Here is a 56,279-nt window from a genome sequence, read left to right on the forward strand (position 1 = left end):
ATTCGTCAGGGCTTCTCTATTTTATACGTGTTTTTTTGCCCTATCTAATATAGACAGGTTGCTGAAGAAGGTCATGACAGTTTGATCCTTCGGATGGGAATTTGTTTCGGCAGTGTGACCGATATGTTTCAGCAGTATGGCTAATGTGTTGCCAGGTACTTGTTTTTTATTTATAATTCGACATTATCTTACGATTCTAGCCGGGTAATTTGGTGTGATTTGGAGTTTGATTCAAGAAAGGAGCAGGTATGAAAAAGGCTTTGTTCGGTTTGTTGTCTTATGCGGTTGCGGCTTTGGCTTTGGCAGCCGTCAATATCAATACGGCCACGGTTGAGGAGTTGAAGGCTCTGCCCGGGATTGGTCCGGCAAAGGCTCAGGCCATTGTGGATTACCGTAAGGAAAACGGGAATTTCAAATCAGTGGAGGATTTGAAGAAGGTGAAGGGTATCGGTGAGGGTATCTTCGGCAAGTTGAAGGATGAGGCGACGGTAGGTACCGCTGCGCCGGCTAAAACGGCCAAGCCCGCAGCCGAAAAACCTGCCGCCCAACCTGCAGCAGGGAAAAATACGGCTAAGTAGGGATGGCCGATTCGGTTCGGTGGATAGGCCGCGCTCTTGTAAAAGGGGGCGGCCTTTGGCTTTTACGGCAGGGCATCTCGGGGCTGTTGCCCGGATGCGATGCGGGCTGGTCGGGGGTAAGGCGGTTAGGCGCGTGGGCCTATGCTGTATGTGGCCGGTGTTGTGAAGCCGCGCTGACCATATTGTGTTGACAGTAAGGGTATGGATCAAATCTGCTTTGTTTCATTCCGATGGTTGCGGTAGCTGCTTTTTAGTTGGGGAGCAATATATGATGAGGCCGTCTGAAAGCTTGACCCGGCTTCCAGACGGAGTTTGTCGCTATATCAATCAAAACGATGTTCAGCAGACAATCAATAGAAACCTTCGCGCTCTTCGCGGGTGGAGATGTAGATGTTTTTCACCTGAGTATAGGCGGCGAGCATCATTTTGTGGGTTTCGCGGCCGATACCTGAAGTTTTGTAGCCGCCAAACGGTGCGCCTGCGGGCAGGCGGTTGTAGCAGTTCACCCAGACGCGACCGGTTTCCAGCGCATTGGAAACGCGCAGGCAGCGGTTGATGTCTTTGCTCCAAACTGCGCCGCCCAAGCCGTATTCGCTGTCGTTGGCCATTTTGATGACTTCTTCTTCGGTTTTGAATTTAATCACGGTAGCAACCGGGCCGAAGATTTCTTCTTGGGCAACGCGGGCGTTGTTGCTGCCGGCTTCGATCAAGGTTGGCTCGACAAATTCGCCTTTGCCCAATTCGCCTTCGATTTTCTTACCGCCGGTGATGATACGGCAGCCTTCCTGTTCGCCGATTTTGACGTATTTCAAAATGGTTTCGAGCTGGCCGGCGTTGACTTGCGAACCCATTTGGGTATCGTCTTCCCAAGGCAGACCGACTTTGATTTTTTTGAACTCTTCCGCCAAGGCGTTGACGAATTTGTCGTAAATGCCTTCCTGAACGAAGATGCGCGAACCGGCGCAGCACACTTGGCCTTGGTTGAACAAAATACCTTTTTGCGCGCCTTCGAGGGCTTTGTCAAATGGCATGTCGTCAAAGAAGATGTTGGCAGATTTGCCGCCCAGCTCCAAGGTGGCGGGAATCAGCATTTCGGCGGCGGCGATGCCGATGTGGCGGCCAATTTCTGTCGAACCGGTAAAGGCGAGTTTGTTGAAGCCTTTGTGGCGCAGCATGTATTCACCGGATTTTGAACCGCGTCCGGTGATGATGTTCAGCACGCCTTTAGGCAGCAAGTGGTTGATTTTTTGAGCGAACGACAACAGGCTCAGCGAAGTGCTGGAAGACGGGTGGATGACGATGGTACAGCCTGCGGCAAGTGCGGGTGCGATTTTCCAAGCCGCCATCAGGAAGGGGAAGTTCCACGGAATAATCTGACCGACCACGCCGATAGGTTCGCGCAATACGATAGACAGGTCTTCGGAGTCAAGCTGGGTTGCGGTGCCTTCTTCGCCACGGATGACGCTGGCGAAATAACGGAAATGGTCGGAAGCCAGCGGGATGTCGGCGGCGCGGGTTTCACAGATGGGTTTGCCGTTGTCCAGAGTTTCCTGCAGGGCGAACAATTCCAAGTTTTCGTCAATCACATCGGCGATTTTGTTGAGTATGGCGGCGCGTTCGGTGGTGGTGGTTTTGCGCCATGTTTTGAACGCTTCTTGCGCGGCGGCGACAGCGGCATCAACGTCGGCATCGGATGCATCGGTAAATTTGGCTAACAATTCCCCGTTAGCGGGATTGTATGAATCCAAAAGCGCACCGGGTTTCGTCCATTCGCCGTTAATCAGCAAACCGTATTCTTTGTCAAACACATTTAAGTTTTTAGCCATGATGGTCTCCAAAAGTTTTAACAAATAACAGCAGTACATCAGCATAATGACAGCCTGCCAAGGGTGTCGCTTCCCAGCATATGACTTTTTACCGACTTTATGCAAGGGGTTAAGCTGCATGTGGAATGTAAAAGATTTTTACATATGACAATTATTCATGTTTAAATGTTAATTTGAGTATTTTCTTCATGCAATGAGTTTTTTTGATTGTGTTCCTGGTAGTTTAAATCGGCAATAAATCGATATAATGTAACATTTTTAATTCTTTCAAACAGTTGTCAGGTTTTGATAGCTTGACCTTGCCGTTGCGGTTTATTCATACTTAAACGCGAATCCGACCAACCGATAGGAGCATTGTCATGAAAATGAAAGCAGCAGTAGTAACGCAAAACAGCGATGGCAACGTTGAGATTGTGGAGCGTGAAATTCGTCCGCTGGAGCACGGCGAAGCCTTGGTGGAAGTGGAATATTGCGGTGTGTGCCACACCGACCTGCACGTTGCGGCAGGTGATTACGGCAAAAAACCAGGCCGTGTGCTGGGCCATGAAGGTATCGGTTTGGTAAAAGAGGTTGCCCCCGATGTGCAGAGTTTGAAAGTCGGCGACCGCGTGAGTATCGCATGGTTGTTCCGTAGTTGCGGTTCGTGCGAATACTGTAATACCGGTCGCGAAACCTTGTGCCGTTCAGTATTGAATGCAGGCTACACCGCCGACGGCGGCATGGCGACCCACTGTATCGTCGATGCAGATTATGCCGTCAAAGTACCCGACAGCCTCGATCCCGCACAAGCCTCCAGCATTACCTGCGCCGGCGTAACCACTTACAAAGGCGTGAAAGTTTCCGGCGTTCGCCCAGGGCAATGGATTGCCGTTTACGGCGCGGGCGGTTTGGGCAACTTGGGTGTCCAATACGCGAAAAAAGTATTCGGCGCACACGTTGTCGCCATCGACATCAACGATGAAAAACTGGCATTTGCCAAAGAATGCGGCGCGGACTTTACGGTTAATGCCGCCAAAGAAGACGCAGCCAAAGTGATTCAGGAAAAAACCGGCGGTGCACATGCGGCCGTTGTAACTGCGGTATCCGCCGCTGCGTTCAACTCCGCTGTGGATTGTGTCCGTGCTGGCGGCCGCGTGGTTGCCATCGGCCTGCCGCCCGAATCCATGGACTTGTCCATCCCGCGTCTGGTCTTGGACGGCATAGAAGTGGTCGGCTCGTTGGTGGGCACGCGTAAAGATTTGGAAGAAGCTTTCCAATTCGGTGCGGAAGGTTTGGTTGTGCCTAAGGTGCAGCTGCGTGCTTTGGAAGAAGCACCGGATATTTTCCAAGAAATGCGCGACGGCAAAATTACCGGCCGCATGGTCATCGATATGAAGAAAAGTTGCGGCTGTGCTCATTGATTCGATGTTGGCTTAAGGAAGGCAGTCTGAAACCTGAAATCGGGTTTTCAGACGGCCTGTTTTTATCGGCGGCATCATTTGTTGTTTGCGACACCGTGTTTTTCCGCGAGTTCGGCGTATTCGCGCATAACGGCAAGCGTTTCGCGGCTGGCTGTTTTCATATTTTCCGCCATACTGGAAAAGGCGGGGATATCTTCCGGTTTGACCGTGATGCCGACGGTCATAATATTGCTTATCTTTTCAAAGCTGCCTGCCATTTTGTCGCGGATGATCCTGCCCTCTTTGCTGTGCATCTTAATCTGTCGCAAATGTCGGACGATACTTTCCGCTTCCGCCTGTTGCAGGCGCAAAATGGCCAACCTTTCTTCAAATGTTTTGGCTTGCCGGTTCATTTCACCGTAGTCGCGGTCGGATGCCAGTTCGGCTTGCATGGCGGTGCGGATGGCAATCAGATCGTCCTGCAGCGGAGTGGCGTATGCGGCGTGCGGCAACAGGCAGCCGGCGGACAACAGAAACAGCAGGGCTATATGTAGGATGCGGATATTGAGACGGTTTTGCATCATGATTCCTTGTTCAGATTAAACGGAAGACAGTTATTGTATGCCGCAATGCCCCATATTGTGCAAACGGCTTTTCTTCTCCCTGCCAACGGGTTTACACTGCGTTTTTAGCCAAAAAGCAAGGAAACCGCCATGCCAAACAGTAAAAAAATCAAAATCGGCATCATTGGGGCGACGGGTTACACCGGAGTGGAACTGTTACGCCTGCTGTCCGCCCATCCGTATGCCGAAGTGTGCGCCGTTACCAGCCGCAGCGAAGCGGGGGTGAAACTGGCCGACTATTTCCCCAGTCTGCGCGGCATTTACGATTTGGTGTTTGAGAAGCCGGAAGATGCAAAGCTGGAACAGTGTGATTTAGTGTTTTTCGCCACCCCGAACGGCATTGCCATGAAAGAAGCCCCTGCATTATTGGAGTGGGGCGTGCGCGTGGTGGATTTGTCGGCCGACTTCCGTTTGAAAGACATTGCCGTTTGGGAAAAATGGTATGGCATGAAACACGAAAGTCCCGACTGGGTTTCTCGTGCCGTGTACGGGCTGACCGAATTGAACCGGGAAGCCGTTGCCGCCGCTCAGCTTGTAGCCAACCCCGGCTGTTATCCAACCTGCGTATTGCTGGCTTTGCTGCCGCTGTTGCAGGCGGGTGCTTTGCGTGAGGGGCTTCCGCTGATTGCCGACTGTAAATCGGGCGTATCCGGAGCGGGGCGCAAGGCAGCCGTCGGTACGCTGTTGTGCGAGGCGGGCGATAATTTCAAAGCCTACGGCGTTTCCGGCCATCGCCATCTGCCCGAAATCCGCCAAACTATTTCCGGCTTGCAACACGGCGTGGCGGAGGGATTGGTATTTGTGCCGCATCTCACGCCGATGATACGCGGTATGCACGCCACCATTTATGTTCACTTGAAAGACGGCGTATCGCCGCAGGAATTGCTGGAAACGGCCTACCGCGACAGTTTCGCGGTTGATGTGATGCCTGCGGGCAGCACGCCCGAAACCCGCAGTGTGCGCGGTGTGAACGTCTGCCGCATCGGCGTGCAACGCGCACCGGACAGCGATTTGTGGATATTGTTGAGCGTGCAGGACAACTTGGTCAAAGGCGCGGCGGGCCAGGCGGTGCAGAATATGAACGTGATGTTCGGCTGGGATGAAAACGCAGGGCTGGGCGGCGCGGCTTTATTGCCATGATTGCAAAAATAAAGGCAGGCCGTCTGAAAGGCAGAAATCGGTTTTCAGACGGCCTGCCTTATTCAGTCATCCAGCCATTTTCCGCAGCAATGTTTGAACTTTTTGCCCGAACCGCAAATGCAGGCCGATTTCATGGACGGCAGAGGTACGGTAGGGTCGATGAAATACCAACGGCCGTTTGCCAGTACGAAGGCCGACCGTTCGTGGTGCGTTTCCCGCTTACCGCCTGCGCCCGCGAAATAGGCGGCGAACTCCACCAACGAATGATGTTTTCCGGCATGTGGATCATGGCGCAGCACATCCAAACCCAGCCATTCGGTTTGTGCCGCCCATTGCGCCAAGGCTTCCGCGTCCAGCAGCGGTTGTTGCACGAGGACGGTGGTGTGGACGATGTAGTCTATGTTTTGCAAAACGAAGGCCGCATAACGCGACCGCATCAGTTTTTCCGCATCGGCAGCGGGTGTACCTTGATGCAGCGGGCGGCAGCATTCGGCGTAGGGTCGGCCTGATTGGCAGGGGCAGGGTTGGGCGGACATTTTTCAGACGGCCTTCAAATGTAAAGCGGCCAGTCTAACAGCCGACGGCTTTTCTTGCTATCATTGCGCCCGATTATCCTTGGAGCAAACGAATGGACATTTTGTTTATCGCCGACCCTTTAGCCGGCTTCAAAACCTACAAAGACACCACCTACGCCATGATGCGCGAAGCCGCAAGGCGCGGCCACCGCCTGTTCCACACCCTGTCGGCGGAACTGTCGGTGCAAAACGGAATTGTATATGCGGCGGCCGCACCGTTTGAATTTCTCGGTGCGAAAGACGATTACGACCACGAATGGTTTGAAGCGGGCAGCCCCGTTCAGACGGCCTTGGCCGAATTCGGCGCGGTCGTCATGCGTACCGACCCGCCGTTCGATATGCAGTATCTATACGCCACCCAACTGCTCACCTTGGCCGAAAGCCAAGGCGCGAAAGTCTTCAACAGCGGGCAGGCCATGCGCGATTTCAACGAAAAACTCGCCATCTTGAACTTCCCGCAATTCATTTCCCCTACCACCGTGACTACCCGCGCCGCAGACGTGCGCGCCTTTTTGGCCGAACACGGCGACATCATCGTCAAACCGCTGGACGGAATGGGCGGCATGGGCATTTTCCGCCTGACCGAAAAAGACCCCAACATCGGCAGCATATTGGAAATCCTGATGCACCTAGATACCCGCACCATCATGGCGCAACGTTACATCCCCGACATCGTCAAAGGCGACAAGCGCGTGTTGGTCATCGGCGGCGAAGTTGTGCCCTATGCCTTGGCGCGTATCCCGCAAAACGGCGAAACACGCGGCAACTTGGCGGCCGGCGGGCGCGGCGTGGCGCAAGAGTTGTCCGCTCGCGACCGCGAAATCGCCGAAACGCTCGCCCCCGAACTGAAACGGCGCGGCATACTGCTGGCCGGACTCGACATCATCGGCGAGTGCCTGACCGAAGTAAACGTAACCAGCCCGACCGGTTTTCAGGAAATCGGCAAACAAAAAGGTTGGGACGTGGCCGCCCGCTTTACCGATGCGGTAGAACAGGCCGTCTGAACACACAAGACGCGGGCCGTTTTCCCAAACCGCCCGCATCAGGAAAACCATCATGCAAACCCCCGAAGAACCCAACAGCTACGCTGCGCAAATTAAAGGCAAAAGCGGTTTGCGCCGCATCATCAACGCCTGCGGCTATACGCGCGACGGTTTCAAAGCCGCTTGTGAAGAACAAGGTTTCCGCCAATTGCTGTGGCTTAATATTCCGTTGATTGTATTGGCCTTTATCCTACCCTTTGGGCTGGCTACCCGGATGATATTGATTGCGTCATCCTTTCTGTCGCTTATCGTCGAACTCTTCAATACAGGCGTGGAAGCCGCCGTGGACCACACATCGCTGGAAAAACACCCGCTGGCCAAGCGGGCGAAAGACGTTTGCTCCGCCGCGCAGGGCTTGGCTTTGCTATTGCTTGCCCTGCTGTGGCTGCTTGCCCTGTGGAGAGAATACGATATTAACGTTTTTTGAGGCTGGTCAAAGTTTTTTGTTTTATGCTATTGTATAACGATGATGTATTCCCATCGGCCTGCACAACCTGTGTTAGGAAACAGAACGGGTGGCAGGTAACTTTAACCATGTTGTGAAAGGAAAGCATTATGAAGAAAGTATTTGCACTCGTAGCCGCTGCTGCCGCATGTCAAGCCGCGTTTGCCGCAGGCGTGGAGGCACAGAGCCCATGGGCGCGCGAAACCGTTAGCGGTATGAAAAACGGCGGCGTGTTTATGGAACTGAAAAACGATACCGCCAAAGACATCGTGTTGGTCGGCGGTTCCAGCCCTGCAGCGAAAAGTGTTGAAATCCACGAGCACGTTCATGCTGAAATTAAAGACCCGAAAACCGGTCAAAAAGCCATGGGCATGAAAATGCAGGCTGTTCCTGGTGGTTTGAAAGTAGCTAAAGGCGAAAGCGTTACCCTGAAACCGGGCAGCTACCATGTGATGCTGATGGGCTTGAAACAGCCGTTGAAACCGGGTGAGAAATTCCCTGTAACCTTGAAATTCAAAGGTGCGCCGGATCAGACCGTACAGGTTGAAGTTCGTGCCAATGCCGGCAGCCCGGGTGCGCACTCCGATATGGGCCACGACCATGGCGGTCACGGTCATTAAACCAGCCATTAACGCTTCATAACCGATTAGGAGGCCGTCTGAAAGTTTTTCAGACGGCCTTTTCGATTCTCTGCGGCATACTTGGTTTAGATACGCTTGCCGAAGGATGGGTATTTGGTGTGTGCAAGCCGACGGGGGATAAAATTGCTCCTGTTGCCAGGCCGTACCGCTCAATGCCGAACTTGCCCGCCATCTAAAAGCAATGTAGTATCCCGCCTTTGATTTTTCAGCTTTAAAGTCGAACAGGGAACAAAATGATTAGTGATATTCAGAAAACCGCCGAAAGCAAAATGCTGCGTTCGTTGGAAGTATTGAAGGAAAATTTGGCCAAAGTACGCACAGGCCGCGCCCATACCGGTTTATTGGATCAGGTTGAAGTGGAATACTGGGGCAGCATGGTTCCCGTCAGCCAGGTAGGCAGCGTAACCCTGCTGGACGCGCGTACCATAGGCGTCAAACCTTTTGAAAGCAATATGGCAGGCAAAATCGAAAAAGCCATCCGCGATTCCAATCTCGGCTTGAACCCTGCTTCGGTCGGCGATTTGATTCGTGTGCCCATGCCCATGCTGACGGAAGAACGTCGCAAAGACTTGATTAAAGTCGTGCGCGGTGAGGCGGAAGAAGGCCGCGTGTCCATCCGTAACGTGCGCCGTGATGCGAACGACCACATCAAGCGTCTGCTGAAGGACAAAGAAGTTTCCGAAGACGAAGCGCGCCGAGGCGAAGAAGCGGTACAGAAGCTGACCGACAAGAACATCGCCGAGGTCGATAAAATCCTCGCGGCCAAAGAAGAAGACCTGATGGCGGTATAAAAGAGGCCGTCTGAAAAACAATCGGTCATCGGCAGGCAGCCGTCAAAAAAAGGATATTTTGTGAAAACCAGCACTCAAGCCATTCCGGAGCACCACCGGATTCCGCGCCATATCGCCGTCATTATGGACGGTAACGGCCGTTGGGCGAAAAAACGTTTTATGCCGCGCGTGATGGGGCATAAAAAAGGTTTGGATGCATTGGAAAACCTCTGTGCGGAATGTTCTGCCGCAGGGGTCGAATATCTGACCGTGTTTGCTTTCTCGACTGAAAATTGGCGGCGTCCGTCAGACGAGGTCGGCTTTCTGATGGGCCTGTTTTTGCAGGCATTGCAAAAACAGGTCAAACGGATGCACGAACACAATATGCGCTTGAAAGTGATTGGCGACCGCAGCCGTTTTAACGCAGAAATCGTTGCAGGCATAGAAGCGGCGGAAAGCCTGACCGTCGGAAACAGCGGTTTGACGCTGACCATCGCCGCCGATTACGGCGGCCGTTGGGATATTTTGCAGGCGGTCAATAAGCTGTTGGCGGCCGGAAAGAAAGAAATAACCGAAAGCGACTTGAATGCCGGCCTGATGCTGGGAGATGTGCCCGAGCCGGATTTGTTTATCCGCACCGGCGGCGAGATGCGTATCAGCAATTTCCTCCTTTGGCAGATGGCGTATGCCGAACTGTATTTCACGGATATCCTGTGGCCCGATTTCGATTCACAGGCTTTTCAGACGGCCATTGCCTCGTTCCAACAACGCGAACGCCGTTTTGGCCGTACTTCCGAACAACTGCCGCAGGAACAGCAAAGGAATTAAGCCATGTTGAAACAGCGCGTCATTACCGCTTTGATTCTGTTGCCCATTATGCTGGGTATGCTGTTTTGGGCTTCAGACGGCCTGTGGGCCGCGTTTTCTGGCCTGATAGTGGTTCTCGCATTATGGGAATACAGCCGGATGTGCGGTATCGGCGATAAAGAGCGAGTGCCGTATTTGGCGGGTTCCGCTTTGTTTATGTTGCTTGCCGCTTGCGGCGGCTGGGCTTTGCCGCCAATCGGTTGGTGTCTGGTGTTGGCCTTTTGGTTGATTGTCATGCCCTTGTGGTTAAAGTGCAAATGGCGGCTGGGCGGCGGCTGGCAGTCGTATGCCGTCGGTTGGATGCTGATGCTGCCGTTTTGGTTTGCGCTGGTGTCGTTAAGGCCGTCTGAAGAAGATGCATTGTCTTTATTGGCCGTGATGGGTTTGGTATGGATAGCCGATATCGGAGCATATTTCTGCGGCAAGGCGTTTGGTAAAAACAAATTGGCTCCCGCCATCAGTCCGGGTAAAAGCTGGGAAGGTGCGTTTGGCGGGGTGTTGTGCGTATTGATTTATCTGAGCATTGTCCGTGAAGCCGGCTGGCTGGGTTTTGATTTGCCGTGGCTTCCGACCATGTTGGCCGGTGTTGTGCTGGCGGCGGTCAGCGTTTGTGGCGATTTGCTGGAAAGCTGGTTGAAGCGGGTTGCCGGAGTTAAGGACAGCAGCAATCTATTGCCGGGGCATGGCGGTGTATTCGACCGTGTGGATAGCATGATTGCCGTATTAAGCGTTTATGCGGCGATTGTTTCTATCGCATCTTGATTGGAGTGTAGGGTATGGCGGACAAAAACGGAACTTCATCGTTGTCGGTTTTGGGTGTGCTTTTGGCAGTCGGACTGATGGCGGCCGCATTTATTCTCGGCGTGCAGTTCAAAAACTTCCGTCAGCCCGGAACAATTACCGTCAAAGGCTTGGCTGAAAAGAATTTCCAGTCGGACAGCGCTACTTGGCGTACTGGTGTATCATTGCACGGCAATACTTATCAGGTTGTGTTGGATAGTTTGGAAGAAGAGCGTGAGAAGCTGGTGCGTTTTTTGCGCAAGCAAGGCTTTGATGATGCTGAAATCCGTAGCGGGCTGCCGTCGGTAGAGCGGTCGTACGAAGATGTGAAAAACGATCAGGGCGAAATAATAGAGCGCAGGCCGAATGGTTACGACGGCAGTTTGTCGGTTACCGTCAATACTAAAAAGTTAGACAAAATTCAAACCGCGGAGCAGGCTATCCGCAATTTGCGGGCGAAAAACGATTTTATCGAATTTAGCGAGCCGCAGTATCTGTTGGGCAATTTGGAAACCATTAAGCGCGATTTGATTACTCAGGCTACGGAAGACGCTCAAAAGCGGGCGGTCGAATTCGCCAAAACGGGCGGAGGCAAAGTCGGTGCCATGCGTTCAGCATCTCAAGGGTCGTTCAATATTTATTCCGATAACGGTCCGGGTGAAGATGAAGATTACGGCGGCACTTACGATAAATCGACTATTGGGAAACAAGTGCGTTTGGTTGTAACCATAGAGTACGCCATCGAATAAGCCGATTGTTTTGCCTGGAGCGTCCGCCTATATTTTCAGACGGCCTTCAATAAACAAAGAACCGCATAAATATAATATTTTTGAGTAATGAGTATACAAGTTCTTACTGTTTTGGGCAGTACCGGCAGCATCGGGGTGAATACCTTGGATGTGGTTGCCCGCCATCCCGATCGGTTTCGCATATTTGCCCTGGCCGGCCATAAACAGACGGCCAAATTAGCCCGACAGTGCATACAGTTTCGGCCGGATTTTGCTGTGGTGGCCGATGAATCTGCGGCAGCGGATTTGAAAGCGATTCTGACTGCAGAAGGATGTCCGACCGAGGTTTTGTCCGGCCGGCAGGCTTTGATTGATGTGGCGTCTGCCGGCGAAGTGGACGGCGTGATGTGCGCCATTGTCGGTGCGGCGGGCTTGCCGTCGGCTTTGGCGGCCGCGCAAAAAGGCAAAACCATTTATTTGGCCAACAAAGAAACTTTGGTGGTGGCCGGCGAATTATTCATGGAAACCGCCCGTGCCAACGGGGCAAGGGTTTTGCCGATAGACAGCGAGCATAATGCCGTTTTCCAGGTTTTGCCGCGAGATTATGAAGCGGGGTTGGATGCACACGGTATCGATTCCATCATATTGACGGCTTCGGGTGGTCCGTTTTTAGACAAAGATTTGACCGAGTTTGACTCTATTACGCCCGAACAGGCGGTTAAACATCCCAATTGGAGTATGGGGCGGAAAATTTCGGTGGATTCGGCCACTATGATGAATAAGGGCTTGGAGCTGATTGAAGCACATTGGTTGTTTGTCTGCCCGCCTGACAAATTGGAAGTCGTTATTCATCCGCAATCGGTTGTGCATAGTATGGTTCGTTATCGGGACGGTTCGGTATTGGCTCAATTGGGCAATCCCGATATGCGTACGCCGATTGCCTACTGTTTGGGGTTGCCGGAGCGGATTTCATCAGGTGTGGCACCGTTGGATTTCGAAACATTGTCCGCCCTGACTTTCAGACGGCCTGATTTACGCCGCTTCCCTTGTCTGCGGCTGGCTTATGAAGCCATGAATGCCGGAGGTATGGCTCCGTGCGTATTGAATGCGGCCAATGAAACCGCAGTTGAGGCTTTTTTAAACAAGGAAATCTGCTTTACCGATATTGCCCCGGTCATCGCCCACTGTTTGGAACAAAAGTTTTCAGACGGCTTGAATAACCTCGAAAGCTTACTGGCCCAAGACGGGTACTCGCGCAAACAGGCGCGGGACTATATTAACGGTTTGGCGAAATAATGATTTTGACGATTTTGGCGTTTATTGCTGCTATTTTATTGCTGGTCAGCCTGCATGAATTAGGACATTTGTTGGTGGCGCGGTGGTGCGGCATCAAGGTGTTGCGTTTTTCGGTAGGTTTCGGCAAACCCTTCTTTAACAAGCGTTGGCGGAATATTGAGTGGTGCCTTGCCCCGATTCCTTTGGGCGGATACGTTAAAATGGTGGATACCCGCGAAGGGGAGGTGGCGGAAGCAGATTTGCCATATGCCTTCGATAAGCAGCATCCTGCCAGAAAAATTGCCGTTGTCGCAGCCGGACCGCTGACCAATTTAGCATTGGCATTTTTGCTATACGGCCTGAGCTTTTCTTTCGGTGTTACGGAGTTAAAACCGTATGTCGGTACTGTGGAGTCTTACAGCATCGCAGCAAAGGCAGGTTTCCGTGCAGGGGATAAAATCAACAGTGTCAACGGTGTGCCGGTGAAGAGTTGGTCTGATGCGCAGACAGGCATAGTTTTAGATTTGGAGGCCGGGAAAGTCGAAGTGGCAGTGACGGACGCACAAGGCGTGCAGGCTGTTCGAACTATTGACATCGCAGGCACCGACGAAGCTGCCGATGTGCCGAAAAAGCATGGCTATATCGGACTGATGGCTCATCGCTTCACCCTTTCCATATCTCAGGTCGTTCCGGAAAGCGCCGCCGAGGAGGCAGGATTAAATGCCGGGGACGTGTTGTTGTCTGTGGATGGGAAACCATTGGCAGATTGGCAGGAATGGGAAGATTTGGTACAGAAAAGTGCAGGTCAAAAGTTGCAGCTTGAATATAAGCGGGGCAACAAAGTAATGACTGCCTATATCCGGCCAAGGGCAGAGCGGCATAACGGTATGCTTGTCGGAAAAGTCGGGCTGTATCCCGGCGAAGATAAAGAGTGGAGCAGGATGATACGTTTCCAGTATTATCCGACTGTCGCCGAGGCCTTTAAGATGGGCTGGGATAAAATGACAGGCTACACAACGCTGACATTGAAATTTTTCGGTCGTTTGCTGAGCGGTCAGGCTTCATTGCAACATGTATCCGGACCACTGACTATTGCAGATGTGGCAGGTAAATCCGCCGCACTCGGTTGGCAGCCTTATGTTGAATTTCTGGCTTTGGTAAGCGTCAGTTTGGGTGTGATGAATTTATTGCCGATACCGGTATTGGACGGCGGACACCTGATGTATTACAGCATCGAATGGCTTAGGGGTAAGCCGTTGGGCAGCAATATGCAGATGATTGGCTTGCGTATCGGACTGGCATTGATGCTGGCGATGATGATTTTGGCTTTTTTTAATGATATTACCCGTTTGTTTGGATAACGTATGAAACTGAAAAAACTAACCCTGACTTTAATGATGCTCGGCTTGTCTTCCTTGGCATCGGCTGATTTTACTATTCAGGACATCCGTGTGGAGGGTTTGCAACATACAGAACCGGCCACAGTATTTACTTATTTGCCCGTTAAAGTGGGCGATACCTTCCATGATGGGCAAGGTGAAGAGATTATCGGCAATCTGTATGCAACAGGGTTGTTTGACGACGTGCGTGTCGAAAGTATGGGCAACCAGTTATTGCTGACTGTAGTCGAACGGCCGATTATCAGCAGTTTTGAAGTCAGCGGCGGCAAATTGATTCAGAATGATGCCATTAAGAAAAATCTTACCGCATTTGGTTTGGGGCAGTCTCAGCCTTTTAATCAAGGCCGTCTGAACGAAGCAGTTGCCGGATTGAAAGAAGAATATCAAAAGCAGGGTAAATATTCGGTACAGATTACGCCGTCTGTTACCCGTTTGGCGCGTAACCGTGTTGCTGTCGAATTAAAAATCGACGAAGGCAAAACGACGACTATCAGTGATATCGAATTCGAAGGCAACCAGCATTATTCGGATAGCAAACTGCGCAAACAGATGTCTTTGAGCGAAGGTGGTGCATTTACTTGGCTGACAAAGTCTAACCGGTTTAATCCTGATAAATTTTCGCAGGACTTGGAGCGTATCCGCGATTTCTATCAAAACAACGGTTATTTTGATTTCCAAATCGTTGATACCGAAGTCAAGATGTCTGAAGATCAGAAACATCAAACCATGAAGATAACGGTATCCGAAGGACAGCGTTACCGTTGGGGCAAGGTAAGCGTCGAAGGCGATACCAAGGAAGTACCGAAAGAAGAGCTTTACAGCCATCTGAAAATGAAAGAAGGAAAGTGGTACGACCGCGCCCAAATGTTGGAGAGTTTGGAGAAAATCCAAAAGAGCATGGGAACCGCAGGTTACGCGTTCAGCGAAGTGAATGTTCAACCGCAACCCAATACGCAAACGGGTGTTGTAGATTTTGTATTGCACATCGAACCTAATCGCAAAGTCTACGTGAATAAAATCAATATTTCGGGAAACAACAAAACCCGGGACGAGGTCGTACGCCGCGAATTGCGTCAAATGGAGGCCGCACCTTACGATATGTCGAAACTGCAGCGATCCAAAGAACGCGTGGAGCTTCTAGGTTATTTTGACGATGTGAAATTCGAAGCGCGTCCGGTTGCGGGAACGCCTGACCAAGTTGATATTGACATGAGTGTGAACGAACGTGCGACCGGTTCTTTGGATTTGAGTGCGGGCTGGGTTCAGGATACCGGCTTGGTCATGGCATTCGGCGTCGCCCAGGATAACTTGTTCGGTACCGGAAAATCGATTTCGGCGCGCGTGTCCAGAAGCAGAACGACGAATAACGCCTCATTGTCGTTTACCGATCCGTATTTCACTCCTGAAGGTGTCAGCTTGGGCTACGATTTGTATGGAAAAGTTTACGACCCCCGTAAATCTTCATCCAGCGCCAGCAACGCCCAATATAAAACTTCTACCGTAGGCGGCGGTATCCGTATGGGTGTGCCGGTTACAGAATACGACCGTGTCAATTTCGGCTTAGGTGCCGAGCATATGCAGGTTCAAACCTTTACCGGCGCGCCGAAACGTTATCGCGACTTTATCAGCCAATATGGCAATAGCAATACCGGTATCGGAAAATATAAAGGTTGGACGCTCAAAGGCACTGTCGGTTGGGGCCGAAACAAAACAGATAATGCATTGTGGCCGACACGCGGTTATTTAACAGATGTCAATCTGGAAGCCGGTCTGCCCGGGGGCGATTTGCAATATTACAGCCTGACGCATAACCAAAAATGGTTCTTCCCGTTAAGTAAAAACTTTACATTGATGCTTGGCGGTTCAGTAGGAGCGGCCGATGGTTATGGTAAGAACAAAGAACTGCCGTTCTTCCAAAACTTCTATGGTGGCGGCTTGGGTTCCGTGCGCGGTTACGAAAGCGGTACGCTCGGCCCGAAAGTTTATGACAATAACGGCGATAAAATCAGCTATGGCGGCAACAAAATGCTTTCCGGCACGGCAGAACTCCTATTCCCGTTCCCCGGAATTAAGGACAGCCGCAGCGTCCGTCTGAGCCTGTTTGCTGATGCCGGCAGTGTATGGGATGGAAAAACCTACACGGACGACAGCAGCGATTTGTATAACGGCTCAACGATACAAAACGTATACGGTGTAGGCAATCGCCATGAATCCAGCTTCAAGGAAGAGTTGCGCTACTCCGCCGGTGCGGCCGTAACATGGATGTCCCCCTTAGGACCGATGAAATTCAGTTATGCCTATCCGATGAAGAAAAAGGCAAGCGACGAGGTTCAGCGTTTCCAATTCCAATTGGGTACGACGTTCTAACAGCTTAAATTTGGGAACGGTATGATTCAAAAATCTCAAATCCAAAAATGGGCGGCGGCATTTGCCGCTGCAGCCTGCCTTGCTGTTCCTGCAGGTGCGGAAACCGTCCGCAAACTCGGTTTTGTCAATGTGGATCGTATTCATCGCGAATCGATTCAGGCGCAAAATATCCAAAATAAATTGGATACCGAGTTTGCACCGCGTCAGCGGCAGCTGGAAAAACTTCAAAATGATATTGAGGTTTCAGCGCAAAGAGCAGACAAGTTGAAGGCTGGAAAAGCACGTGCGGCCGCTATGGCCGAATTGGAACGGCAAAGGCGCGAATTTCGCGGCAGTCAAGCGCAATTGGCCGAAGAGTATGATCTGAGGCGCAACGAAGAATTCGCCGCATTGCAGAATAATGCCAACCGCGTGATTTTGGATCTGGCTAAAAAAGAAGGTTATGATCTGATTGTTCATGATGTGATCTTCATTGACGCCAAATTCGATATTACCGACAAGGTGATCCGCGAAATGAACCGTTAGTTCTTGATTGGGTTTTCAGACGGCCTTTTCGTCAGGCCGTCTGAATAATTTGGAAAATTGGATATCTTCATCCGAATCACATGACAGTCAAACAATATACCTTATCCCAAATCACCGCCGAACTCGGCGGCGAGGTGCGCGGCGAAGACGTCAGCGTCTGCGCCGTGCGGCCTTTGGCTCAGGCTGGTGTGGAACACATCAGCTTTCTGGCCAATCCGAAATACAAACACGAAGTACACGACAGCAAAGCGGGCGCAGTCATCGTATCCGACAAAGCCGCCGGAGAATTTACCGGCCGCAGCCTGATTGTCGCCGCCGACCCGTACCTCTATTTTGCCAAAGTCGCCCGCCTGTTCTCACCGGTTGTCAAAGCACGTGGCGGCGTACATCCGACCGCCGTTGTCGAACCGAGCGCCACCGTGCCCGACAGCTGCGAAATCGGCGCGAACGCCTACATCGGCGCCAATACCGTATTGGGCGAAGGCTGCCGCATCTTGGCGAATGCCGTCGTCCAACACGATTGCAAATTGGGCAGCGAAGTCGTTTTGCACCCTAACGCTGTGGTTTATTACGGCTGCACGCTCGGCGACCGCGTTGAAATCCACAGCGGCGCGGTCATCGGCGCGGACGGTTTCGGCCTTGCCTTTGCCGGCGACTCGTGGTTCAAAATCCCGCAAACCGGCGCGGTAACGCTGGGCGACGACGTGGAAATCGGCTCGAACAGCAACATCGACCGCGGCGCCATGAGCGACACTACTGTCGGCAACGGCACCAAAATCGACAACCAGGTCCAAATCGGCCACAACTGTAAAATCGGTTCGCACACCGTCATCGCCGCCAAAACCGGCATTTCCGGCAGCGTGACCGTCGGTAATTACTGCATCATCGGTGGCGGCGTCGGCACGGTCGGCCACATCGAAATCGCCGACAAAACCACCATCGGCGGCGGCACGTCCGTTACCCACAGCATCACCGAAAGCGGGCAGCACGTCGCCGGCATCTTCCCGATGTCGTCTTACAAAGAGTGGGCGCGCAATGCCGTCCATATCCACCGCCTGAACGAAACCGGCAAACGCATCAAACAGCTCGAACAGGAATTGGCCGAGCTGAAAAACGGCAAACAGGCCGTCTGAAACTCATCCGAACCAACAAGGACAATAACAATGGAAATCAAATTACCCATAGAAGTACGCGAAATACAGGAAATCCTGCCGCACCGCTTCCCCTTCTTGCTCATTGACCGTGTAACCGTCGCCGAACCGGGCAAGTCGCTGACCGCCATCAAAAACGTAACCTTCAACGAACAGTTTTTCCAAGGCCACTTTCCCGAATCGCCCGTCATGCCGGGCGTATTAATCGTCGAAGCGATGGCGCAGGCCTGCGGCGTGTTGGCCGTTTTGTCCCAGGGTAGCGCCAAACGGCGCGAAGGCGAAATTACCCTGTTCGCCGGATTGGACAACGTGCGTTTCAAACGTCAGGTCGTCCCGGGCGACCAGCTTGTGTTTGACGTCGAACTGCTGGCACACCGCCGCGGCATCGGCAAATTCAACGCCACCGCCAAAGTAAACGGCGAACTGGCCTGCGAAGCCACCATCATGTGCGCGCAGCGCATCGTCGAAAAAGGCTGACTTTCAGACGGCCTTGCCGGATAGAGGCCGTCTGAAAACCGAATACGGGGCGTATTGGCGGTTTGCCTGCAACGGCGCGGTCGCCAACGCCTCCAGACATGAAAGGAAACCTGTGTCCCTCATCCACCCGACCGCCGTCATCGACCCCAAGGCAGAGCTGGATTCCAGCGTCAAAGTCGGCGCATACACCGTCATCGGCCCGAACGTGCGAATCGGCGCGAATACCGAAATCGGTCCGCACGCCGTGATTAACGGCCACACCACCATAGGCGAAAACAACCGCATCTTCCAATTCGCCAGTCTGGGCGAAATCCCGCAGGACAAAAAATACGGCGGCGAACCGACCAAACTCACCATCGGCAACGGCAACACCATCCGCGAGTTCACCACCTTCAACCTTGGCACGGTGACCGGCATAGGCGAAACCCGCATCGGCGACGACAACTGGATTATGGCCTACTGCCACCTTGCCCACGACTGCGTCATCGGCAACCATACCGTTTTCGCCAACAACGCTTCGTTGGCCGGACACGTTACCATCGGCGACTGTGTCATTCTCGGCGGTTACACGCTGGTGTTCCAGTTCTGCCGCATCGGCGACTACGCCATGACCGCCTTTGCCGCGGGCGTGCACAAAGACGTGCCGCCGTACTTTATGGCCGCGGGCTACCGCGCCGAACCGGCCGGCCTCAACAGCGAAGGAATGCGCCGCAACGGTTTCAGCGCCGAACAAATCGCCGCCGTCAAAGACGTATACAAAACCATCTACCACCGCGGCATCCCGTTTGAAGAAGCGCGCGCGGATATTTTGCAGCGCGCCGAAACCCGCCCCGAACTGGCGGTGTTCAAAGACTTCTTCGCCGAATCTACGCGCGGCATCATCCGCTGAAACGTTTGATTGGAATCGAAGGCCGTCTGAAAAATCATTTTCAGACGGCCTTTTTATATTCAGCAAAGCTTGAAGGGCGTAAAATACAATTATGAAAACCATTCGCAAATAGTGGTGGTCAAACCGACTTATCCCGAAAGGAGTTGCTTATGTTGAAAATCGAAGATGCCGTCAGTGAAACGTTGCTGATTACCCTCTACATGAGGCACCTCGCCTCAAACCGTCCCGATCCCATTATCCGCGACGAATCGGCAAGCCGTTTGGTGGCGGAAATAGACTATGATTTCTCCAAGTTCGACCATGCCGAGCGCAGCATAATCGGCACGGCGATTCGGGCCGATTATTTCGACAAACTGGCTGCCGATTTCATCCGCCGTCAGCCCAATCCCGTTATCGTCGTTATCGGCTGCGGATTGGACGGCAGGCGCGGGCGGATCGGCCGGGCGGCGGACAACGTGCCGTTTTACCAACTCGACCTGCCCGAAGTCATCGCCATCCGCAGGAAACTGTTGCCGCCGCAGGCAGGGGAAACGCTGATTGAGGCATCCGCCTTCGATACGGGCTGGATGGAGGACGTAAGCGGCAGTCATCCCGACGCGCAGTTCTTTTTGATATTGGAGGGCGTGCTGACGTATTTCGACAATGAAACCGTCGGCGGCCTGTTTAAAAATCTGGCCCATTATTTCCACCATGGCGAAGCGGTGTTTGACGTATCCAGTTCGTGGATGGTGAAAAATTCGGGCAAACACGATGCCGTCAAACATACCCGCGCCCGTTTTGCCTTCGGCTGCGACGACGACCGCGAAATCGAGCGTTGGGCGGACAACCTGCACCTGATTTCGGCGAAGTATATGGCGACGGATTTTCCCGCTTGGAAACGGCTGGGGCTGTTTTACTGGATTATGCGGCTGGTTCCCGTGTTGCGAAATTCCTACCGCCTGCTGCATTACCGGATCGATTGAACGGCGAGCGTTGCGGAAATCCTGCATCGGGAGCAAACCGGCAAACGGGCGGATTCGGCAAGCTTATTCAGCCTCCCTGCGGGCAAATGTCGGGGAGGGACGGCCGATTTCAGGACGGCATTTCCGGTTGTGCGGGTTTGTATGGAAACCGCTATCTGAGGCCGTCTGAAAAGTTATGCTAGAATCGACGCCTTTTCAGACGGCCTTACGGTATCCGCCCATGCTGCTCCACCCGAAACGACTGTTGGCCGAATTGGTCCGCATCCTTGAAGAAGACGGTTATATTTTTGCCGCCGACCCCGCCCAAATCACAGGTTCCTTACGCGACAGCGACGACGGGCCGGAAGCGCGGCTTTTGCGCCGTGCGGCCTTAATCGACCGCAACGGCAGATTGGCCGATGCGCTGCAACGCAACCGAAACGGCGTGTTTTGGTTGTGGGTGGTCGCCGCCACCTTGTTGTTCACCTCCTCTTTTTCCGCCACCTTCGTCCTGATGGACGAGCAGGGGCTGAATTTTTTCCTGGTATTGGCAGGCGCGTTGGGCTTGAACAGCGCGATGCTGCTGCTGTGGCTGGCGGCGGTGGTTTTTCTGCGCCGGACAACCGTGCTGCCGTTTTCCAGCCCCTCCACTTGGCTGCGCGGCAAAGACCCGGTCAATCAGGCCATGCTGCGGCTTTATGGCGGCGAATGGGCAAAACCCGCCGTCCGCTGGCGCATCGGGGCGGCGGCGCACAGCTTGTGGCTGTCCACGCTTGCCGGCGTGCTGGTATGCGTCCTGCTGTTGCTGCTGGTGCGCCAATATACGTTCAACTGGGAAAGTACGCTGCTGAATGCCGATGCACTGGTGAAAACCGTGGCCGCCTTGTCCTGGCTGCCTGAAAAAATGGGTTTTGCCGTGCCGGATGCGGGCGCGGTCGCTTCGGGCCGTCTGAACGGCAGTACGGCTGATGCCCGCGCTTGGGCGGGACTTTTAATCGGCAGCATTGTCTGCTACGGCATCCTGCCGCGCCTTGCCGCATGGCTGGCCTGCGTATGGTTGTTGCGCCGTGCCGAATCGGGCCTGCCGCTGGATGCGCCGTATTACCGCAAGATTATCGAAGGTTGGCAGAGAAGCATTGTCGATGCCGACGATTTTCAGGAAAACATTGCCGCAGTCGGCCGGAAATTTGTTTTGAACGGCGACCCGAAATGGGCGGTGATGCTGGAAACGGAATGGCAGGATTCGGGCTGGTATCGGAGCGTGCTGGCGCAAGAATGGCAGGATAAGGGCTGTGCCGACAGCCGCGATGCCGTGGCCGCATTGACGGAAGCGTTGCGGCAAACGCCCGCACAGCTTTTAATCGGCGTGCGCGCCCATACCGTACCCGACCGGGGCGTACTGCGGCAGATTGCCGCTTTGGCCGAAGCGGCGCAGGGCGGCGCGGTGGTACAGCTGCTGCAAGATACGGCCGTTCATTCGGGCAACCTGCTGCCGCAATGGCATGACGCATTGGACAAACGCGGCATTGCCTGGCTCAATCCGCCGCATATCGCGCAAACGGGCGGCTAGAAAGGGAAAGAGGCCGTCTGAAAGCCCGGTTCGGTAGCCAAACCAAGCTTTCAGACGGCCTCTGTTTATTTCCAATCAATTTATTTTCAATCAGTCTGCCGCCACATCCACGGCTTCCGCCGCTAGCGCGTTTAAGGCAATCGGGGAGATTTCGACCAAAAAACCGCGTTTGCCGCCGTTGATGTAGATTTTGTCCAGCGCGGCAATCGAGCGTTCCATATAGACGGGCAGGGCGGTCTTACAGCCGAAGGGGCTGGTGCCGCCGACCAGGTAGCCCGTCCATTTGTTTGCCTGCTGCGGATCGGCAGGTTCGATGTGCTTCATGCCGAGCAGGCGGCCGAGTTTGCGGGTTGAAATCTGCTTGTCGCCGTGCATCAGCACGATTAGCCCTTTTTTCGCTTCGTTTTGCAGCACGATGGTTTTGACGACGGCGTGCTCGTCCACATTCAGGCAGTGTGCCGAATGCGCCGTGCCGCCGCGTTCCTCGTATGGGTAAAGGTGCGGGACGAACTCGATTTTATGCTGCCGCAGGAAGCGGACGGCGGGCGTAACGGGGTGGTCGGTTTTGCTCATGGCTGTTCGGCGGGAAAGAAAAACAGCGGCCATCTTACCACGACGCAGGTAAAGGCGGCCGTTTTTTTGCTTGCATAAATTTACATTGTGTGCTGAAATGCGCCGCTTGGTCAAATTGTAAACAATTCGGAGAATCTGCAAGATGGAGCAGGTTGAAAAATTCATCCATTGGTTAAACGACAACATCGTTTGGGGGCCGGTCATGCTGGTGCTGCTGGTCGGCACGGGCATCTGGCTGACGCTTATCCTGCGCGGCTTGCAGTTTGGCATGCTGTTTTATGCCTTGAAACAGGCTTTCCGCCCGCATCCTAAGAAGGACGACGGCAGCGACCACGAAGGCGACGTATCGCATTTCGGCGCGCTGATGACGGCCTTGTCGGCCACCATCGGCACGGGCAACATCGCCGGCGTGGCCACGGCCGTGGTAACCGGCGGGCCGGGCGCGGTATTCTGGATGTGGATTACCGCCATTTTCGGCATGGCCACCAAATACGGCGAAGGCGTGCTGGCAGTGAAATACCGCGTTACCAACAGCAAAGGCGAAATGTCCGGCGGGCCGATGTATTACATTGAAAACGGCTTGGGCAAAAAATGGAAATGGCTGGCCTTCCTGTTTGCCTTTTTCGGCGTGATGGCCTCATTCGGCATCGGCAGTACGGTGCAGGCCAATTCGGTGGCGCAGGCGGTGCACAGCAGCTTCGGCATCGATACTTGGATTACCGGCGTGGTACTGACGCTGATTACCGCGTTCGTGGTGTTGGGCGGCATTCAAAGTATTTCACGCGTCAGCTCGGTGGTGGTGCCGTTTATGGCGGTGCTGTATATAGTCGGCGGACTGGTGGTAGTCGCCATGCATTTCGATTTGCTGCTGCCTGCGTTGAAAGTCATCATGCACGATGCCTTTACCGGACAGGCCGTGGCCGGCGGCGTGGTCGGTACGGTCATCCGCTACGGCGTGGCACGCGGGGTCTTTTCCAACGAGGCCGGTATGGGTTCGGCGCCGATTGCCGCCGCCGCCGCGAAAACCGACCATCCCGTGCGTCAGGCCTTGGTGTCGATGACGGGTACGTTTTTGGACACCATCATCGTCTGCTCGATTACCGGCATCGTGCTGGTGATGGGCATATTGCAAAGCAACGGCGGTGCATTTGCCGTCCCCGACCTGGAAGGTGCGGCACTGACGACCGCCACTTTTGATGCGATGCTGTCCGGCTACGGCGGCTGGGTGGTTACCATCGGCCTGATTTTCTTCGCTTATTCGACTACGCTGGGTTGGTGTTACTACGGCGAAAAATGCGCCACTTATGTATTCGGCGACAAATCCGTGCCGATGTACCGCGTGATTTACGTCGCCACGGTCATGCTCGGCACAGTCCTCAGCATGGATATGGTGTGGGCGGCTGCCGATACCTTCAACGGCCTGATGGCGGTTCCGAACCTGATTGCGCTGTTGTTGCTATCGAGGGTGATTGTGCAGGAAACGCGCGACTTTAAAGCCAAACGCGCAAGCGGCGAGTTGGATTATTAAAAGCAGTTTCGAAGTATTAAAGAGGCCGTCTGAAAACGAGGAATGATGTTTTCAGACGGCGTGGTTTGTCAGCCGGCTTTATTTGACTGTAATCGGGCTGACGTAAAGATTTTTTGTTAAGGAACGACAGATGGATTTGAAAAAAGTTTGCTGCCTGTGCGCCATGTTGGCCGTGTCGCCCGTATTTGCCAAAGGCGGTGCGGCTTGGCAAAACGACCCGGTCGTCGCCATGTTGCGGGACGGCGGCAGTTTAGGTAAAGCGCAGGCGATTGACCCGCATCCGCTTTTTGCCGCAGACGGGGATAAAAATAGTATTTATCCCGACACTTTGCGTTTGGATGATAAGGCGAAGCATATTTACACTATTGTCGGAGAAATCAAATACGGTCGCAAAGATACTTCGGGCATGCGTCATAAAAAGGCAAGTTATGCACGTTTCCTGACAGTTGTGCATTGCGGTAAATACCGGTTTGAAGAAGCCGCTGCGGCGACTACGGTAACGTTTGATGCCAATAACCGGGTTTTAAGCGTGGACGGGCCTTACCCTCGGGAAGAGTATTCCCAAGAAGCATTGGTTGAGTCGGACGAACTGAATAGGGATTTGCCGCTTGCCAAAGCCGTTTGCGCATTGGTGGATCGGAAAAAATAGGCAGTTGCGTATCGGTTAGAATGCCGTTGTGCCGAAAGACATAGAAGAGGCCGTCTGAAACAGCGAAAGCACGTTTTCAGACGGCCTTTAAGTTTGCGTGGCGGCGTAAATCAGATTTCGAAGCTGTCGGATTCGCCGTGTTCGCGGCCTATCATGCCTGCGGCCACGGTGTGGTTGGTGGCTTCGTCTATCAGGATGAATGCGCCCAATGCGGGGTTTTCGGTATACGGCACGGCATTGAGCGGTTGCTGCAGGGCGATGTTCAGACGGCCTATGTCGTTTGTTTTCAAGGTGTCGGCAGCGGTTACTCGGCTCAGGGTGTGTACGTCCCACACATAGCTGATGCTTTTGATTTTGGCGGCGGTGGTGCGGGTGGTGTGTTTGAGCAGGTAGCGGCGGCCGGTGTTGAGCGGGGTGTCGTCGAACCAGCAGACGGCGGCTTGGATTTGCTTGGCCGGCTGTATGGGGCTGTCGGCGGCAACGATGGCGTCGCCGCGCGAGATGTCGATGTCGCGGTCCAGCGTTACGGTCAATACTTCCCCTGCGGCCGCTTCTTCTGCCGGGCCTTGCGGGGTGTGGATTTGGGCGATGCGCGCGGTGTGTCCGGCCGGCAGGATTTTGACTTCGCCGCCGGTTTTCAGACGGCCTGCTTCAAGCCTGCCCTGATAGCCGCGGAAGTCGTCGCTGCTGCTGCCGTCTTGCCGGGCGACGCGCTGGACGGGGAAGCAGGAGGGCTGGTGTTCGGTTTTGCTTTGGGCGGCAGGTAGGTTTTCGAGCAGGGGCAGCAGCGGTTCGCCCTGATACCAAGGGGTGTTTGCACTGGGATTGACGATGTTGTCGCCGCCCAGCGCGCTGATGGGGATGAAGCGGATGTCGGCGTTCAGGCCGATTTGCGCGGCCAGTTTTCGATAGGCGGAAACGATTTTTTCGTAGGCGGCATGGTCGAAGCCGATCAGGTCGAGTTTGTTGACGGCGACGATGATGTGCGGGGTGCCGAGCAGTTTGAGTATCGCGCTGTGGCGTTTGGTTTGCGGCAGCAGGGCGGGCTCTTCGCCGTTGAAATCGACGCGGGTGGCGTCTATCAGGATGATGGCGGCGTCGGCGGTAGATGCGCCGGTAACCATGTTGCGGGTGTATTGTTCGTGCCCGGGGGTGTCGGCGATGATGAATTTGCGTTTCGAGGTGGCGAAGTAGCGGTAGGCGACGTCGATGGTGATGCCTTGTTCGCGTTCGGCGGCCAGGCCGTCGGTCAGGCCGGCGAAGTCGGGCGTTTGGCCGTTTTGCGCCGTTTGGTCGAGTTTGGCGAGTTGGTCGGTCAGCAGGGTTTTGCTGTCGTAGAGCAGGCGGCCGATGAGGGTGGATTTTCCGTCGTCGACGCTGCCGGCGGTGATGAAGCGCAAGACGGGGGCGGTTTCGGGCGTGGTCATGGGGTTTCCTTTTTCAGGCGGCTTGAAGTTGGACGGTAATGTAATCAGGCCGTCTGAAAAAGGGAAAGAATGCTTGCTTGTAAGTAAAGACGAATCGGCTATATGAAGCCGTCTGAAAGGGTGTTTTCAGACGGCCTGCGGGTTTTTAGGTCCAGTAGTAACGCACGATGTGGAAGAAGACGGGGGCGGCGAAGCAGACGGAATCGACGCGGTCGAGCATGCCGCCGTGGCCTTGTATCATGTTGCCCCAGTCTTTGACGCCGTAGTCGCGCTTGATGGCCGACATGACGAGTCCGCCGAAGAATCCCATCAGGCAGATAATCAGCCCCATCGCGCCGGCCTGCCACGGGTTGAACGGGGTAATCGGCGCCATCAGGACGGCTAATATTGTGGCCGAGGCGATGCCGCCGACGGTGCCGGAAACGGTTTTGGACGGGGATAACGAAGGCATGATTTTCGCGCCGCCGATCAGTTTGCCCCAGATGTATTGTAATACGTCGGATGTCTGTACGACGCCTATCAGGAAAATCAGCAGCAGGATGTTGTTTTCTTTGTCGAATCCGTCTATTTCCAGAAACAGCAGGGCGGGGACGTGCGACAGGCAGAAAATGCAAACCATGGCCATCCATTGGGTTTTGGCGGCACGTTCGAGGAAGTGGGCGGTTTGCCCGTTCATGCTGGCGATGATGGGCAGCAGCAGGAAGGCGTACATCGGAATCAGAAGGGCAAACAGGCCGTACCATTCGCTCCATACCAGATAGTATTGCCCGGGCAGCAGGATGTAGAAGCAGGCCGCCATGCTGTAATAATCGCTGCGGCGGCGGTAAATCAGGGTCATGAATTCGCGCAGGGCGGCAAAGGAAATCAGGAAAAAGAGGATGACCGCGCCGATTTTGCCGAACCAGAAAGCGGCCAGCAGGACAAACGTCATCAGCCACCAGGCATAAATGCGGGCATTCAGGTTGGCGATGGTGGCGTTGGCCGCGCCGTGTTTGCGTCTCAGCCATTGGCCGATTAGCGAGGCAATGAGCAGGATGGCGAAAACGGCGGCAAAGATGTAACCTGCCTGGGGGGTAAGGCGGGCGGCGGACAGGGCGAGGGAGATACCGGGAGGCATGGTCGGCTTTCTGAATGGAATCGCGGTATTATAACCTTGGCCGTACGGGTTTGCCTCAGTAGTAAGGCAGTCGTTATATAATGCGGCGTATGCAAAGCATTTTGAAAGGAGAATGTGATGACTTTTGCTTATTGGTGTATTTTTGCGGCCATGCTGATGCCGTTGGGTTGTGCGTTTTATGCGAAGAAAAGCGCGGGGTTTGTTTTTACTCGGGATAACGGTAATCCGAGGGCGTTTTTGGAAAAGGCGGAAGGTGCGGCCGCACGCGCCGATGCCGCGCAGCAGAATTGTTTCGAGGCGTTTGCCCCGTTTGCCGCCGCCGTGATTGTCGCCCATGCCACCGGCAATGCCGCACAGTCGGTAATCAATATTTGGGCGGGGTTGTTTGTTTTGTTCCGCCTGTTGTTTATCTTCTGCTACATTGCCGACGAACCGCGCTTGCGCTCGATGATGTGGAGTGCCGGATTTGTCTGCATTATTGCGCTATTTGTCGCTGCGGTATAAGGCAGGGATAGATGCGGAAGGCCGTCTGAAAGTGGATTTTCAGACGGCCTTTGTGATGTTTCGGATTTGGAGGGACGGTTATTTGCTCAGATTGTTCAATTCTGTCTCAGCCTGTTTGACCGCGTTTTCCAAACCGGAAATCCGTTCCAGATATTTGGCGTAGTTGCGTTCGTTGCCGTAGCGCACTTTCCGGCCTTCTTCCAAGGCCTGTTTGGCGTTTTGCAGGCGTTGTTGCGCGGCGGCGATTTGTTCGTTGTTGATGCCGCCTGCTACGGTTTGCCCGCCTGAAGGGGACGAGCCTTCATAAGTAGTTTGCCGGGGCGTGTATGTGGTGCTGTCGGAGGAAGGCTTGACAGAGGAGTATACGGACGGACGGCCAAGGTCGCTTGTTTGGCAGTTTTTGCCGCGAGGGTCTTGGGTGTAGGTTGTGCGTCCCGATGCGTCTTTGCAGGCGTAAACGGCAGCCTGCGCGGGCAGCATCGCAGCCAACAGCAGGGCGGCCAAGGTAATGTGTTTCATACGGTTTCCTTTCGTTGTGTCGGTTAAAACCAAAAATACCAAACCAGCAGCAAAATCAGACAGGTAATCAGGTTGGCGGCAACAATCGCCAGCCATTGCCTTTTGCGGGGCGGCGTGATTTTTAGGCCGTTATGGCTGCGGCGGACATAAAAAAACGGGGACAGCAGTACAGACACTGCCGACAGCAGGATGATGACCGCATAGTAGATTTTTTCCGCCGGCATGGTGAGGCCGTTTCTGTTTCGGTTTTGGGACGGGTAAATTATATAGTGAATGGCCCGGCTTTCCCACAGGCATGAAAAAACTGCCGGTTAAGCCGGCAGTTTGGAGGATTTTTGCAGTTTGGTCGAATTACAGCAGGTGGGCGATACCGGCTTTTTCTTCTTCCAACTCTTTCAAGGTGGCGTTGATGCGCTCACGGCTGAAATCGTCGATTTCTAAGCCTTCCACCAGTTTGTATTCGCCGTTTTCGCAGGTTACGGGGAAGCCGAACATTGTGTCTTTCGGAATGCCGTAAGAGCCGTCAGACGGAATACCCATGGTTACCCATTTGCCGTTGGTGCCCAGCACCCAGTCGCGAATGTGGTCAATGGCGGCATTGGCAGCAGATGCGGCGGAAGACAGGCCTCGCGCTTCGATAATGGCCGCGCCGCGTTTGCCGACTGTAGGCAGGAAGGTGTTGGCGTTCCAGTCTTGGTCGTTAATCATGTCTTTCACGCTTTCACCATTGATGGTGGCGAAGCGGTAATCGGCATACATCGTGGGCGAGTGGTTGCCCCAAACGCACAGTTTTTCGATTTGTGAAACGGGTTTGCCGGTTTTTTCGGCCACTTGGCTCAATGCGCGGTTGTGGTCTAGGCGCAGCATGGCGGTAAAGTTTTTGGACGGCAGGTCTGGGGCGGACTTCATGGCGATGTAGGCATTGGTATTGGCAGGGTTGCCCACAACCAGCACTTTGACGTTACGGTCGGCCACTTTGTTCAATGCTGCGCCCTGAACGGTGAAGATGGCGGCATTAGCCTGCAACAGGTCGGCACGTTCCATGCCTTTGCTGCGCGGACGGGAGCCGACCAGAATGGCGATTTGCGCATCTTTAAAGGCGACTTCGGGGTCGTCGGTGGTAAACATATCGGCCAAGAGCGGGAAGGCGCAGTCTTGCAGTTCCATCATCACGCCTTTAACGGCATTTTGAGCCTGAGGCAAATCCAACAGCTGCAGGATAACGGGTTGGTCTTTGCCCAGCATTTCACCGCTGGCAATACGGAACAGCAGGGCATAACCGATTTGGCCGGCAGCACCGGTTACGGCAACACGAACGGGTGATTTCATAACGGAAATTCTCCTCTTTCATAGATGAATGGGTTGAAAGGAAAGGCCGTATCGGTAAACAGAAATGCGTTATATACCGAAGGGCATGACGTGAGTTTACTTGATGGAATAATGTTTAATCAAGATGTGTAAAGAAGAAAACAGCGAATCTGTAGTTTTGTGTAGTTTGATTACGGATGGGCTGTAAAACGAAATTCCGTCTCAAATATGCCGGACAGTATTCAGTTTGGCGAAAAAGAGATGCAAGAAAACATATTTAATTGTAATAAATTGAATTTTATTGCGTAAATTTATTTTTCTAGTGAGAGGGGCAGGGGAGTGGTGTAGGTTTTTGATTCTGTGGCCCGGATATTCTGTTTGGGTGATACTAAGTTGGAGTGTAACTGTATGTTAAATAAAGAAATGGCAACTATTATGGTTGAAAACCGTTTTTATTTGTAATTTAGATGTAAAAACAGATTAAAAAAAATATCGAAAGGGCTATTCAACTTGCGGCAAACAGGGTAAATTATGGCCTGACGTAACTTGATGTAGCATCTGTTAAAAGTCGGATTGCATCATCAAGTTGCTTGGTTTTTGAGAGTTTGAAAAATATCGTTCATTTAAAGAGGAATTGAAATGCAGACGAAAAAACGACCTGTATTCCTGGATTTGCAGGTGTTGGTTCGACATTTGCCTGTTCCCGGGATTGTCTCCATTCTGCACCGTGCGAGCGGTGTTATCCTGTTCATCATGATTCCGGTTTTGTTGATGTTGTTGAACGGTTCGTTAAGCAGCGGCGAAGATTTCGAATCGTATAAAGCCGTGGCTGACAATCCGTTGGTCAAGCTGATACTGATCGGTGTTTTGTGGGCTTTCCTGCACCATCTGTGTGCGGGTATCCGTTTCTTGTTGCTGGATGCGCATCAAGGTTTGGAACTTCAAACTTGCCGTAAGACGGCTAAATTGGTTTTGATTATTTCCTTGTCGCTGACTTTGGTATTGGGAGTGGCATTATGGTAGACCGCAAATTGGCCGGAGCCCATTATGGCCTGAGAGACTGGGCGGCACAGCGTATTACGGCAGTTATCATGATTATTTATGCTGTTGTATTCTTCCTCTTCCTGCTCGGAATGGCGGGTGCGGAGGATTATTCGCAATGGCAGGCATTCTTCGGTAAAACTTGGGTTAAAGTGTTCACGCAAACTACGCTTATTGCTTTGCTTCTGCATGCGTGGGTCGGTATCCGCGATTTGTGGATGGACTATGTCAAGCCTTTCGGCCTGCGTTTGACACTGCACTGCGCCACTATTGTTTGGTTGGTGATGTGCGCAGTTTATTCGTTCAAAGTAATTTGGTAAGCATAGGAGTGAATTGATGAGCTTCCCTATCCGTAAATTTGATGCCGTCATTGTAGGCGGCGGCGGTGCCGGCTTGCGTGCGGCATTGCAACTTTCTAAAGCCGGTTTGAATACCGCCGTATTATCAAAGGTATTTCCGACCCGTTCGCATACTGTAGCGGCACAAGGCGGTATTTCCGCATCTCTCGGTAATGTGCAGGAAGACCGTTGGGATTGGCATATGTACGATACTGTGAAAGGTTCGGACTGGCTAGGCGACCAAGATGCGATTGAATTTATGTGCCGTGCTGCGCCTGAAGCAGTAATTGAATTGGAGCACATGGGCATGCCTTTCGACCGCGTGGAAAGCGGTAAAATTTATCAGCGTCCTTTCGGCGGTCATACTGCTGAGCACGGCAAGCGTGCCGTAGAACGTGCTTGTGCGGTTGCCGACCGTACAGGCCATGCAATGTTGCATACTTTGTATCAGCAGAATGTTCGTGCCAATACACAGTTTTTTGTTGAGTGGACTGCGCTGGATTTGATCCGCGATGAAAATGGTGATGTAGTCGGCGTAACTGTGATGGAAATGGAAACAGGCGATGTTTATATTTTCCATGCCAAAGCGGTGTTGTTTGCTACCGGAGGTGCCGGCCGTATTTACGCTTCTTCTACCAACGCCTTTATGAATACCGGCGACGGCTTGGGTATTTGCGCGCGTGCAGGTATTCCGTTGGAAGATATGGAGTTCTGGCAATTCCATCCGACTGGCGTGGCAGGTGCGGGGGTATTGATTACCGAAGGTGTACGTGGCGAGGGCGGTATCCTGTTGAATGCGGATGGCGAACGTTTTATGGAGCGTTATGCTCCAACTGTTAAAGACTTGGCATCGCGTGATGTGGTTTCCCGTGCAATGGCAATGGAAATCTACGAAGGTCGCGGTTGCGGTAAAAATAAAGACCATGTGTTGTTGAAAATCGATCACATCGGTGCAGAAAAAATTATGGAAAAACTACCGGGTATCCGCGAGATTTCCATCCAGTTTGCCGGTATTGATCCGATTAAAGACCCGATTCCCGTTGTGCCGACCACACACTATATGATGGGCGGTATTCCAACCAACTATCACGGTGAGGTTGTCGTTCCTAAGGACGGAAACCCGGAAGTCCCTGTTAAAGGTTTGTACGCCGCAGGTGAATGTGCTTGTGCTTCAGTACACGGCGCAAACAGGCTGGGTACCAACTCGTTACTTGACTTGGTGGTATTCGGTAAGTCAGCCGGTGACAGCATGATTGCTTATGTTAAAGAACAATCTGACTGGAAACCTTTGCCGAAAGATGCGGGAATGTTTACAAAACAGCGTTTGGATCGTTTGAACGGCCAGGCTAACGGCGAAAAAGTAGATGCTTTACGCACTGAATTGCAGCGTACCGTTCAGCTGCATGCAGGTGTGTTCCGTACCGATGCTATTTTGAAAGAAGGTGTGGATAAAGTTCTGAAACTGTATGAACGTGCAAAAAATACAGAAATCGGCGATAAGAGCATGGTGTGGAATACAGCGCGTATTGAAGCGTTGGAGTTGGATAACCTTATGGAGGTTGCCAAAGCGACCATGATTGCGGCAGAAGCACGCAAAGAATCCCGTGGTGCCCATGCTTCGGACGATCATCCGGATCGTGATGATGTCAATTGGATGAAACACTCCCTCTTTTATTCGGCTGACAACCGTTTGGATTACAAACCGGTTCATACCAAACCGCTTACGGTCGATTATATCGAACCGGCCAAGCGCGTTTACTAAAGGAATGCACACATGGAAAAAATACGTCTGCAAGTGTATCGCTACAATCCCGATGTGGATGCCAAGCCATACATGAAAGATTACGAGTTGGAAATAGAACCAACGGATGTTAAGTTACTTGATGCGATTATCAAATTAAAAGCGCAAGACGACAGTTTGTCGTTCCGCCGTTCATGTAGGGAAGGTATCTGTGGTTCAGACGGCATGAACATCAATGGGAAAAACGGTTTGGCGTGTCTCGTCGATATCCGAAGCTTGGCACAGCCCATTGTGTTGCGCCCGTTGCCCGGTCTTCCGGTTATACGTGACTTGATTGTTGATATGACTCAGTTCTTCAAGCAATATCATTCAATCAAGCCTTATGTGGTAAACGACACTCCGGTTGATCCTCGTAAAGAACGTTTGCAAAGTCAGGAAGAGCGTAAAGAATTGGATGGCTTGTACGAATGTATTTTGTGCGCCTGCTGTTCGACTTCTTGTCCGTCGTTCTGGTGGAATCCCGACAAGTTCGTCGGTCCTTCCGGTTTGCTGAATGCTTACCGTTTTATTGCCGATAGCCGCGACACGATTACCAATGAACGGTTGGATAATTTAAATGATCCATACCGTCTGTTCCGTTGTCATACCATCATGAATTGTGTTGATGCATGTCCGAAACATTTGAATCCTACCCGTGCAATCGGAAAAATCAAAGAAATCATGTTGAAACGAGCAGTCTAGATATGGTAACTTTTGATGATGCAGCGAAACGGCGCATCCGTTTCCTGACACGCCGTGGACTGCTTGAGCTCGATATCGTGCTCAAGCGGTTTATGGAAAAAGAATTCCAGCATCTTAGCAATGCTGAACTGTCGGTATTCGTTGAAATTTTGGATTTGCCGGATCAGGAGTTTTTGGCTCTGGTCAATCAGAAAGAAACAACAGACAATCCTCAGTTTGCATTGCTGCTGGATAAAATCAGGCGAAGCTGAGCTATAGGTAAGGCCGTCTGAAAATGCCACTTTTAGAAGAATAAAGGAGTAAGAGATGTCTCAGTCAATTAAAGTAGAAATCGCAGGTAAAGAACCTCTTGAACTGCCGGTATTGAAAGGTACTTTGGGCAACGAAGTGGTCGATATTCGCACCTTCACCAAAGGCAGCGGAATGTTTACTTTCGATCCGGGTTTTGTTTCGACAGCCAGTTGTGAATCAAAGATAACCTTTATCGACGGCGATAAAGGCTATCTCTATTATCGTGGGTATCCGATTGAGCAGCTTGCCGAACAAGGTGATTATTTGGAGACCTGTTACCTTTTGATTTATGGCGAACTGCCTAATGCTGAGCAAAAGGAAAAGTTTGTTAATACAGTCATGCACCACACTATGGTACATGAACAGTTGACATGGTTCTTCCGCGGCTTCCGCCGCGATGCGCATCCGATGGCAATGATGGTTGGCGTGGTTGGTGCTTTGTCTGCCTTCTATCAAGACAGCTTGGAAATTGCCGATCCCGAACACCGCAAAGTCGCCATTTACCGCCTGATTTCCAAAATCCCGACTATTGCGGCGATGTGTTACCGCTACTCCAACGGCCTGCCGTTCAATTATCCGAAGAACGACCTCTCTTACACGGCAAACTTTATGCACATGATGTTTGCAACACCATGTGAAGAATACAAGCCAAATCCGGTATTGGTTCGCGCATTGGACAGAATCTTTATCTTGCACGCCGACCATGAGCAAAACGCTTCTACTTCTACTGTCCGTTTGGCAGGTTCTTCTGGAGCGAATCCTTTTGCCTGTATTGCAGCCGGTATCGCCAGCCTGTGGGGTCCTTCTCACGGTGGTGCGAACGAAGCTGTGTTAAATATGTTGGACGAAATCGGAGATGTATCCAAAGTTGCCGAATTCATGGAGGGGGTGAAAGCCAAGAAATACCGCCTGATGGGTTTCGGACACCGTGTGTACAAAAACATGGATCCGCGTGCCGCCATCATGAAGAAAACATGCGACGAAGTATTGCGCGAATTGGGTTTGGAAAACGATCCGAAATTCAAGCTGGCGATGGAATTGGAAAAAATCGCATTGAACGATCCATATTTCATTGAGAAAAAACTGTATCCGAATGTTGACTTCTATTCAGGCATCGTATTGTCCGCATTGGGTATCCCGGTTTCCATGTTTACCGTTATCTTCGCTTTGGCGCGCACAGTAGGTTGGATTTCCCACTGGCATGAGATGATTTCTGATCCGAATCAGAAAATCGGCCGTCCGCGCCAGCTGTATACCGGTGCGCCGCGTCGAGACTATACCCCGGTGGAAAAGCGGTAATCTGATATAAAACAAGGAAAGCGGGAGTCATCCTGCTTTCTTTTTTGCCGTGTGGTAGTCATAGAAAGGTATAACGAGTAAAATATTACCGTTATGCGAGTAATGTGTTTTAACGTGGTAAATTCAGTTTCCCAAATTAAATTTTCTCAAGCAGAAAAGGCCATGCCATGATGGATGAAAAACAAAACTTCTCTTATCTTTTCGGTTCAAACGCTCCATATATTGAGGAGTTGTATGAAGAATTTCTGAACAATCCCGATTCGGTGGAAGAATATTGGAGGCAATATTTTTCCGAACTGGCTGCTCAGCCAGGCTTTGCCGAACGTGATGTGGCTCACCGCCCCATTCAGGAATCTTTTGTCAAATTGGCAAAATCCCGTCCGATTGCAGTGGGTACTGTTGACGAAAATATGCTGAAAAAACAAGTGGGTGTTTTGCGCCTGATTTCCGCTTACCGCATTCAGGGTGTCGGTGCGGCGCAGCTGGACCCCTTGAAACGTAAACCGCCTATCCATATCGAAGGTTTGGATCCTAAATTCCACGGCCTTTCTGATGAGGATATGGCGGTTAAATTCAATGTAGGCCCGGGAGATTTCGGCGGGCAGTACGAGAAGCTGACTTTGTCGGAAATCCTGAGTAAATTGAAGCAGACTTATTGCGGTTCGGTTGGTATTGAATACATGCATATAACCAACCGCACCGAGCGCCGCTGGATTCGTGATTATTTCGAGAGCGTTTCCTCTACGCCGAAATATGATTCCGAACAAAAACTCTATATTTTGAAACAGCTGACAGCTGCGGAGACATTGGAACGTTATCTGCAAAACAAATATGTCGGCCAAAAACGTTTCGGCGTGGAAGGTGGAGAAAGTTCAATTCTGGCATTGAACTATCTGGTACAAAATGCCGGTAAAGACGGCGTGGAAGAGGTGATTGTCGGTATGGCGCACCGAGGCCGTCTGAATGTGTTGGTCAATACCTTGGGTAAAAAACCGAGCGATTTGTTCGCCGAATTTGAAGGCCGTGCTGAAATCAAACTGCCGAGCGGCGACGTGAAATACCATACCGGCTTCAGCTCCGATATTTCCACGCCAACAGGCCCAATACATGTTACCTTGGCATTTAATCCCTCACACTTGGAAATCGTCAATCCCGTGGTTGAAGGTTCAAGCCGTGCCAAACAAACGCGCCGCGGTGAAGATGGTCAGAAGCAGGTCTTGCCGGTGTTGATTCACGGCGATTCGGCCTTCATTGGCTTGGGTGTAAACCAGGCGGTATTCAATATGTCGCTAACCCGTGGCTACACTACGGGCGGAACTGTGCACGTCGTAGTGAACAACCAAATCGGCTTTACCACTTCCGATACGCGCGATACCCGTTCAACCGTTTATTGTACAGACATTGCCAAAATGGTCGATGCGCCGATTTTCCATGTGAATGGCGACGATCCCGAGGCAGTTTGCATGGTCATGCAGGCGGCAATGGACTACCGCAAAACATTCCATAAAGATGTTGTGGTCGATGTGGTGTGCTACCGCAAAAACGGGCACAACGAGAGCGATGACCCGACATTGACCCAGCCGATGATGTACAAAGCCGTGGCCAAACATCCGGGCACACGCGCACTGTATGCGGAAAAATTGGTTCAAGAAGGTGTTGTCAGCCAAGAACAAACCGATTCGTATGTCCAAGCTTACCGCGATGCCTTGGATCGCGGTGAACACGTCGAGCAGACACGTCTGTCGGATTACACCAGCAAACACAGCGTTGATTGGACAAAATATCAGGGCAAAGACTGGCGTGAAGCTGTGCAAAGCGGCTTATCTGCCGAAGACATCAAACGCTTGGCCGATAAATTTACCTATGTTCCCGAAGGGTTCGGCTTGCACAACACCTCCAAACGGCTGGTGGAGAACCGCAAAGCAATGGCGGCCGGCGAACAGAATATCGACTGGGGCATGGCGGAGACCATCGCTTATGCCAGCATGGTAACAAAAGGCACCGGCGTACGTATTTCCGGCGAAGATTCCGGTCGTGGTACTTTCTCACATCGTCAGGCTGTACTGCATGACCAAAACCGCGAAAAATGGGATGCCGGCATTTATATCCCGCTGCAGCACATCAGCGACAGCCAGGCACCGTTTACCGTTATCGACTCCATTCTGAATGAAGAGGCCGTGCTGGCTTATGAATACGGCCATGCCTGCTCTGCTCCGGATATGCTGACCATTTGGGAAGCGCAATTCGGCGATTTTGCCAACGGCGCGCAAGTGGCGATTGACCAATTCATCTCTTCCGGTGAAACCAAATGGGGTCGTTTGTGCGGTCTGACAGTCATCCTGCCGCACGGCTATGACGGGCAGGGTCCGGAACACTCGTCCGGACGTTTGGAGCGTTGGCTGCAACTGTGTGCCGAACACAATATGCAGGTCATCATGCCGTCTGAAGCCTCGCAGATGTTCCATATCCTGCGCCGTCAGGTTCTACGGACAATGCGCCGCCCGCTGATCATCTTCATGTCCAAACGCCTGTTGCGCTTTAAAGATGCAACCAGCCCGCTGGAAAACTTCCTGGAAGGCACGACCTTCCGCCCCGTTATCGGCGATACCGTGCAACGTGCCGACAACGGCAAAGTAAAACGCGTTATCCTTTGCGCAGGTCAGGTTTATTACGATTTGACTGCTGGACGTGCCGAACGCGGTCTGGAAGAAGAAGTGGCCATTGTGCGTGCCGAACAGCTTTATCCTTTCCCATATGCCGAAGCGGAAGCAGAATTGGCCAAATATCCGAATGCGACCGAAATCATGTGGGCTCAGGAAGAGCCGAAAAACCAAGGCGCGTGGTATCAGACACGCCACCGCTTGGAAGCTTTGGCGAAAGAAGGCCAGAAACTCATTTATGCAGGCCGTCCCGCCAGCGCATCTCCTGCCGTAGGCTACGGCAGCAAACATGCCGCACAGCTGAAACAGCTGGTGGAAGATGCCTTCACATTCAAGTAACTGCCGTACAGGCGCGGCTCGGATGATTTCCGGGCTGCATACAACCACACCTAGGAGTAAAAAATGATAGTAGAAGTAAATGTTCCCGTATTCGCCGAAAGTATTACAGAAGGCACCCTGCTTGCCTGGCATAAAAAAATCGGCGAAGCCGTTGCCCGCGACGAAATTTTAGTCGATATCGAAACAGACAAAGTCGTATTGGAAGTACCCGCCCCGCAAGCCGGCGTATTGGTTGAAATCATCGTGAACGAAGGAGATACCGTTACCTCGCAACAGGTTTTGGCCAAAATCGATACCGAAGCTGCAGCCGTTTCTGCAGCTCCCGCCCAAGCCGCGCCTGCCGCCGAAGCAGCCGCACCTGCAGCCGCCTCCAATGCACAGGCCGGTGTCGCCATGCCTGCCGCTGCCAAACTGGCTGCTGAAAAAGGCGTGGATGTCGGCAGCATCCAAGGCTCGGGCCGTGACGGCCGCGTATTGAAAGAAGACGTGCAAAACGCTTCTGCCGCTCCGAAAGCCGCCGCTCCGATTCCTGTGGGCGCACGTCCTGAAGAACGCGTGCCGATGAGCCGTCTGCGTGCACGCGTGGCCGAACGCCTGTTGGCTTCTCAACAGGAAAACGCTATCCTGACCACCTTCAACGAAGTCAACATGAAACCGATCATGGACTTGCGTGCGAAATACAAAGAAAAATTCGAGAAAGAACACGGTGTCAAACTGGGCTTCATGTCTTTCTTCGTCAAAGCAGCCGTAGCCGCGCTGAAAAAATATCCGGTGGTCAATGCCTCTGTTGACGGCAAAGACATCGTGTATCACGGTTACTTCGACATCGGTATCGCCATCGGCAGCCCGCGCGGCCTGGTTGTGCCGATTTTGCGCGATGCCGACCAAATGAGCATTGCCGACATCGAACAAGCCATCGTCGATTACGCGAAAAAAGCCAAAGACGGCAAAATTGCCATCGAAGACCTGACCGGCGGCACCTTCAGCATCACCAACGGCGGCACTTTCGGCTCCATGATGTCTACCCCGATCATCAACCCGCCGCAATCTGCCATTTTGGGTATGCATGCGACCAAAGAGCGCGCTGTGGTAGAAAACGGCCAAGTCGTTGTCCGCCCGATGATGTATTTGGCACTCTCTTACGACCACCGCATCATCGACGGCCGCGAAGCCGTGCTGACTTTGGTAACCATCAAAGACCTGTTGGAAGACCCTGCACGCCTGTTGCTCGATTTGTAAGCGTTTTTCAGACGGCCTGTTGTTACAGACAGGCCGTCTGAAATTTACCGCCCAAGCCATGCAGGGCATATAAGGCATATATCGCCTTTCAGACGGCCTCAACCTGAAAGAGGCCGTCTGAAAACCATGTTTCAACGCAAATAACAATATTTTTAAAGGATATAGAACAATGTCTCAATACGATGTCGCCGTAATCGGCGCAGGCCCGGGTGGATATGTTGCCGCCATCCGCGCCGCCCAACTGGGTTTTAAAACCGCCTGTGTCGATGCAGGCGTCAACAAAGCAGGCGATGCGCCCGCGCTGGGCGGTACCTGCCTGAACGTCGGCTGCATTCCTTCCAAAGCCCTGTTGCAATCCAGCGAACATTTCCATGCCGCGCAGCATGATTTTGCCGAACACGGCATCAGCGTCGGCGACATCAAATTCGACGCAGCGAAAATGATTGCGCGCAAAGACGCCATCGTTACCAAACTCACCGGCGGCATTGCCTTCTTATTTCAAAAAAACAAAGTGGCCAGCCTGCACGGCAAAGGTTCGTTCAAAGGCAAAAACGGCGATGCCTACCAAATCGAAGTCGATAACAAAGGCGAAAAAACCGTTATCGAAGCCAAACACGTCATCGTAGCGACCGGTTCCGTGCCGCGTCCGCTGCCGCAGATTGCCATCGACAATGTAAACGTATTGGACAACGAAGGCGCATTGAACCTGACCGAAGTGCCCGCCAAACTGGGTATCATCGGTTCGGGCGTGATCGGTTTGGAAATGGGTTCCGTATGGAACCGCGTCGGTTCGCAAGTAACCATCCTCGAAGCCATGCCGACCTTCCTTGCCGCCGCCGACCAGCAAATCGCCAAAGAAGCCTTCAAATACTTCACCAAAGAGCAGGGTTTGAACATCGAACTGGGCGTGAAAATCGGCGACATCAAGTCTGAAGGCAAAGGCGTGTCCGTTGCCTACCAAACCGCTGCAGGCGAAGCCAAAACCGAAGTATTCGACAAACTCATCGTTTCCATCGGTCGTATCCCGAACACCGAAGGCCTGAATGCCGAAGCCGTCGGCTTGGAAAAAGACGAGCGCGGCTTTGTCAAAGTGGACGGCGAATGCCGCACCAACCTGCCTAATGTCTGGGCAATCGGCGACGTGGTTCGCGGCCCGATGCTGGCGCACAAAGCCAGCGACGAAGGCGTGGCGGTTGCTGAGCGCATCGCCGGTCAGAAACCGCATATCGACTTCAACAACGTACCGTTCGTGATTTACACCGATCCCGAAATCGCCTGGGTCGGCAAAACCGAAGAACAGCTCAAAGCCGAAGGCGTGGAATACAAAAAAGGTACTTCCGGCTTCGGCGCAAACGGCCGCGCCCTGGGATTGGGCAAAGCCAAAGGCACGGTTAAAGTGCTGGCCGATGCCAAAACCGACCGCATCTTGGGTGTGCACATGGTCGGCCCGATGGTGAGCGAACTGATTGCCGAAGGCGTAACTTCCCTCGAATTCTCCGCCAGCAGCGAAGACATCGCCCGCATCATCCATGCCCATCCGACCTTGTCCGAAGTGGTGCATGAAGCCGCATTGGCTGCCGACAAACGTGCATTGCACGGTTAAGGCCGTCTGAAAGCAGCAGGCCGTCTGAAAGGCTTTCAGACGGCCTGTTTGCCTTTTGCCACAGTTAATGGCGTGTAAAACGCCGTATGCTTGCCAATAAGGTCTCCCAAACCTATAATCCGCTGCTTTCATCCACCCACTGCAAAGAAAGGAGCACATCATGACCCAAACCATCACCTGCTCAATCAAACTTTGCAGCCCGGTCGTTTAGGCATACACCTTTTCTATTGCGGCAAATCAGCCGCATCCCTTCCGCCCGCATCGGGCTGCTTTCCATCATTCCGCGCAACAGCGGCCGTCTGAAAAAACAGGCGACGTTTTGTGCGCCCGCAAGAAAGTAGCACAACATGGGCAATCCCATTTCAAACAACAACATTACCATCATCGCCGATTCCGACACATGGATAGAGGGGCGAGCCGTCCAACAACTCGAAACCACCGCCAAACTGCCGCAGATGCTGCGTGTGGCCGGAATGCCCGACCTGCATCCCGGACGCGGCTATCCCGTGGGGGCGGCATTTTTCAGCGTCGGCCGTTTTTATCCCGCGCTCATCGGCAACGACATCGGCTGCGGCATGGCCCTGTGGCAGACCGACCTTCCTGCCGCCAAAGCCAAACCCGCCAAACTGGCCAGGCAGCTCGGCAGCATAGATACACCGCTGGACGCAGACTGGCAGGCACGGATAAACGAAATCCTGCCGAACCATCCTTTTCAGACGGCCTTAGGCACCATCGGCGGCGGCAACCACTTTGCCGAACTGCAAACAGTTGATGCCGTCTACCACACCGGCCTGCTGCCCGCAGGTTTCCAAACCGACCGCCTGCAACTGCTGGTACACAGCGGTTCGCGCGGCCTGGGGCAGGAAATACTGCGCCGCCATGTCGAACGGTTCGGCCATAACGGCTTGGCCGAAAGCAGCACCGATGCGGCAGATTATCTGGCGGAACACCAATCCGCCCTCGACTTTGCCCGCGCCAACCGCATACTAATTGCCGAAAGAATGCTGGCGCAGTGGCACGGCGGCGGAGAGTGTCTGCTCGATATACACCACAACTTCCTGCAACAGGCCGAAATCGGCGGCCAAACCGGCTGGCTGCACCGCAAAGGCGCAACCCCTTCCGACTGCGGCATGGTCGTGATACCCGGTTCGCGCGGCGATTACAGCTACCTGGTCAAACCCGCCGCCGACTGCACCCATTCCCTCAACTCATTGGCACACGGCGCAGGGCGGAAATGGCAGCGCGGCGAATGCAAAGGCCGCCTGTCGCACAAATATTCTGCCGACAGCCTGCGCCGTACCGCCTTCGGCAGCGTCGTGGTGTGCGAAGACAAAGCTTTGATTTTTGAAGAAGCCCCGCAGGCATATAAAAGCATAGACGGCGTGATTGCCGCCATGGCGAATGCCGGCCTCATCGAACCCGTGGCTCGGCTGAAACCCGTCTTGACTTATAAAACCGGCGGCAACTGCGGAGATGCGGCATGAAAATCATCAGCAAATTTAAAGATTTTTACGACCACAAAGTAGCCAAATACGGCATCGATCCCGTATTGGTGTTCGACCGCCGCCATCCGTCCGATGCCGAAATCCTGCACAGCCTGCCCAAACCGCCGGCCGAGTGGGAAGAAGAATACGGCGCGTGCGCGGCCGTATCAGTGCTGTATGTGGGCAGATTGCGCGTGTACCTGTTCAACACGGGCGCGCGTGTTTATACCTCGTTTGACGTGGCCGAAGTTTTCCGCCGCACGCAGCCGCATTTCAGCCGTGATGTTTGCCCGAAAATCCGTTTCAATGACGGCAGCGAATATTATCTGCCGAAATATGCAGACTACTTCTTGAGCGCGGACGAGAAATTCCAGGCCGAAACCATGTTCCAGCGGCAGGTCGGTGAAAATATGCCGTCCCTACACGCCGTACCGCTGCTGCTGGTGTGTGACACTGAATTGTGCATCCGGCGGGAAGGGATATTTGCGTATTACGCCAACCCGCAACTTTCCGCACTCGGTATCTACATCGATCCCGATATCGTGTGGCAGAACATTTGTGAATACCTGTCGCAACTCAAAAGCGAGGCCGAAACCAGCCCGAGCGTGCCCGATAAGGCCAAAATCGGCAACAAGGGATTCGACGAAAAATATTCCTTCCGCCCGAAGATGAAAAGGAAATAAAACATGATTTATCTGCAAATTTCCACCGCCCAAGGGCCTGCCGAATGCCGCATCTTCGCCCGCTTCGTCCTGAAAAAACTGCTGGCCGAAGCCGAAGCGCGGAATGTGAAGGCAGAGATTGCCGGCGAAACGGCCGACAAACACGGCATCCTGTCGGCCGTCCTGATGCTGGAGGGAGCGGCTGCCGACACGTTGGCGCAAAGCTGGCAGGGCACGCTGCAATGGGTGTGCGCCAGCCCCGTCCGTCCGAAACATCCGCGTAAAAACTGGTATATCGGCATATTCCGCCTACCGGAAAAACCCGAAATGCCGTCTGAAAGCGAAATTGAGTTTCAAACCTGCCGCTCGGGTGGCAAAGGCGGGCAGCACGTCAATAAAACCGAGTCGGCCGTCCGTGCCACACACAAAGCCAGCGGTATTTCCGTGCGGGTGGAAAGCGAACGCAGCCAGCATGCCAACAAAAAACGCGCGTTGGAACTCCTGGCACACAAACTGGCCGAACATCAAACCGCACAAAATGCCGATTATGCCAAACAGCAGCACAGCGGTTTGTATCAGGTAGAGCGCGGTAATCCGAAACGGGTATTCGAAGGGCCGGGCTTCCGCGAACGGCACGCCTGATTATGCCGCCGGCACGTTAAAGGCCGTCTGAAAACTGATTTAAGGTTTTCAGACGGCCTAATTTATCTTATCTTGCGGCTAGAATTTTCCTTTGATGCCGAAGGTAACCGTCCTACCCGGGCCGGGGACCGGGGTGCTGGACATCGGGTCTAGATAATAGCGGTTGGCAAGGTTGGTAACGCCGAAGTTCAAGTCTATATGTTTCCCTATGCGGTAGCGGGCATAGGCATCCAAAAGGGTGGCGGCATGCCAGCTATAAGGCTTGCCGCTGCTGTCGTACACGTCGCCCACGCCCAAAGCCAACATGCGGGTGTAGTTTTTCCGATCCGCCTTGCTGTGATGGATGGCACGCATGCCCAATTCCAGTTTTTCATCAAACAGCCGTGTACCCAAATCCAGTGTGAGCGAATATTTGGGCTGCAAGGACTGGAAGAAGCGGCTGAGGCCGAAGCCGCCTTCCAGGCATTCGGGCACGCGTTGGTAGTAATAGTCGAATTTGAAGGCAGTACCCTTGTCGCACACCATATGTTTCAAGCGGTAAGTGCCGCCGAAGGAGGCGAAGAAGCGGCCGTTGTCCAGACGGCTTTGCAGTTCTATCCCCTTGCTAATGGCCCTGTCGTATTGAATCATCCTTCCGTCCGAACTGGCGGTATCGATTTGGTTTTTGATTTTGTTGCTGTAATAAGTGAGGCGGAGATCGCCCTGGCGCAGCTTGGCGAAATGCGGGGCGAAATTGAAGTTGTAGCCGACTTCCCAGTTGGTGCTGCGTTCCGGTTTGAGTGCATGTTCTGCTATATTGAAGTTATCGAAGAATCCGCCGCCGCCGGTAGCCGCACTCAACTCGTAGAGGCTGGGGAAACGGTTCATACGGGCATAGCGGGCGAAGATGCGGTGGTTGTCGGTAAGGTCGTAGCTGACCGACAACATGGGTGACCAGGAATGCGCGCGCTGTTCCTGCGGTATGCGCCAGCGTTCCGCGTCGCCGATTTGATGCCTAACCCAAGCAGTTTCATTATATGTTCCGGTATTCCCCGTCAATACCTGATCATTATCATGTTCCGGCCTGCGGTATCTTAGGTTATCTAAATTCGAATAGCTGCGCTCCAATGTACCGCCTTTAATATGATCCCCGGGGATATAGCGGTCGTAGCTTCCGCCTTTGCCCTGCGGGTTGTTTACCTTTTCACGGTACATTTCCGGCGTAACCTGTACTTTGCTTGCGTCGAAATTGCCGGAAACGACGGGAACAATCTGCTTGCGGCGCAGGACGTAGAGTACGTCTCTATCCTTATCGGCTTGGTGGCCATAGGCATAGCTGCCGTCGGCCCTGCCGTAGATGTGGGTTTTCCCGGAGAAGAAATCGCCGAGGGCGTAATCGTAGCCGTTTTTTTCTTTAAAGCGGCGGTTGAGGCGTTGATACTCTTCAACCTGTCCACCAGCTCTATCGGGATCATAAAGCTGCTCCATCCGCCGCTGGCTGGCAATATCTTCTTCGTCCGCCAATTCGTAATACGGCAGCATCAGGCCGGTAACATAACTTTCCAAGCCCAATCCGTACTGATACCAAGGGTTGCGTGCGGCACGCTGCCGCGCCAGTTCGATATTGCGCCCTTTGAAGTTTTGATAGCGCACGCCCGCCTGTATGTTCAGGCGGGAAGTCGGTTTCCAGTCGAACACCAGGTTCGCGCCCCATTCGCGCTTTTTCGCCGTCTGCGGACCGGCCAAGCCCGCCATGCGGGTCATGATGCCGTAGAGGTTCATGATGTCGTCGCTGTCGGCGGTTTGGGTGCGCTCTTCCAGCGTTTCGCGCTGGTAGTCGGCGGCAAGGGTGAGGCTGAGTTTGTCGGAAAGGCGGAAGCGGTTGCTGAGGTTGAAGCCGTCGCGGACAACCTTGGTGCGCTGCTGGTTGCCGTGGACTATGGTGTAGTCGGGATGTTCTATGCCGTAGCGTTCCTGATTGAGCTGTTGTTTGAGCTGCGCGAGGGTGGCTGGGTCGCCTGTGAGATTGTTGGGAACGTCGGTGTAGATTTGATCATCGCCGGGATTGATTCGGTAGTAGCCGCCTGAATGGCCTATCCAGCGTTCGGCAATTTCGCGGTATTGTTCTTCATGTTCAGCCAGTTTTTGGGCAATCTGGCTTGGGTTGTTGTTCAGCAAGGGCAGGATTTCATCATGGTTACGCGCACTGCCGTATGGGTTTTCGCTCATGGCTTGTTCGCAGGTGCGGTTTGAAAACATCCTGGGGGAAGGCTTGCCGCGTATCCTGCACCAATACCAAATATCGTAGTCGTAATCGGGGACGGTAACACCGAGCGCGGGGCCTCCGCTTTGATAGCGGTCGCTATTGGTCTTTACCCGCCACATATCGGTTTGGAGGTCGATCCATTTATTGTTTTGCGGTTTCCATTCGTAGCCGAGCTTATAGGTTTTACTGTCGATTTTCGTGCCTATGCCCGGTGATTGTTGGACTGGCTCTTTATTTGAAGACAGTTCGCGCCAACTGAGTATCCATCCTGTTACAAACGGATTGATTTCGCCAAAGCCGATTTTGTTGTCCATATATTGCAGGCTGATTTTTTGGTTACCCGGCAGATACCAGTTGTTTTTCAGCAGCAGGGTTTTGGTGTCGGTGTGGCTGTTCACAATCTCTTCGCCCGGGCGGAACAGGATGGCCATATTGGGTATCAGGCTTTCGGCAGGCCTGCAAAGCAGGTCTTTTTCGCCCTGTGTTTTACCTGCATTACGTTCATAACAGGATTCTGCCGCATAGGGTGGATTGTTGATATATTGCTGCCAACCGCGTTTGCCTGCGTAGTAGTTGCCTTTTTTGCGGTGGCTGTATGCGGCGAGGCCGTCTGTAATATCGGTTTTGAAGGCGGCGGACAACATCAACTGCCTGTCGTCTTTGAAGTTGGTGTGGCTTTTGCCGCCCGCATATTTGGTGTCGGCTATGCCGGGATCGAGACGTAGGGAAGTGGGGGAAGGTTTGCCGCTGAGGATGGAGTTGGCATCAGAACTGCCGCCCGTGCCGTCCGCCGTCGCGCCTATGGGCGAGAGGGTGCGGTAGTCGCGGCCTAAGAATTGGCGCAAGTCGTTTTTCTGCGCCACGGTGTTGCCGGAAAACTCGGTTTTGACTTCGATTCCCCAGTTTCTTCCTTCGGGAATGATGTCGGCGGGTTCGATGGTACGGATGGACATCGCGCCGCCGACGCCCGATTTCACGCCGCGCGTCATGGCGGGGCTTTTTTCCACCGCGATGCTGCGGAACAGGGCGGGGTCGAGGTAGTTGCGGTCGCCCACGCCGTAGTTGTTGAGCCAGACATCGACCGTTTGTTCCGTGCCGTCCAGCGTTACGGGGATACGGCCCTTGCCGGTGATGCCGCGTATGTTGGGCGTAATCGCGCCGCCGGCGGTGCGGGTGTTCATGTTGTACACGCCGTTTAGGCCTTTGAGCACGTCGCCGGCGGATTGGACGCGGTAGCGTTCGAGGTATTCTTTGCCGACATAGGCGTTGGAGACGTTTTTGTAATACACGTCGTCCGCGCCTTTTTGGTCGGCGGAGCGTTTGCCTGTAACGGTCAGTGCTTCGATGTTGCTGCTTTCGGTTACTTCGGCGGGCGGGTTTTCGGCGGCATAGGCGGGCAGGGCAATGAGGATGCCTGCGAGGCTGACGGCGAGGATTTTCGGCCGTGAGGGGAGTTTGGATTTGTTTTCGGACATTTCTGCAACCTTTCTGTAATCCTTTGTAATGGGATGTGAAGGTTGCGATGTTAATACAAATGATAGTGCGCATCAATTATTTAGATAATAAATAAAGTACGAATGAGAAGTGAGGGTGGCTGCGGAATATTCTTTGTTTAAAGAATGGATAAAGGCCATCTGAAAATGCGGAGCGCGCTTTCAGACGGCCTTTTGGTTTGGAACGGATTTACAAAACGGCTAAGGCGGCATCGTAATTCGGTTCGTGGGCGATTTCGTCGACCAGTTCGGCGTGCAACACTTTGTCGTTTTCATCCAATACGACTACGGCACGTGCGGTGAGGCCGCGCAGGGGGCTGCTTTCGACGGCTACGCCGTAGTCGCGTGCAAAGTTGCTGCGGAAGGTGGAGAGGGAGACGACGTTGTCCAAACCTTCTGTGTCGCAGAAGCGTGCCTGGGCGAACGGCAGGTCGGCGGAAATGCACAGGACGACGGCGTTTTCCAGAGAAGAAGCGCGTTCGTTAAAGGTGCGGACGGATTGGGCGCAGACGCCGGTATCCACGCTGGGGAAAATATTGAGCACTTTGCGTTTGCCGGCGAAATCGGCAAGCGTTTTGTCGGACAGGTCGCCTGCCGTCAGGCTGAAGGCCGGCGCGGTTTGGCCTGCGGCGGGGAAATGGCCGCCGATTTCTACGGGATTGCCTTGAAGGGTAACTTGAGACATTGTTGTTTCCTTTATGTAAGGGGTTGTAGGGAAGGGGTTGAGGCCGTCTGAAAGAGCGGTTTCAATAAAATTCAAATAGGGTTTCGGCTTGGGGCGTGTCAGCCGGCCTTTTTCAGTTTTTTGTTACGGACGGTTTCAATCATGCCGTCGATGCCTTGTTGATTGACCAGTTCGACAAATTGGTTGCGGTAGACGGTTACGATGCTGACGCCGTCGACGCGGATGTTGTAGAGCTTATATTGCGAACCGGTTTGGTAGAGCTGGTAGGCAACTTCGTATTTTTTGCCCGACGGGGTGAGGATTTCGGAATAAACATCGACTTTGTTGCCGTTGGCGGTAATTTTCGGCAGTACTCTGACATCGGCTTTTTCCGCGCCCATCATGGCGGAACGGGCATACATGCCGATAATCATTTCTTTGAAGGCGGTGATGAAGGACTGCTTCTGCTGCGGGCTGAATTGCCGCCAAGGTTGTCCGACCGCCATGGCCGACAGGCGTTCGTAATCCAGGAAGCGGTTGGCATATTGCTCCACTTGGCGGATTTTCTGTTGTTCGCTTAATGATTGGTTTTTGATGATTTTCAGCACGGTATCGATATTTTGCTGTACCTGCTGCTGGGCGGGATGTTCGAGGGCGGCAAAGGCAGCGGCGGGTGCCAGAATGGCGGTTGCAGTCGCAAAAATAATTTGTTGATACATCTTAATAGGCCTTTGTTTGTCTATATGGTTTGCGGCGTATTTTATCGGTTTGTGTGCCGGAGCGTAAGTGTTTTGGTAACGGGTATGCTTGAAAAAATCAGGCCGTCTGAAAATGCCGGTTTGGGAAAACCGGATATTCAGACGGCCTGAAATATGATTGACTGTGCACGCTGCGGAAGATTATTGCAGCGGCTGCATATTCATCAGTTCCATCAGGAAGTTGGTGAAGGCAGGATTGTTCGGTTTGTTGCGCATATTGGGCCAACGTTGTTGCCAGCCTTTCAGTGCGTTTTGAACGTACTGTTTGGATTGCGCGCTGGTAATCGCACCGCGCTGGCTGTCTACGGCCGACCGCAGATAGACTTCGTACACGCTGTCGTCCACCGGATTGCTGCCAACCAGTTTGAGGCGGAAACGGTTCAGGTGTTGGGCGGCTTGGACTTTGGTGATTTTTTTCTGGCCGACCTGATCGTTCAGGCGAGTGGCTTCATCACGAATTTTGGAAACGTCCGTCCAGTGGCTGCCGGCCAGGCGGTAGGTTGCTTTTCCGTTGCCGGATTCCGTTGCCGTTGCTGCGCCGAAAGATGGGGCAGTGTTGATGGTACAGCCTGCCAAGGCGGCGCAGACAAAAAGGAGTGGGATATATTTTTTCATGGCGCACATTATAGTCGGTCTTGACGCGAACAGCCAAATATTGACAGGAGAAAGCGGTGTTTTGCGGTAATTATGCAACGTTCCGAGAAAATATAGGGAACAACCTTCCGAGATGGTAAAAATGACAGGAGATAGCGGATTGTCGTTTATCAATAAATCAACTTCGCTGCGGCCTTGTCGCGTTTGGTATTCAAAGAAGATGATTTTTTGAATGTGTTTTGAAAAACGGGGAAATTGGTTTTGTGCTGCCTGTGGTTGTCTGGTTTGTGCTTGCCGCCCGAGTATTGGAGATGTGTTAATCCGCTGGCGGCCTGCACAAAACAAACGGCCGCAATCAGCGGCCGTTTGTGTGCTTGGACGGATTAAACCAAATCGGCAAAAAGCGGGGTGGAGAGGTAACGCTCGCCGTAAGAAGGAATCAGTACGACAATCAGTTTGCCTCGGTTTTCTTCTTTTGCCGCCAGTTGCAGTGCGCTCCAAATGGCCGCGCCGGAAGAAATGCCGACCAGAATCCCTTCTTTTTCCGCTGCCGCGCGTGCGGTGGCAAAAGCATCTTCGCCGGTAACGCGGATGACTTCGTCGTAGATTTTGGTATTTAGGATGCTGGGAAGGAAACCTGCGCCTAAGCCTTGAATCGGGTGTGGGCCTTTTTCGCCGCCGCTCAATACGGGTGAGGCATCGGGTTCGACCGCCACGATTTTGACATCGGGTTTGCGTGCCTTCAAGACTTCGCCCACGCCGGTTACCGTGCCGCCGGTGCCTACGCCGGCAACGAAAATGTCCACCTGGCCGTCGGTGTCGCGCCATACTTCTTCGGCGGTGGTTTGGCGGTGGATTTCGACGTTGGCCTGGTTGTCGAATTGGCGCGGCATGAAATAGGTTTCGGGATGTTCGTCCACAAGTGCTTTGGCACGCGCAATCGCACCACCCATGCCTTCCGCTGCAGGTGTCAGGATCAGTTCCGCACCGAAGGCGCGCAACAGCATACGGCGTTCTTTACTCATGCTTTCGGGCATGGTGATGGCTAATTTGTAGCCGCGTGCGGCGCAGACCATGGCCAAGCCGATGCCGGTGTTGCCGCTGGTTGCTTCGACGATGATGGTGTCTTTGTTGATTTTGCCTTCTTTTTCCGCCGCCTCAATCATGGCTTCGGCAATGCGGTCTTTAACGCTGCTGCCCGGATTGAAAAATTCCAGCTTGGCGACTACCCGGCCTGGCAGGCCTTCGGTCAGGCGGTTGAGTTCTACGAGCGGGGTGTTGCCGATTAAATCGGTGATGTTTTTAGCGATATTCATGGATTTTCCTTTCCTCAAAGGAGGGCTGATATAAATGACCTGCGTATCTTAAGAGAAGGCCGTCTGAAAGCAAAATAATTTCTTGCCGCCGATATGAAAACTAAAAGTTATAAGAGCGGTTTGAACAGTCCGGAAAAGGCATAAACCGTTTGGGCGAACATAACGATCAGCAGGGCGGACTGTATTTGTCTGATACTGAATACGTTGGCCGGTTGGCGGCTGATTTTCCGGTGCAGCAGGAATACCGCCATCAGCAGCATCTGCATGGCCAGCCAATATACGGGCTGGAGCAGATACAGGTCCAGCAATGAAGGCAGGATACGCGGTGTCAGCCCTTCGGGATAACTGAGGAAGGCCAGCAGGAGAATCAGCCAGTGGGCCAAGGTCATGGCGGTGCCTGCTTGAGCAAGCAATGCGGGCAGGGGAGGGCAGGCGGTTTGATAGTGAGACCGGTCGGGAAGGCTTTTACTGCGTAGGAAGAGGAACAGCATGCCCGCAGGCGCGATATACAGTTGCGGCATATAGAGGATGCTGAGGCTGAAGGGCGACAGTACGCCGGGAGCCAGCCACAGGGCCAAACCGCCCGCCGCCAACCAAAGGGAAAGGGCCGACAATGCCCACAATAAACTGCGGCTTTGCATGAGGGCAATGACGAACAGGCTGAAATAGGCGGCAATGCACCAAAGGTTCGGATCGGTCATGTTGGACTCAGTAAACCAGTTCGCCTTCGAAAACCGTTTCGGCAGGGCCTGTCATGAAAACATCGCCGCCGGGCTGCCAGGTAATCAGCAAGTCGCCGCCGGGCAGGCTGACGCGGATATCCTCGCCTTCATCCAGCCATCCGGCGCGCACGCCGTAAACCGCCGCCGCGCAGGCTCCGGTTCCGCAGGCACGGGTTTCACACGCGCCGCGTTCGAAAACGCGCAGTTTGATGTGGCGGCGGTTGAGGATTTGCATGAAGCCGACATTGACCTTTTCAGGGAATTGTTGGTGCGGTTCGATTTGCGCGCCCAGTTCGGCAACGGCGGCCGATTCTGTGTTTTCGACTGTCAGAACGGCGTGCGGGTTACCCATATTGACGCAGCCGACCGTTACGTTCCCGCCGTCGAGACGGACATCATATTGCAACGCTTCCCCGCTTGCGTTTTCAAGCGGCAGGAAGGGGATTTCAGACGGCCTGAAACGTGGTTTGCCCATGTTTACCGTTACGAGGCCGCGTTCCGCCAGCTTGGGGACGATGATGCCGCGTGCGGTTTCAACCCTGATTTCCTGTTTTCCGCTCAGTCCTTTATCGGCCACGAAACGGGCGAAACAGCGTGCGCCGTTGCCGCATTGTTCGACTTCGCCGCCGTCGGCGTTGAAAATCCGATAACGGAAGTCGGCTTGCCCGGACGTAGGCGGTTCCACCAGCAGGAGTTGGTCGAAGCCTATGCCGGTATGGCGGTCAGCCCAGGCGGCAATCGGTGCCGAAGCGGGGTCGAACGGGCTGCTGATGCCGTCGATAACGATAAAGTCGTTACCCAGGCCGTGCATTTTGGTGAATTTCAGAGTGGGCATGAGGTGATGTGTCGGCGGTTTTTGGAAAGGGCGCAAGTTTAGCATAAAAGGCCGTCTGAAAATGTTTCAGACGGCCTGATTCGATTCGGCTGTTTGGCAGGCGGCTTATTTGCCTTCGGCTTCAGCTTGTTTCAGCAGTTGGAACAACTGGTCTTTCAGTGCCAGTTTTTTCACTTTCAGCGCATCGATTTCATCTTGAGCGGTTACGCTGGTAACGGGGTCGTTTTCCAAACCGGAGATTTTGTCGTCCAGTTCGTTGTGTTCGTCGAAAATGCGGGCAAAGTGGGCATCTTCTTGTTTCAATTTGGAAATCAAATCGCGGTATTCGGGAAACATAAATCGTCCTCTTGTTAATGATTAAGGTAACCAACCTGTCTTCCAGGTTCGATGCAATTATAACAAATCACGTTGGAAGCGGCACACAAATTTTAACCTTGCTTGACGTACCGCAAAGGCGGTTTGGCAGGTATCTTCCATTGTTTTCAGACGGCCTTCGGCAGGCGGGAGGCGTATTGGAATACGGCTGTCTGGTTTGGCGGAAAGAGGCTGTCTGAAAACGCACCCTGCTTTTTCAGACGGCCTCAAGCCTTTTCAAACAGGCTGATGACGGGGTAAACTCGCAATTGCGTACTTTAACCGAATGCCCGAACAATTTGAGGAATAGATTTATGCGTATCCTGCTTACCGGTTCGAAAGGCCAGCTTGGCCAATCGATTAGGAAACGTTTGCCTGAAGATTGGGAGTTGATTGCCACCGATTCGAAAACGTTGGACATCACCGATCATGAGGCCGTTTTAAAAATGGTCGAAAGTTTCCAGCCCGACGCGGTGGTCAATACTGCCGCTTATATGGCCGTCGGCAAGGCGGCGGAGGATGTCGAACGCGTCTTTGCCGTCAATGCTTCGGGTACGCGTAACCTGGCGCAGGCCGCTTTTGCCGTTGGTGCGAAATTCGTTCATATTTCAACCGATTATGTATTTGGCGGCGGTAGTCGCATCCCTTATTCCGAGATTGACCCGCCCAATCCGAAATGCGTGTATGCCCGCTCGAAACTGGCCGGAGAGTTGTTGGCATTGGCTGCGGAACCGGATACGGTGGTGCTCAGGACATCTTGGGTATACAGCGAATACGGCCGCAATTTCATTCAAAACCTGCTGCATCAGGCGGCGGAACAGGGTGAAATCCGGCTGAGTGCCGACAATGCCGCTTGCCCGACCTATGCCGGGGATTTGGCCGACGTGATTATCCGCCTGCTGCAATTGCCGAAATTTCCGCAAGGCCTGCTGCATTATTGCGGCAATAAGGCATTCAGCGACTATGCGTTTGCCCAAGCAGTGTTGAAGGCCGAAGCGGAACGTAATCCCGCATTCAAAATGCCGCAGTTGGTGCAGGCATCCGCCGCAGAGATGGGTAAGGGTGGCGCGCCGCTGTATTCGGTGCTCAATTGCGAAAAGGCGCGCGCGTTGGGTTTCGTGCAGGGCGACTGGCAGAAAAGCGTGCCGTCGGTATTGGCGGCACTGGCCGAAATTTGAGAAGCCATCAGGCCGTCTGAAAATCGGGAAACGGTTTTCAGACGGCCTTTTTATCTGTTCGGAGGTTTGCGATGACAAAAACGAATTGGCAGCGTTTGCTGAGTACGCAGCGTTTCCGCCTGAAAGACAATGAAATCGTGCCGACCAGTACGCCGTCTACGCAGGAAGGTGCAGACGCGTTGCGTACGGATTTCCACATCGATTACGACCGTGTGGTGTTTTCCGGCGCATTCCGCCGTTTGGGACGGAAAACGCAGGTGCATCCGTTGGCCGAGCATGATTTGACGCATAACCGTCTGACGCACAGTGTCGAAGTGGCCAGTGTCGGCCGCAGTATCGGCAACCGTGTCGGCATGATGATGCAGGCGGGCGGCTTCCTGCCGGAAGGCAATACGCCGAGCGACATCGGTGCAGTCGTTCAAGTGGCCTGTTTGGCGCATGATTTGGGCAACCCGCCGTTTGGTCATACCGGTGAAGATGCCTTGCGCGACTGGTTTCGAAGCCCGAAAAACGCCGTTTTTTTGCAAGGATTGGAAGAGGTTGAACGCAACGATGTGCAAACTTACGAAGGCAATGCCCACAGCCTGCGCATCCTCGCCAGTTTGGAAATGTATCCGAACCGCGGCGGCATGCGCCTCACGGCCGCAACCATCGCCGCTTTGTTGAAATATCCGTGGACGACCCGCCATCCGAACGGACGGAAAAAATTCAATATTTATCAAACCGAACTGCCGTTTATCCGCCGTGTGGCAGAGGAATTGGGTTTGGTGGAATTGGGCAGCGACCATTGGGCGCGCCACCCCCTGTCTTATCTGATGGAAGCGGCCGACGACATCTGTTACGCCTTGTTGGACTTAGAAGATGCGGTGGATTTGGAACTGCTGAGCGATACGGAGGTTGAAAGCGTATTGTCCGGCTTAACATTTGTCGAACCGACTTGGCATGCACAATCCAGCCGCCAACGATGCGCCATGTTACGCGGCATCGCCATCGGCCGTGCTATCGATGATGTGGCGCAAACTTTTATGAAGCATCAATCGGATTTGCTGAACGGCGAATTCAAAGGAAAAGATTTATTGGCCTTATGTAGCCCGGAAGTGCAGGATACATTGGAAAACGCCAAGGAATTGGCTAAAACGCGAATTTTCCGCCATCAAAGTAAATTAATGACGGAAATTGCCTCTTTCCCTTGCTTAGGTTCGATATTGGATTTGCTCGTCCCGGCAGCGCATCAGTTGCTGACAGAAGGGCATAGCGGCGTCCGCCAGTCGTTGGCTTTGGAATTGCTGAAAAATGAACATCCGATTAGCCGCGAAGACAGCCTGTATCATGCTTATATGAAAATCCTTGATTTCGTCGGCGGAATGACCGATAACGCTGCAGCAAAAATGGCAAGAGAGTTGTCCGGGATCGGCATGATTTAAAATAGCTGAGAAAATTCTTATTTTTTATATTGGGATAGATGTTTTTAATCGGGGATGGTGAAAATATCCTAGACAAACGATTGTCTGTTCAATATAATGCTCGTCTTTACTTCGCTTCATGCAGGTAAACGGCAGTGCACCCGTAGCTCAGTTGGATAGAGTATCTGGCTACGAACCAGAGGGTCGGGCGTTCGAATCGCTCCGGGTGCGCCAAAGAAAATTTATTTTATCCGCGCCCATCGTCTAGCGGTTAGGACATCGCCCTTTCACGGCGGTAACGGGGGTTCGATTCCCCCTGGGCGTGCCAGATTTTGAATAAACCCTTACTAAAAAATAGTAAGGGTTTATTTTTTGTCTTTTAAAATTAATAATTTGATTTCAGTATTATTCTGTTAATTTATCTTTACAATTTGTTCTGAGTAGTTCGTTTTCTGTTTGTTTTTGGCTATGGTTGCATTGGATTTGCATCAGCAATTGCATCGGGTAGTTGAATGAATTACTACAAATCCCGCTTATCCTGCACATACTTCCCTCAATTTATTTTGATTTTGGGGTAGAAATAGACAGTCTGAGACCTTTGCAAAAAAGCCCTTCCCCCGACAGCCGAAACCCAAACACAGGTTTTCGGCTGTTTTCGCCTCCCCCAATACCTCCTGATTTTACCCAAATACCCCCTTAATCCTCCTCGGATACCTGATAATAGGGGTTCCGGCCGCCTTTTAGGCGGCAACAGGCACACTTAGTCTGTTAGCCGCTTTCAACAGGTTCAAACACATCGCCTTCAGATGGCTTTGCGCACTCACTTTGAGCAGACCAAAATAGGCTGCCCGGGCATAGCGGAATTTACGGTGCAGCGTACCGAAGCTTTGTTCCACCACATAACGGGTCTTCGACAAATATCGGTTGCGTTTGGTTTGCACTTCTGTCAGCGGACGGTTGCGGTGGGCTTTGCGCATAATGCCGTCCAGCAACTGATGTTCTTTCAGATGTTGCCGGTTTTG

Annotated in this window: 54 protein-coding genes and 2 tRNA genes; 38 read left to right on the forward strand and 18 right to left on the reverse strand. The window is 53.0% G+C overall.

The window, feature by feature from the left end:
- The first annotated feature begins 248 nt into the window (after nt 1–248).
- Entirely contained in the window at nt 249–578 is a 330-nt protein-coding gene (locus ACTHSL_RS04500) for a ComEA family DNA-binding protein (RefSeq protein WP_440380498.1), read from the forward strand.
- Nucleotides 579–928: 350 nt separating this feature from the next.
- On the opposite strand, the gene ACTHSL_RS04505 is transcribed toward ACTHSL_RS04500, so the two are convergent.
- Nucleotides 929–2,404 (reverse strand): aldehyde dehydrogenase family protein, encoded by a 1,476-nt coding sequence (locus ACTHSL_RS04505; RefSeq protein WP_440380499.1) that lies wholly within the window; start codon nt 2,402–2,404, stop codon nt 929–931.
- Nucleotides 2,405–2,763: 359 nt separating this feature from the next.
- Between ACTHSL_RS04505 and adhP the strand changes: the two genes are divergently transcribed.
- Entirely contained in the window at nt 2,764–3,804 is a 1,041-nt protein-coding gene (gene adhP / locus ACTHSL_RS04510; protein ID WP_440380500.1) for an alcohol dehydrogenase AdhP, read from the forward strand.
- A 74-nt stretch (nt 3,805–3,878) separates the two neighbouring features.
- Here adhP and ACTHSL_RS04515 read toward each other — a convergent pair whose 3' ends face one another.
- On the reverse strand, nt 3,879–4,367 hold the full coding sequence (locus ACTHSL_RS04515; protein ID WP_440380501.1) for a hypothetical protein: 489 nt from the start codon (nt 4,365–4,367) through the stop codon (nt 3,879–3,881).
- A 129-nt stretch (nt 4,368–4,496) separates the two neighbouring features.
- Here ACTHSL_RS04515 and argC point away from each other — a divergent pair, with 129 nt between their 5' ends.
- Nucleotides 4,497–5,546, forward strand: a complete 1,050-nt coding sequence (argC, locus tag ACTHSL_RS04520; protein WP_440380502.1) for an N-acetyl-gamma-glutamyl-phosphate reductase — start codon at nt 4,497–4,499, stop codon at nt 5,544–5,546.
- Between the two features lie 62 nt (nt 5,547–5,608).
- Here argC and ACTHSL_RS04525 read toward each other — a convergent pair whose 3' ends face one another.
- Nucleotides 5,609–6,082, reverse strand: a complete 474-nt coding sequence (locus ACTHSL_RS04525; RefSeq protein ID WP_440380503.1) for a YchJ family protein — start codon at nt 6,080–6,082, stop codon at nt 5,609–5,611.
- Nucleotides 6,083–6,174: 92 nt separating this feature from the next.
- Between ACTHSL_RS04525 and gshB the strand changes: the two genes are divergently transcribed.
- The 16 genes from gshB (at nt 6,175) to ACTHSL_RS04605 (ending at nt 21,990) form a co-directional block, all read left to right on the forward strand.
- The gene (gene gshB, locus ACTHSL_RS04530; protein WP_440380504.1) at nt 6,175–7,125 is read left to right on the forward strand and encodes a glutathione synthase; all 951 of its coding nucleotides are present in this window, start codon (nt 6,175–6,177) and stop codon (nt 7,123–7,125) included.
- Nucleotides 7,126–7,177: 52 nt separating this feature from the next.
- Nucleotides 7,178–7,591 (forward strand): diacylglycerol kinase, encoded by a 414-nt coding sequence (locus ACTHSL_RS04535; RefSeq protein WP_003775279.1) that lies wholly within the window; start codon nt 7,178–7,180, stop codon nt 7,589–7,591.
- A gap of 128 nt (nt 7,592–7,719) precedes the next feature.
- On the forward strand, nt 7,720–8,229 hold the full coding sequence (locus tag ACTHSL_RS04540; protein ID WP_107919465.1) for a copper chaperone PCu(A)C: 510 nt from the start codon (nt 7,720–7,722) through the stop codon (nt 8,227–8,229).
- A gap of 254 nt (nt 8,230–8,483) precedes the next feature.
- Nucleotides 8,484–9,041: a ribosome recycling factor gene (gene frr, locus ACTHSL_RS04545; protein WP_049249160.1), complete on the forward strand. Its 558-nt coding sequence runs from the start codon at nt 8,484–8,486 to the stop codon at nt 9,039–9,041.
- 60 nt (nt 9,042–9,101) lie between these two features.
- A complete protein-coding gene (locus ACTHSL_RS04550) occupies nt 9,102–9,848 on the forward strand; it encodes an isoprenyl transferase (protein ID WP_440380505.1) in 747 nt (248 codons plus the stop codon).
- Between the two features lie 3 nt (nt 9,849–9,851).
- Nucleotides 9,852–10,649, forward strand: coding sequence for a phosphatidate cytidylyltransferase (locus tag ACTHSL_RS04555; RefSeq protein WP_440380506.1), 798 nt, complete (start codon nt 9,852–9,854; stop codon nt 10,647–10,649).
- A gap of 14 nt (nt 10,650–10,663) precedes the next feature.
- A complete protein-coding gene (locus ACTHSL_RS04560; protein ID WP_440380507.1) occupies nt 10,664–11,416 on the forward strand; it encodes an SIMPL domain-containing protein in 753 nt (250 codons plus the stop codon).
- A gap of 87 nt (nt 11,417–11,503) precedes the next feature.
- A complete protein-coding gene (gene ispC / locus ACTHSL_RS04565; RefSeq protein WP_440380508.1) occupies nt 11,504–12,691 on the forward strand; it encodes a 1-deoxy-D-xylulose-5-phosphate reductoisomerase in 1,188 nt (395 codons plus the stop codon).
- A gap of 2 nt (nt 12,692–12,693) precedes the next feature.
- A complete protein-coding gene (gene rseP, locus ACTHSL_RS04570; RefSeq protein ID WP_440380533.1) occupies nt 12,694–14,031 on the forward strand; it encodes an RIP metalloprotease RseP in 1,338 nt (445 codons plus the stop codon).
- 3 nt (nt 14,032–14,034) lie between these two features.
- Entirely contained in the window at nt 14,035–16,437 is a 2,403-nt protein-coding gene (gene bamA, locus ACTHSL_RS04575; protein ID WP_440380509.1) for an outer membrane protein assembly factor BamA, read from the forward strand.
- Between the two features lie 39 nt (nt 16,438–16,476).
- On the forward strand, nt 16,477–16,962 hold the full coding sequence (locus tag ACTHSL_RS04580; RefSeq protein ID WP_440380534.1) for an OmpH family outer membrane protein: 486 nt from the start codon (nt 16,477–16,479) through the stop codon (nt 16,960–16,962).
- An 80-nt stretch (nt 16,963–17,042) separates the two neighbouring features.
- The gene (gene lpxD / locus ACTHSL_RS04585; protein ID WP_440380510.1) at nt 17,043–18,095 is read left to right on the forward strand and encodes a UDP-3-O-(3-hydroxymyristoyl)glucosamine N-acyltransferase; all 1,053 of its coding nucleotides are present in this window, start codon (nt 17,043–17,045) and stop codon (nt 18,093–18,095) included.
- Between the two features lie 30 nt (nt 18,096–18,125).
- A complete protein-coding gene (gene fabZ, locus ACTHSL_RS04590) occupies nt 18,126–18,590 on the forward strand; it encodes a 3-hydroxyacyl-ACP dehydratase FabZ (protein WP_440380511.1) in 465 nt (154 codons plus the stop codon).
- Between the two features lie 112 nt (nt 18,591–18,702).
- The gene (lpxA, locus tag ACTHSL_RS04595) at nt 18,703–19,479 is read left to right on the forward strand and encodes an acyl-ACP--UDP-N-acetylglucosamine O-acyltransferase (protein WP_440380512.1); all 777 of its coding nucleotides are present in this window, start codon (nt 18,703–18,705) and stop codon (nt 19,477–19,479) included.
- A gap of 149 nt (nt 19,480–19,628) precedes the next feature.
- Nucleotides 19,629–20,441, forward strand: coding sequence for a class I SAM-dependent methyltransferase (locus tag ACTHSL_RS04600; protein ID WP_314377933.1), 813 nt, complete (start codon nt 19,629–19,631; stop codon nt 20,439–20,441).
- Between the two features lie 223 nt (nt 20,442–20,664).
- A complete protein-coding gene (locus ACTHSL_RS04605) occupies nt 20,665–21,990 on the forward strand; it encodes a DUF2868 domain-containing protein (RefSeq protein WP_440380535.1) in 1,326 nt (441 codons plus the stop codon).
- A gap of 90 nt (nt 21,991–22,080) precedes the next feature.
- Here ACTHSL_RS04605 and ybaK read toward each other — a convergent pair whose 3' ends face one another.
- Nucleotides 22,081–22,563 (reverse strand): Cys-tRNA(Pro) deacylase, encoded by a 483-nt coding sequence (ybaK, locus tag ACTHSL_RS04610; protein ID WP_049251460.1) that lies wholly within the window; start codon nt 22,561–22,563, stop codon nt 22,081–22,083.
- A gap of 142 nt (nt 22,564–22,705) precedes the next feature.
- Between ybaK and ACTHSL_RS04615 the strand changes: the two genes are divergently transcribed.
- Both ACTHSL_RS04615 and ACTHSL_RS04620 read left to right on the forward strand, forming a co-directional pair.
- Nucleotides 22,706–24,091 (forward strand): alanine/glycine:cation symporter family protein, encoded by a 1,386-nt coding sequence (locus tag ACTHSL_RS04615; protein ID WP_440380513.1) that lies wholly within the window; start codon nt 22,706–22,708, stop codon nt 24,089–24,091.
- 130 nt (nt 24,092–24,221) lie between these two features.
- Nucleotides 24,222–24,740, forward strand: a complete 519-nt coding sequence (locus ACTHSL_RS04620) for a hypothetical protein (RefSeq protein ID WP_049249170.1) — start codon at nt 24,222–24,224, stop codon at nt 24,738–24,740.
- A gap of 110 nt (nt 24,741–24,850) precedes the next feature.
- Here ACTHSL_RS04620 and ACTHSL_RS04625 read toward each other — a convergent pair whose 3' ends face one another.
- Both ACTHSL_RS04625 and ACTHSL_RS04630 read right to left on the reverse strand, forming a co-directional pair.
- Nucleotides 24,851–26,167, reverse strand: coding sequence for a sulfate adenylyltransferase subunit 1 (locus ACTHSL_RS04625; RefSeq protein ID WP_440380514.1), 1,317 nt, complete (start codon nt 26,165–26,167; stop codon nt 24,851–24,853).
- Between the two features lie 145 nt (nt 26,168–26,312).
- Nucleotides 26,313–27,284 (reverse strand): phosphatidate cytidylyltransferase, encoded by a 972-nt coding sequence (locus ACTHSL_RS04630; RefSeq protein WP_440380515.1) that lies wholly within the window; start codon nt 27,282–27,284, stop codon nt 26,313–26,315.
- Between the two features lie 117 nt (nt 27,285–27,401).
- Between ACTHSL_RS04630 and ACTHSL_RS04635 the strand changes: the two genes are divergently transcribed.
- The gene (locus tag ACTHSL_RS04635) at nt 27,402–27,788 is read left to right on the forward strand and encodes an MAPEG family protein (RefSeq protein WP_049249173.1); all 387 of its coding nucleotides are present in this window, start codon (nt 27,402–27,404) and stop codon (nt 27,786–27,788) included.
- Nucleotides 27,789–27,866: 78 nt separating this feature from the next.
- Here the strand turns inward: ACTHSL_RS04635 and ACTHSL_RS04640 are convergent, their stop codons facing one another.
- From ACTHSL_RS04640 to ACTHSL_RS04650, 3 genes are all read right to left on the reverse strand, one after another.
- Nucleotides 27,867–28,307 carry a DUF4124 domain-containing protein gene (locus ACTHSL_RS04640; RefSeq protein WP_440380516.1) on the reverse strand — a complete coding sequence of 147 codons (441 nt, stop codon included), beginning with the start codon at nt 28,305–28,307 and terminating at the stop codon, nt 27,867–27,869.
- A 23-nt stretch (nt 28,308–28,330) separates the two neighbouring features.
- Complete coding sequence (locus ACTHSL_RS04645; RefSeq protein WP_440380517.1) at nt 28,331–28,531, reverse strand: hypothetical protein; 201 nt, start codon at nt 28,529–28,531, stop codon at nt 28,331–28,333.
- Nucleotides 28,532–28,658: 127 nt separating this feature from the next.
- Nucleotides 28,659–29,636: a malate dehydrogenase gene (locus tag ACTHSL_RS04650; RefSeq protein WP_440380518.1), complete on the reverse strand. Its 978-nt coding sequence runs from the start codon at nt 29,634–29,636 to the stop codon at nt 28,659–28,661.
- Between the two features lie 618 nt (nt 29,637–30,254).
- Here ACTHSL_RS04650 and sdhC point away from each other — a divergent pair.
- The 12 genes from sdhC to prfH all read left to right on the forward strand — a co-directional run bounded on the left by sdhC (nt 30,255) and on the right by prfH (nt 43,695).
- Nucleotides 30,255–30,638 (forward strand): succinate dehydrogenase, cytochrome b556 subunit, encoded by a 384-nt coding sequence (gene sdhC / locus ACTHSL_RS04655; protein WP_003775332.1) that lies wholly within the window; start codon nt 30,255–30,257, stop codon nt 30,636–30,638.
- Entirely contained in the window at nt 30,632–30,976 is a 345-nt protein-coding gene (sdhD, locus tag ACTHSL_RS04660) for a succinate dehydrogenase, hydrophobic membrane anchor protein (RefSeq protein WP_003775334.1), read from the forward strand. Before sdhC ends, sdhD begins: the two co-directional genes overlap by 7 nt.
- Nucleotides 30,977–30,992: 16 nt before the next feature.
- Entirely contained in the window at nt 30,993–32,756 is a 1,764-nt protein-coding gene (gene sdhA / locus ACTHSL_RS04665) for a succinate dehydrogenase flavoprotein subunit (RefSeq protein ID WP_074898085.1), read from the forward strand.
- A gap of 12 nt (nt 32,757–32,768) precedes the next feature.
- The gene (locus ACTHSL_RS04670; RefSeq protein ID WP_003775338.1) at nt 32,769–33,476 is read left to right on the forward strand and encodes a succinate dehydrogenase iron-sulfur subunit; all 708 of its coding nucleotides are present in this window, start codon (nt 32,769–32,771) and stop codon (nt 33,474–33,476) included.
- A gap of 2 nt (nt 33,477–33,478) precedes the next feature.
- The gene (locus ACTHSL_RS04675) at nt 33,479–33,727 is read left to right on the forward strand and encodes an FAD assembly factor SdhE (protein WP_003775340.1); all 249 of its coding nucleotides are present in this window, start codon (nt 33,479–33,481) and stop codon (nt 33,725–33,727) included.
- 55 nt (nt 33,728–33,782) lie between these two features.
- The gene (gene gltA, locus ACTHSL_RS04680; RefSeq protein WP_107854280.1) at nt 33,783–35,066 is read left to right on the forward strand and encodes a citrate synthase; all 1,284 of its coding nucleotides are present in this window, start codon (nt 33,783–33,785) and stop codon (nt 35,064–35,066) included.
- A gap of 167 nt (nt 35,067–35,233) precedes the next feature.
- Nucleotides 35,234–38,065, forward strand: a complete 2,832-nt coding sequence (locus tag ACTHSL_RS04685) for a 2-oxoglutarate dehydrogenase E1 component (RefSeq protein ID WP_440380519.1) — start codon at nt 35,234–35,236, stop codon at nt 38,063–38,065.
- 63 nt (nt 38,066–38,128) lie between these two features.
- The gene (gene odhB, locus ACTHSL_RS04690) at nt 38,129–39,304 is read left to right on the forward strand and encodes a 2-oxoglutarate dehydrogenase complex dihydrolipoyllysine-residue succinyltransferase (RefSeq protein WP_440380520.1); all 1,176 of its coding nucleotides are present in this window, start codon (nt 38,129–38,131) and stop codon (nt 39,302–39,304) included.
- Nucleotides 39,305–39,473: 169 nt separating this feature from the next.
- Entirely contained in the window at nt 39,474–40,907 is a 1,434-nt protein-coding gene (lpdA, locus tag ACTHSL_RS04695) for a dihydrolipoyl dehydrogenase (RefSeq protein ID WP_440380521.1), read from the forward strand.
- 347 nt (nt 40,908–41,254) lie between these two features.
- Nucleotides 41,255–42,391: an RNA ligase RtcB family protein gene (locus ACTHSL_RS04700; RefSeq protein ID WP_440380522.1), complete on the forward strand. Its 1,137-nt coding sequence runs from the start codon at nt 41,255–41,257 to the stop codon at nt 42,389–42,391.
- Nucleotides 42,388–43,074: a hypothetical protein gene (locus ACTHSL_RS04705; protein ID WP_440380523.1), complete on the forward strand. Its 687-nt coding sequence runs from the start codon at nt 42,388–42,390 to the stop codon at nt 43,072–43,074. The genes ACTHSL_RS04700 and ACTHSL_RS04705 overlap by 4 nt, the downstream gene beginning before the upstream one ends.
- Nucleotides 43,075–43,077: 3 nt before the next feature.
- Nucleotides 43,078–43,695 carry a peptide chain release factor H gene (prfH, locus tag ACTHSL_RS04710; RefSeq protein WP_440380524.1) on the forward strand — a complete coding sequence of 206 codons (618 nt, stop codon included), beginning with the start codon at nt 43,078–43,080 and terminating at the stop codon, nt 43,693–43,695.
- Nucleotides 43,696–43,773: 78 nt separating this feature from the next.
- Here prfH and ACTHSL_RS04715 read toward each other — a convergent pair whose 3' ends face one another.
- From ACTHSL_RS04715 to ACTHSL_RS04750, 8 genes are all read right to left on the reverse strand, one after another.
- Complete coding sequence (locus tag ACTHSL_RS04715) at nt 43,774–47,415, reverse strand: TonB-dependent receptor domain-containing protein (RefSeq protein WP_440380525.1); 3,642 nt, start codon at nt 47,413–47,415, stop codon at nt 43,774–43,776.
- A 208-nt stretch (nt 47,416–47,623) separates the two neighbouring features.
- The gene (gene tpx, locus ACTHSL_RS04720; protein WP_440380526.1) at nt 47,624–48,118 is read right to left on the reverse strand and encodes a thiol peroxidase; all 495 of its coding nucleotides are present in this window, start codon (nt 48,116–48,118) and stop codon (nt 47,624–47,626) included.
- A gap of 98 nt (nt 48,119–48,216) precedes the next feature.
- On the reverse strand, nt 48,217–48,816 hold the full coding sequence (locus ACTHSL_RS04725; protein ID WP_440380527.1) for an MlaC/ttg2D family ABC transporter substrate-binding protein: 600 nt from the start codon (nt 48,814–48,816) through the stop codon (nt 48,217–48,219).
- Nucleotides 48,817–48,996: 180 nt separating this feature from the next.
- The gene (locus ACTHSL_RS04730) at nt 48,997–49,479 is read right to left on the reverse strand and encodes a prokaryotic membrane lipolipid attachment site family protein (RefSeq protein ID WP_440380528.1); all 483 of its coding nucleotides are present in this window, start codon (nt 49,477–49,479) and stop codon (nt 48,997–48,999) included.
- Nucleotides 49,480–49,832: 353 nt separating this feature from the next.
- Nucleotides 49,833–50,765 carry a cysteine synthase A gene (gene cysK, locus ACTHSL_RS04735; RefSeq protein WP_440380529.1) on the reverse strand — a complete coding sequence of 311 codons (933 nt, stop codon included), beginning with the start codon at nt 50,763–50,765 and terminating at the stop codon, nt 49,833–49,835.
- Nucleotides 50,766–50,872: 107 nt separating this feature from the next.
- A complete protein-coding gene (locus tag ACTHSL_RS04740; protein ID WP_440380530.1) occupies nt 50,873–51,466 on the reverse strand; it encodes a hypothetical protein in 594 nt (197 codons plus the stop codon).
- A 7-nt stretch (nt 51,467–51,473) separates the two neighbouring features.
- Nucleotides 51,474–52,322 carry a diaminopimelate epimerase gene (gene dapF, locus ACTHSL_RS04745; protein ID WP_440380531.1) on the reverse strand — a complete coding sequence of 283 codons (849 nt, stop codon included), beginning with the start codon at nt 52,320–52,322 and terminating at the stop codon, nt 51,474–51,476.
- Between the two features lie 105 nt (nt 52,323–52,427).
- Nucleotides 52,428–52,658 carry a YdcH family protein gene (locus tag ACTHSL_RS04750; RefSeq protein WP_049249488.1) on the reverse strand — a complete coding sequence of 77 codons (231 nt, stop codon included), beginning with the start codon at nt 52,656–52,658 and terminating at the stop codon, nt 52,428–52,430.
- Between the two features lie 332 nt (nt 52,659–52,990).
- Between ACTHSL_RS04750 and rfbD the strand changes: the two genes are divergently transcribed.
- The 4 genes from rfbD to ACTHSL_RS04770 all read left to right on the forward strand — a co-directional run bounded on the left by rfbD (nt 52,991) and on the right by ACTHSL_RS04770 (nt 55,585).
- A complete protein-coding gene (gene rfbD, locus ACTHSL_RS04755) occupies nt 52,991–53,854 on the forward strand; it encodes a dTDP-4-dehydrorhamnose reductase (RefSeq protein ID WP_049251403.1) in 864 nt (287 codons plus the stop codon).
- A 71-nt stretch (nt 53,855–53,925) separates the two neighbouring features.
- Nucleotides 53,926–55,278, forward strand: coding sequence for a deoxyguanosinetriphosphate triphosphohydrolase (locus ACTHSL_RS04760; protein ID WP_070454256.1), 1,353 nt, complete (start codon nt 53,926–53,928; stop codon nt 55,276–55,278).
- A 136-nt stretch (nt 55,279–55,414) separates the two neighbouring features.
- Nucleotides 55,415–55,491, forward strand: a tRNA-Arg gene (locus tag ACTHSL_RS04765).
- 19 nt (nt 55,492–55,510) lie between these two features.
- A tRNA-Glu gene (locus ACTHSL_RS04770) sits at nt 55,511–55,585 on the forward strand.
- Between the two features lie 412 nt (nt 55,586–55,997).
- On the opposite strand, the gene ACTHSL_RS04775 is transcribed toward ACTHSL_RS04770, so the two are convergent.
- A partial coding sequence (locus tag ACTHSL_RS04775) for a transposase (protein ID WP_440380532.1) occupies nt 55,998–56,279 on the reverse strand: 282 nt, incomplete at its 5' end.

Origin of the sequence: Neisseria sp. P0008.S010 (assembly GCF_051962715.1) — a bacterium.
Taxonomy (GTDB): domain Bacteria; phylum Pseudomonadota; class Gammaproteobacteria; order Burkholderiales; family Neisseriaceae; genus Neisseria; species Neisseria elongata.

Coding starts and splice junctions, on each gene's coding strand:
- ACTHSL_RS04500 (WP_440380498.1), top strand. CDS start 249: ATGAAAAAGGCTTTGTTCGGTTTGTTGTCTTATGCGGTTGCGGCTTTG.
- ACTHSL_RS04505 (WP_440380499.1), bottom strand. CDS start 2,404: ATGGCTAAAAACTTAAATGTGTTTGACAAAGAATACGGTTTGCTGATT.
- adhP (WP_440380500.1), top strand. CDS start 2,764: ATGAAAATGAAAGCAGCAGTAGTAACGCAAAACAGCGATGGCAACGTT.
- ACTHSL_RS04515 (WP_440380501.1), bottom strand. CDS start 4,367: ATGATGCAAAACCGTCTCAATATCCGCATCCTACATATAGCCCTGCTG.
- argC (WP_440380502.1), top strand. CDS start 4,497: ATGCCAAACAGTAAAAAAATCAAAATCGGCATCATTGGGGCGACGGGT.
- ACTHSL_RS04525 (WP_440380503.1), bottom strand. CDS start 6,082: ATGTCCGCCCAACCCTGCCCCTGCCAATCAGGCCGACCCTACGCCGAA.
- gshB (WP_440380504.1), top strand. CDS start 6,175: ATGGACATTTTGTTTATCGCCGACCCTTTAGCCGGCTTCAAAACCTAC.
- ACTHSL_RS04535 (WP_003775279.1), top strand. CDS start 7,178: ATGCAAACCCCCGAAGAACCCAACAGCTACGCTGCGCAAATTAAAGGC.
- ACTHSL_RS04540 (WP_107919465.1), top strand. CDS start 7,720: ATGAAGAAAGTATTTGCACTCGTAGCCGCTGCTGCCGCATGTCAAGCC.
- frr (WP_049249160.1), top strand. CDS start 8,484: ATGATTAGTGATATTCAGAAAACCGCCGAAAGCAAAATGCTGCGTTCG.
- ACTHSL_RS04555 (WP_440380506.1), top strand. CDS start 9,852: ATGTTGAAACAGCGCGTCATTACCGCTTTGATTCTGTTGCCCATTATG.
- ACTHSL_RS04560 (WP_440380507.1), top strand. CDS start 10,664: ATGGCGGACAAAAACGGAACTTCATCGTTGTCGGTTTTGGGTGTGCTT.
- ispC (WP_440380508.1), top strand. CDS start 11,504: ATGAGTATACAAGTTCTTACTGTTTTGGGCAGTACCGGCAGCATCGGG.
- bamA (WP_440380509.1), top strand. CDS start 14,035: ATGAAACTGAAAAAACTAACCCTGACTTTAATGATGCTCGGCTTGTCT.
- lpxD (WP_440380510.1), top strand. CDS start 17,043: ATGACAGTCAAACAATATACCTTATCCCAAATCACCGCCGAACTCGGC.
- fabZ (WP_440380511.1), top strand. CDS start 18,126: ATGGAAATCAAATTACCCATAGAAGTACGCGAAATACAGGAAATCCTG.
- ACTHSL_RS04600 (WP_314377933.1), top strand. CDS start 19,629: ATGTTGAAAATCGAAGATGCCGTCAGTGAAACGTTGCTGATTACCCTC.
- ybaK (WP_049251460.1), bottom strand. CDS start 22,563: ATGAGCAAAACCGACCACCCCGTTACGCCCGCCGTCCGCTTCCTGCGG.
- ACTHSL_RS04615 (WP_440380513.1), top strand. CDS start 22,706: ATGGAGCAGGTTGAAAAATTCATCCATTGGTTAAACGACAACATCGTT.
- ACTHSL_RS04620 (WP_049249170.1), top strand. CDS start 24,222: ATGGATTTGAAAAAAGTTTGCTGCCTGTGCGCCATGTTGGCCGTGTCG.
- ACTHSL_RS04625 (WP_440380514.1), bottom strand. CDS start 26,167: ATGACCACGCCCGAAACCGCCCCCGTCTTGCGCTTCATCACCGCCGGC.
- ACTHSL_RS04630 (WP_440380515.1), bottom strand. CDS start 27,284: ATGCCTCCCGGTATCTCCCTCGCCCTGTCCGCCGCCCGCCTTACCCCC.
- ACTHSL_RS04635 (WP_049249173.1), top strand. CDS start 27,402: ATGACTTTTGCTTATTGGTGTATTTTTGCGGCCATGCTGATGCCGTTG.
- ACTHSL_RS04640 (WP_440380516.1), bottom strand. CDS start 28,307: ATGAAACACATTACCTTGGCCGCCCTGCTGTTGGCTGCGATGCTGCCC.
- ACTHSL_RS04645 (WP_440380517.1), bottom strand. CDS start 28,531: ATGCCGGCGGAAAAAATCTACTATGCGGTCATCATCCTGCTGTCGGCA.
- ACTHSL_RS04650 (WP_440380518.1), bottom strand. CDS start 29,636: ATGAAATCACCCGTTCGTGTTGCCGTAACCGGTGCTGCCGGCCAAATC.
- sdhC (WP_003775332.1), top strand. CDS start 30,255: ATGCAGACGAAAAAACGACCTGTATTCCTGGATTTGCAGGTGTTGGTT.
- sdhD (WP_003775334.1), top strand. CDS start 30,632: ATGGTAGACCGCAAATTGGCCGGAGCCCATTATGGCCTGAGAGACTGG.
- sdhA (WP_074898085.1), top strand. CDS start 30,993: ATGAGCTTCCCTATCCGTAAATTTGATGCCGTCATTGTAGGCGGCGGC.
- ACTHSL_RS04670 (WP_003775338.1), top strand. CDS start 32,769: ATGGAAAAAATACGTCTGCAAGTGTATCGCTACAATCCCGATGTGGAT.
- ACTHSL_RS04675 (WP_003775340.1), top strand. CDS start 33,479: ATGGTAACTTTTGATGATGCAGCGAAACGGCGCATCCGTTTCCTGACA.
- gltA (WP_107854280.1), top strand. CDS start 33,783: ATGTCTCAGTCAATTAAAGTAGAAATCGCAGGTAAAGAACCTCTTGAA.
- ACTHSL_RS04685 (WP_440380519.1), top strand. CDS start 35,234: ATGATGGATGAAAAACAAAACTTCTCTTATCTTTTCGGTTCAAACGCT.
- odhB (WP_440380520.1), top strand. CDS start 38,129: ATGATAGTAGAAGTAAATGTTCCCGTATTCGCCGAAAGTATTACAGAA.
- lpdA (WP_440380521.1), top strand. CDS start 39,474: ATGTCTCAATACGATGTCGCCGTAATCGGCGCAGGCCCGGGTGGATAT.
- ACTHSL_RS04700 (WP_440380522.1), top strand. CDS start 41,255: ATGGGCAATCCCATTTCAAACAACAACATTACCATCATCGCCGATTCC.
- ACTHSL_RS04705 (WP_440380523.1), top strand. CDS start 42,388: ATGAAAATCATCAGCAAATTTAAAGATTTTTACGACCACAAAGTAGCC.
- prfH (WP_440380524.1), top strand. CDS start 43,078: ATGATTTATCTGCAAATTTCCACCGCCCAAGGGCCTGCCGAATGCCGC.
- ACTHSL_RS04715 (WP_440380525.1), bottom strand. CDS start 47,415: ATGTCCGAAAACAAATCCAAACTCCCCTCACGGCCGAAAATCCTCGCC.
- tpx (WP_440380526.1), bottom strand. CDS start 48,118: ATGTCTCAAGTTACCCTTCAAGGCAATCCCGTAGAAATCGGCGGCCAT.
- ACTHSL_RS04725 (WP_440380527.1), bottom strand. CDS start 48,816: ATGTATCAACAAATTATTTTTGCGACTGCAACCGCCATTCTGGCACCC.
- ACTHSL_RS04730 (WP_440380528.1), bottom strand. CDS start 49,479: ATGTGCGCCATGAAAAAATATATCCCACTCCTTTTTGTCTGCGCCGCC.
- cysK (WP_440380529.1), bottom strand. CDS start 50,765: ATGAATATCGCTAAAAACATCACCGATTTAATCGGCAACACCCCGCTC.
- ACTHSL_RS04740 (WP_440380530.1), bottom strand. CDS start 51,466: ATGACCGATCCGAACCTTTGGTGCATTGCCGCCTATTTCAGCCTGTTC.
- dapF (WP_440380531.1), bottom strand. CDS start 52,322: ATGCCCACTCTGAAATTCACCAAAATGCACGGCCTGGGTAACGACTTT.
- ACTHSL_RS04750 (WP_049249488.1), bottom strand. CDS start 52,658: ATGTTTCCCGAATACCGCGATTTGATTTCCAAATTGAAACAAGAAGAT.
- rfbD (WP_049251403.1), top strand. CDS start 52,991: ATGCGTATCCTGCTTACCGGTTCGAAAGGCCAGCTTGGCCAATCGATT.
- ACTHSL_RS04760 (WP_070454256.1), top strand. CDS start 53,926: ATGACAAAAACGAATTGGCAGCGTTTGCTGAGTACGCAGCGTTTCCGC.